Origin of the sequence: Sphingomonas taxi, from assembly GCF_000764535.1 — a bacterium.
GTDB classification, from domain to species: Bacteria; Pseudomonadota; Alphaproteobacteria; order Sphingomonadales; family Sphingomonadaceae; genus Sphingomonas; species Sphingomonas taxi.
Genome location: NZ_CP009571.1, coordinates 2,704,106 through 2,759,489 on the forward strand (window position 1 = coordinate 2,704,106; position 55,384 = coordinate 2,759,489).

Below are 55,384 nucleotides of genomic sequence, written 5' to 3' on the forward strand. Positions count from 1 at the left end.
GGTCATCACCCCGTCGTTGATCCAATGGCCGAGCGACAGCGGGCCGATGCCGGCATGCAGCAGCGTGGCATAGCCCGGCCCGAGCGGCGAATTGGCGATGGCCAGCGCGATGACCGCTGCCGCCATCAGCACCAGCCCGGCGGAGGATTGCGCGGCGAGGAAGGCCCGGATCGCGCTGGTCCGTGCACGGTTGCTGTGAGTCATGCGATCATCGTCCGGATACGGGCGGCAGGCCCGCCCGACGCAAAACCCTGCCTGCTTCTTGCCCGGCCCGCCGCCGGCACCAAGCCGAATGTGACGATGATGAGGTGGAAGTTCCGATGCCGTGGCACCGGGAGGCCGAAGTGGCTCTATCCGATCCCTCTGGGGTGGAGGAATGCTGCCGGATAGAGCCAAATCAGGATGGTGGGCGTGGCAAGGATTGAACTTGCGACCCCTGCGATGTCAACACAGTGCTCTACCACTGAGCTACACGCCCGCCGGAGGTGCGCCATTAGCCGGGCTTTTCCGGCCTGGCAAGCGGTCAATTCAATCCGGTGGCACTTCCCGTCTCGAAAACGCGATCGACCTCGGCGACGAGGTCGCGCAGGTGGAACGGCTTGGACAGCACGCGCGCGTTGGGCATCTCGCGCCCCGCCTTCAGCGTCACCGCGGCGAAGCCGGTGATGAACATCACGCGCAGCCCCGGCACCAGCTCGGCGGCGCGGCGGGCGAGTTCGATGCCGTCCATCTCGGGCATGACGATATCGGTCAGCAGCAGGTCGAACGATTCGCTCTCCAGCAACGGGATCGCCGCCGTGCCGCGGTCCACCGCCGCCACCGCATAGCCGGCGCGCTCCAGCGCGCGGGTGAGATATTCGCGCATGACTTGATCGTCTTCGGCCAGCAGGATTCGGATCATCGCCTTGTCGGTCTCCATTCGCGCGCCGTCCTATGATCCGCAGTTGTGAAGATTTCCAGCGCGCCGAACGCGGGAACGCGGTAGGACGTGCCATAGATGGACGCATCGTTCGATACGATCGGCGGGTTGGACCGCGACGGTGCGCCGCTCAGCCCGGTGGTCCTGTCCGTGCCGCATGCCGGTCGCGACTATCCGGCGGCGCTGCTCGGCGCGCTGCGGCTGCCGGCGACCGCGCTGACCATCCTCGAGGATCGCTTCGTCGACGCGGTCGCGCAGGGTGCGCGGACGCAAGAGACGATGCTGGTCCAGCGCCGCGCACGCGCCTGGATCGACCTCAACCGCGGCGAGGGCGAACGCGACCCGCGCGTCGACGAGGGCGTCCGCCCGCACGGCCAGCCGGCGCCCTCCGCCAAGGTGCGCAGCGGCCTGGGCCTGGTACCGCGCCGCGCCGGGGCGGCGGGCGATCTGTGGCGGCGTCGGTTCAGCGGAAAAGAGGTCGCCGCACGGATCGAGCAGGATTATCGCCCCTATCATGCCGCGCTCGCCGCCGCGCTCGCCGCGGCGCAGGCGCGGTTCGGCGTCGCGGTGCTGCTCGACGTGCATTCGATGCCGCCGCTCGGCGATCATGCCCGCATCGTGCTCGGCGACCGCTTCGGCCATGCCGCGGCACACCGCTTCGTCGCGCGGCTGGAGGCGGCCGCGGCGCAGGCCGGCGTGCGCACCGCGCTCAACACGCCATATGCGGGCGGCCATATCCTCGAACGCCACGCCGCCCCCGCCCGCGGCATCCACGCCATCCAGATCGAGTTCGACCGCACGCTCTATCTCGATGCCGCGCTCGATCGTCCCGGTGCCGGCCTGCCCGCGGTCGTCGCGCTGCTCCAGCAGATGATCGCCGCGGCGGCGGACGAGGCGCTGACCGGCGACGGGATCGCACTGGCGGCGGAGTGACATAAAAAAACCACCCCGTGCATGAAGCACGGAGTGGCCAAGGTTCAGGGAGGAGACACACTGAAAGTGTGTCATACGGGCCCGCGAAAGGGGGGACACGAGCGCCGTACTTTCATAAAATAGTCGAGCGCCCGATTGGTTCAACCCCCGGCCCGCCAGCCGTTCTTTTTTTCCGTCCGGTTCTTTTACTTGCCCAGCACGGGCGCGATCCGGACGAGGACCGAATCGCGCAGCAGCAGATGGTGGCGCAGCGCCGCGGCGACGTGCAGCACGACCAGCGCGAGCATCAGCCAGCCAAGCAGCCCGTGCGCGTCATGGCCCAGATCGGCGGCGCGGCTGCCGACCGGCAGCAGCGGCACGTCGAACACTCCGAACCAGCTCAGCGGCCGCTGCGGCCCGGGGCCGGGGCCGGAGACCATCATCCAGCCGGTCAGCGGCATCGCCACCATCAGCAGGTACAGCGTCCAATGCGTGGCGTGCGCGACGCCCTTCTCCCACGCCGGCGTCCCCGCGGGCAGCGCCGGCGGACGATGCGTCAGCCGCCACGCGACGCGGCCGGCGGTCAGGACCAGCACGGTGATGCCGATCGCCTTGTGCGCCCCCATCAGCGCGCGCAGCGCCGGGATGCCGTCGTGGCCGATACCGATGATCAGATTGGCGACGACCAGCACCGCGATCGTCCAGTGGAAGGCGATCGCCACCCGCGAATAGCGTTCGCCATCGATCCGGTTCGTCATAGAGTCCAACCCCCTGCTAGCGGCGGGAACACTCGACCGGCGCGCACGACGGGTCAAGCCATGGCGATGGCCCGGATACGACACGGGCGGGACTCGCGTCGTGCGACCCCGCCCGTGCGATCGGTATGGAAGGAAGGATCAGCCGAACTGCGGCTGCGGCACCTTGTTCTGCTGCGCCTGGCGCGCGAAGATCTCGCGCATCAGCGACAGCGAGAAGAGATGCGCGTAGAGCAGCGGCAGCATGCCCGATTGCGACATCTTGCGCAGCTGGTCGCCACGCAGCCCGGCCAGCTTCTCTTCGTTGATCATCTGGAAGCCGCGATAGACGAACGGCTGCTGATTCTCGTCGATCTGGATGGTGACCTCGCCGTCCATCAGCAATTCCTGCTCGCGCAGCTCGTTCATGAACGCCTGGGTGCGGGCACCGGCCTGTTCGAACTGTTCGGCGAAGTCGAGGATCGCCTTGGTCACCTGGCTCGGCTGGCCGTTCTCGAACAAAGGCTCGCCGTCGTCATAGGCGCCGAGCGCCTCCGAGGTCGGGTCGAAGCACAGCGACAGCTCCTCGGCGTCGGGACGCAGCCGCGCGAGCATATAGGGATAGCGGCGGACATAGGCCGGAACGTAGAAATTGGTCTCGGTCAGCTTGCCGTCGTCGCCCATGAAGACGTTGACGCCTTCGTTGAGGCCCATCAGCGCAAGCGGGATGGCGTCGTCGCCGACCGAGAAGACGATCGGCATGTGACGCTGCACCAGCGGGAATTCGTCGGTGGTGATCGGAATCGCATGCTGGCCGACGAGGAACGGCGCGCTGTCCTGCTGGCGGACACGCCAATCGGCATGCGTCTCGCTCGAGAGCGGCTCGAGGCCGTTGTAGAACAAAGGAAGCGGCGCACTGGCCATGGGAACTCTCTCCGTGGTGGATAGTTTGCGGCGCAGCCGCTCGCTGGCCGCTGCTCTATTGGGCCGCAGCCGAGGGTGCAAGCGCCACGAGCTTGCCCGGGTTGAGGATGCCGAGCGGGTCCATCGCCGCCTTGACCGCGCGCAGCGCCGTCAGCCGCGCCGGCGACGACAGCCGTTCCAGCTCGGCCAGCTTCATCTGGCCGATGCCGTGCTCGGCGGCGATCGAGCCCCCCGCCGCGATCACCAGATCGTCGACGAAGCGCGTCACCACCGGCACGTGCTCGCCATACCAAAGCGCGGGATCGGTTCCCGGCGCCGCGCGCACGTGGAAATGGACGTTGCCGTCGCCAAGATGGCCGAAGCCGCTCGCATGCGTCCCGGGGAAGCGCGCCTCGCACGCCGCCGCCGCCTCGATCATGAAGCGCGGCATCGCGTCGACCGGTACCGACAGATCGTGCTGCGACGCCGGGCCGAGCGCCCGCTCGGAATCGGAGATCGATTCGCGGATCCGCCAGAAGTCCGCCGCCTGCGTCGCGGTCGCCGCCAGCGTCGCATCGACGATCAGCCCGTCCGCGAGCGCCTCGCCGAGCAGCCGCTCCATCAGCGCGTCGCCGGACGGATCGGTATGCTCGATCAGCAGATGCCAAGCCGCCTCCGCCGCCACCGGTGCGCGCAGGCTCGGCACGTAAGCGAGCACCGCGGCGAGCGATTCACGCGGCAGGATCTCGAAACTCTCCAGCGCCTCGGTCGCCGCCTGGAAGCGGCGCAGCAGCGTCAGCGCCGCCTGCGGATCGCGCACCGCCGCCCAGGCGGTCGCGAGCGCCGCCGGCACCGGCACCAGCCGCAGCGTCGCCGCGGTGACCACCCCCAGCGTCCCCTCCGCCCCGACCAGCAATTGCGTCAGATCGTAGCCGCGATTGTCCTTCTTGAGCGGCGCCAGCCCGTCGTGCACGCTGCCGTCGGCGAGCACGACCTCGACGCCGGCGACCAGCCCGCGCATCGATCCGAAGCGCAGCACCTGCGTGCCGCCGGCATTGGTCGAGACGAGCCCGCCGATCGTCGCATTGCCCTTGGCGCCGAGCGTCAGCGGAAAGCGCCGGTCGACGGCGAGCGCGGCGTCGTGCAGGTCGGACAGGATCACCCCCGCCTCCGCCACCGCCAGCCCCGCCGCGGCATCGACGCGGCGGATCGCATTCATCCGCCGCAACGACAGGATCAGCGCCGAGCCGTCGGCAGGCGGCGTCGCCCCGCCGACCATCGAACTGTTGCCGCCCTGCGGCACCAGCGCCACGCGATGCCGCGCGGCGGCAGCGACGACGGCGGCGACCTCGGCGGTCGAGGCGGGCGCGAGGATCGCCGGCGCCGCGCCGTGGAAGCGCCGCCGCCAGTCGACCAGCCACGGCGCGATCGCGGCGGGATCGGTGACGATCCCCTTGCGTCCCAATACGGGAACGAGCGCGTCGAGCATGGCGGTCTGCGCGGGTGTCATGCCGCGTCCGCTAGGCCAAGTTCATCGCCTGTTCAACGATCCGGACTAAGGGGCGGGGTCTGACATGCTGCATCCCGCATTTCCCATCCTGCTGATCGCCGTCGCGGCGCCCGCCGCCGCCGCGCTCGGCGGCGGCGCGGGCCAGCGCGACGGCACGCTGCTCGCGCAGATGACGATCCACGAGCGCGTCATCATCCGCCTGCCGCGGATGGGCGCGGCGCGCGCCGCCATTCCCGCGCCGGTCCGCTACAAGGAGAAGAAGGGGCCGAAATGCGTCGCCGCCGCCGACCTCGGCGGCGCGCTGATCCAGACCCCCGGCGCGGTCGATCTGGTGATGAACGGCGGCAAGCGGCTGCGCGCGCGGCTCGACAAGGATTGCGGCCCGCTCGATTATTACGGCGGCTTCTACCTGCGCCCCGCCGCCGACGGCCAGGTCTGCGCCGGCCGCGACGTGATCCGCATGCGCTCCGGCGCGAGCTGCGGCATCGCGACGTTCAAGACATTGGTCCCGGCGAAGTAACCAGCGACGTTCGGCAAGGATGGGAGACCCCCCCCCCCGAATTCGTCATCCCGGCGAACGCCGGGACCCATGGTTACGCGACGCTGCTGGAGGCGTGCCACCGCGAAGGTCCCGCACCCATGGATCCCGGCCTGCGCCGGGATGACGAAGAGGAGAGCGGCCAGCCTCCGACGACTACCCCCCTTCGCGTCTTCGCGTCTTCGCGCGAACAAACCCTTCGCGCCCTCCGTACGTCCGCGCCATATAGTCGCCCCACCCAATTCTTGACTTTTGCGCCCGAATCCGCAAGCGCCAGCCGCAACGGTATCGCACGCGCGCGTGACCGTGACTTATCCGGACCTTTGCATGAGCCTTTTGGCATGAGCTTCGCCGACCTCGGCCTTTCCGACGAACTGCTCAAGGCGGTCACCGACGCCGGCTATACCGAGCCGACGCCGATCCAGGCGTCGGCGATCCCGTCGGTGCTGATGATGCGCGACCTGATCGGCATCGCGCAGACGGGGACGGGCAAGACCGCCGCCTTCGTGCTGCCGATGATCGACATCCTGTCGCACGGCCGCAGCCGCGCGCGCATGCCACGCTCGCTGATCCTCGAGCCGACGCGCGAACTCGCCGCGCAGGTCGCCGAGAATTTCGAGAAATACGGCGCCGGCACCAAGCTCTCGATGGCGCTCCTCATCGGCGGCGTGTCGATGGGCGACCAGATCAAGGCGCTCGAAAAGGGCGTCGACGTGCTGATCGCGACGCCGGGCCGCCTGATGGACCTGTTCGGTCGCGGCAACATCCTGCTCACCGGCTGTTCGATGCTCGTCATCGACGAAGCGGACCGGATGCTCGACATGGGGTTCATCCCCGATATCGAGGAAATCTGCACCAAGCTGCCCAAACAGCGCCAGACGTTGCTCTTCTCGGCGACGATGCCGCCGCCGATCAAGAAGCTCGCCGACAAGTTCCTCGACAATCCGAAGATGATCGAGGTGTCGCGCCCCGCCTCGACCAACCTCAATATCAAGCAGTTCCTCGTCCCCGTCTCCGGCAATGCGATGAAGAAGCGCGAGGCGCTGCGCCAGTTGCTGGGGCAGGACGAGGTGCGCAACGCGATCATCTTCTGCAACCGCAAGACGACGGTGCGCGAGCTCAACAAGAGCCTCAAGAAGCACGGCTTCAAGGCGGGCGAGATCCATGGCGACATGGAACAGGCGCAGCGCATCGCCGAGCTCGACCTGTTCAAGGACGGCAAGATCAACATCCTCGTCGCCTCCGACGTCGCCGCGCGCGGGCTCGACATCAAGGGCGTCAGCCACGTCTTCAACTTCGACGCGCCGTGGCATCCGGACGATTACGTCCACCGCATCGGCCGCACCGGCCGCGGCGGCGCGACCGGCATCGCCTATACGCTGATCACCAGCGAGGATGCCGAGAACATCCAGAACATCGAGAAGCTGACCGGCCAGAAGATCGACCGGCTCGACCTCGGCGCCGCGGCCGAGGCGGAGACGCCTGCCGCTACCGCCGCGAGCGAGGAACCACGCCGCGGTCGCCGCGACCGCACCACACGCGGTGAGGGCCGCCGCGACCGTTCCGCGCGCGCGCCGGTGGCGGAGGCTGCACCCGAGGTGGTCGAGGCGCCCGCCGCCGTCGAGGAACCGCGTCGCCAGCCGCGTCAGGAGCGCCGCCCCGAGCCGGAATTCGCGCCGCCGCCGCGCCGCGACATCCGCCCCGACGGCGGCCGCCGCCCACGCCGCGACGAGCGCGACGACGGCCCCGACGACGGCTGGAACGGCCCGATCCCGGAGTTCCTGAAGGCGGTGATCGGGGGATAAGTCTAAGTCCTCCCTCGCTTTAGCGGGAGCGCAAGGTTGGATTGCCCCCGGCAATCCAAGATCATGCCGGGGGCATGATCGACCTTGCGCTGGGGACCGCCCGCGTCAGCGGGTGGTGGAGGGGGCGTTTCCGCATACGACCACGTTCGCCGTATCCTCCCCCTCCGTCACGCCCTTCGGGCGCGCCACCTCCCCCTGGCGGGGGAGGAATGGAATGTCCTCGGCTATTGAAGGTGCGTCTCTGCCCCCCCCTCAAGCCGCCGCCGCGATCACCGCATCGTCCAGCGCCGCCGCCCGCCGGAACCCCTCGCGCGCCGTCAGCCGGGCGACATATGCCTCGAACGCCGCGCGCTTCGGCATCGATCCGAATTGCTGCCCGAACATCACCTGCGATCCGACATAGACGTCCGCCGCGGTGAACCGGTCGCCGGCGATGAACGGATGCGCGCCCACCGCCTGCTCGAGCACGTCGACGACGCGATCGTAATCACCGTAGCCGACCATCCGCTGCTGCGCCTCGCTCGGCACCACGCCCAGCGAGCGGTTGGTCACCGCCGCCTCGATCGGCCCCGCCGCGAAGAACAGCCAGCGGTAATAATCCGCGCGCTCGTCGTCGCGTGGGCCCAGCCCCGCCGCCGGGAACGCCTCGGCGCAATAGGCGCAGATCGCCGCGCATTCGGTCACCGTCTTGCCGCGATGGACGATCGCCGGCACCTTCGCCATCGGATTGACCGACAGATAGGGCTCCTGCTTCATCGTCGAGGCATAATCGAGCACGACGGTGTCATAGTCGACCCCCGCCTCCTCGAGCATCCAGCGTGCGATCCGCCCGCGCGAGCGCGGGTTGGTGTAGAAGGTCAGTTCGGCCATCACGCGGCTCCCGTCACAAATTCTTGGCGAACAGGTCGAGCATCCGCGCCCAGGCGCGTTCGGCCTGCGGCGGGTTGTAGACCTTGCTGTCGATCACGCACCAGCCGTGCATCGCATCGGCATAGACCTCGATCTCCGCCGGCCGCTTCGCCGCGGCGAAGGCCTCGCGCAGCGCCACCTTGTCATTGGGGCTGCGCGCATCGTCGTTGCTGGCGATCGCGATGAGATAGCCACCCGTGAGCTGCGGCACGAGCTTGTGCGGACTGTCCGGCGCATCGCTGACCAGCCCCGCGCCGTGGAAGGACGCGCCGGCATGCACCCGCGCCGGCCGCGCCGCGGCGGTGCGCAGCACCATCGGTCCGCCCATGCAATAGCCCGCGCTGCCGATGCCGCGCTTGGTGTCGACCTCCTTCTGCAGGTCGAGGAAGGCGAGGAAGACCTTGGCATCGCTGGTCGTCGCCGCCGCGGTCAGCGCGGCCCGCCACGGCATGATCCGGTCGCGCACCGCAGGCTGGTCGAACGATTCGCCGGTAGCGATGATCGGCGACTTGGCCGAGCGGTAGAATTGGTTGACGACCAGCACCGCATAGCCCGTCTGCGCGAGCCGGTCGGCCATCTTACGGAACGCCGGCCGCAGCCCCATGATGTCGGGCCACATCAGCACCGCGGGATGCTTGCCCGCGCTCGGCGCGGTGAAATAGGCGTCGCACTGCCCGTCGGGCGTGGTGATGACGACGTCGCGCCCGGCGATCGGCTTGGCGTCCGCGGGTGCCGGCAGCACCAGCGCCGCGCCCACCGCCCCCGCCGCCAACCCGAGCTGCCGCCGCGTCAGCCGGGCGTCGTCCTCGACGGTAAGTTCGTCGCACATGCCTGCTCTCCCAATGCTTTGGGAGAGGCTAGCGCAGCGCGGGACAAGGTACCAGTCTCCTGTCCGTTCGCCCTGAGCCTGTCGAAGGGCAAACGGAGGAAGGGAAGCTTACCCCGACATCAGCGCTTGAACGGATCCTGGAACAGCGCCGCCGCGGCCGAGGCCGGGTCCTGATCCGCCACGTCGACGCCGCGTGCCGCCGCGTCGCGCTCGGCGCGCAGGCTGGCGATCAGCGCCTCGCGATCGCCCTCCAGCCGCGTGTCGGTCGGCGCGGCCTCGTTGCCCGACGCCTTCGACGCCTTGGCCACCGCCGCGTCCAGCTCGCGCTGCGTCGTCAGGCCCAGCGTCACCGGGTCCTTCGGCGTGATGTTGCCGATGTTCCAGTGGCTGCGGTCGCGGATCGCGGCGATCGTCGTGCGGGTGGTGCCGATCAGGTTGCTGATCGCGCCGTCGGTGATCTCGGGATGGTTGCGGATGATCCAGGCGATGCCGTCGGGCTTGTCCTGCCGCTTCGACACCGGCGTGTAGCGCGGGCCCTTGGTGCGGCGGACCTGCTCGGGACCCTTGATCATCTTGAGGCGATAGGCGGGATCGGCCTGGCCCTTGTCGATCTCGTCCTGCGTCAGCTCGTGCGCGCGAACCGGGTCGCGCCCGGTCAGCTTCGAGGCGGCGGTATCGTCGGCGATCGCCTGCACCTCGAGGATGTGGAGGCCGCAGAAATCGGCGATCTGGTCGAAGGACAGCGACGTATTGTCGACCATCCAGGACGCGGTCGCATGGGGCATAAGGGGCTGGGCCACGGGTGAACTCCGTCGGATCTTTTGGGTCGGAAACAAATAGGGCCGCCCCTTACCGGAGCGGCCATGCCATAACCCCCTGTGTACCCCGCGCCGCTACGAAGGGCAACCCGAGTGTTCGGGTCGCCCTCCGACGATCATTTGGGCAAGGCGTAGGCGATGACATGATCGCCAAGCCTGGTGCCGAGCGAGCCATGCCCGCCCGCGACGACGACGACGAACTGCCGCCCGCTCGCCGTCGAGCGATAGGTCATCGGCGTCGCCTGCCCGCCCGCCGGCAGCCGCGCGCGCCACAGCACCTTGCCGGTGCGCGTGTCATAGCCGCGGACGTAATCGTCGATCGCCGCCGCCATGAACGCGACGCCGCCCGCGGTGGTGATCGGCCCGCCAAGCGACGGCACGCCGAGCTTGAACGGCAGTGGCAGGATCGTCTCGTCGCGGATCGTGCCGTTCTTGTGCTCCCACACCTTCTTGCCCGTAGTCAGGTCGATCCCGGCGACATAGCCCCAGGGCGGTTGCTGGCACGGCAGGCCGGCGAACGACAGGAACGGGTTCATGTCGACCGCGAACGGCGCGCCGGTATTGGGATTGTAGCCCGCCTCCTGCGACCCGCGGCGATCCGAACCGCCCGCCGGACCGCGCTCGTCCGGGCCGTCGGTATCGTCGGCGCGCGGCACCAGCCGGTCGACGAAGGCGACGTAATTGGGATGCGCGAAGATCACCTGCCGCACCGGGTCGATCGAGATGCCGCCCCAGTCCATCACCCCGAAATTGCCCGGGAACACCAGCGACCCGCGCAGCGACGGCGGCGTGAACGCGCCCTTGTAGTCGAGCGACCTGAAGCGGATGCGGCACCACAATTGGTCGATCATCGTCGCCCCCCACATATCCTTCTCGCGCGCCGGCGCGGGCATCAGCGAGATCGCGGACAGCGGCTGCGTCGGCGAGCTATGATCGCCCGGCGCGGCGCCCGCCGGCACTGGCGTCTCGGGGGCGGGGAAGATCGGCCGGCCGGTCCGCCGGTCGAGCACGAACAGATTGCCGGTCTTGGTCGACTGGACCAGCGCCGGCACCCGCCCGCGCCCCGGCAGGTTCAGGTCGACCAGCGCCGGCTGCGCCGGCACGTCCATGTCCCACAGGTCGTGGTGCACCGTCTGATAGACCCAGCGCGGTTTGCCGGTGGCGATGTCGAGCGCCAGCACCGACGTCGCGAACTTCTCCGTGGTCGCGGGACGATGCCCGCCCCATTGGTCGACCGCACCCATCCCCATCGGCAGATAGACGAGCCCGAGCGCCTCGTCCGCGGCGGGCGTGCTCCAGCTATTGGGCGACGACGGCGTGTATTGCTTGCCCGCGCCGAGCGGCGCGGTGTCGTCCGGATTGCCCGGATCGAAATTCCAGACGAGCCTGCCCGACGCCGCGTCATAGCCGCGGATCACGCCAGAGGGCACTTTGGTGGCGATATTGTCAAACACCGCGCCGCCGGTGATCACCAGCCCGCGTGCAACGAGCGGCGCCGAGGTCACCTGATACCAGCCCTGGTTGTAATGCGGCTGGCCCGGCAGCAGGCTGACCGTGCCGCCTTGTCCGAAGCTGCGGCACAAGGCCCCCGTCTTCGGATCGAGCGCGATCAGCCGGCTGTCGTTGGTGGCGAGGAAGATCCGCTGCGGACAGTCGCCGACGCTCGCGCCGGCCCGCACACCATCCCAATAGGACACGCCGCGGCAGGTGAGATGCTGCATGTTCTTCGCAGACGTCGCGATCTTCGGATCGAAGCGCCAGCGCTCCTTGCCGGTCTCGGCGTCGACCGCGATCACCCAATTGTGCGGCGTGCACAGATAGACGGTATCGCCGACCTTGATCGGCGTCATCTCGTACGTCGTCTCGCCAGGATCGCCCTCGCGCTTCAGGTCGCCGGTCTGCAACTGCCACGCGACCTCGAGCTTGCCGACGTTCGCCGGGGTGAGCTGCGTCAGCGGCGAGAATTTGTCGCCGTACCAGCTGCGTGCATAGGCCTGCCAGTCGTCGTCTGGTACGCCGTGCAGATTGGCGGCGAGCGCGTTGCGCGGTCCGGGCAGCGTGCCGTCGAGATTGTGGACGTCGCGGGTCAGCGCCACCGCGCCGAACACCACTGCCGCGCCGAGCGCCACCGCCAGCGGCCCCGCCGCGCGCAGCCAGCCGGTGCGCGGCACCAGCCGCTTCACCGTCCACGGCAGCGCGAGCAACGCGCCGAAGATGAAGATGAGGTCGCCACGCGGCACCAGCGGCCACCAGTCCGCGCCGATCTCCGCCCAGGCCCAGACCACCGTCCCGACCACCAAAGCGGCGAAGACGTGCAGCGCCGCCGCATGCCGCCGCCACAGCAGCACTGCGGTAACGAGCATCGCCAGCCCCGCGACCGCATAGAACAGGCTGCCGCCGAGCAGGATCAGCCACCCGCCCCCGACCAGATTGAGCACCCCGAACGTGCCGATGATAACGGCAAGGATATGGGGCCACCGGGCGGGATGGCGGGACTGGGACATGCGGCAACTCCGGTTCGTTCCTGACACTACCGCCGCGCCGCAGCAATGTTCCGTTACAATAACGATTTTGCGCGGCGCCTTGGACGCCCCGTCGTAAGGCGAGGAATGGTTCACGCGGAGGCGCGGAGGCGCGGAGATGCCCCGCTTGAGGCGCGCGCATCCTCACCACGAGCGTGGCCCTACCCCCTCTTCGCGTCTTCGCGTCTTCGCGTGATCGAAATTTAGCGCGCAGAGACGCAGAGACGCAGAGGTGATGCGCAGCCAGCCTACCGGAACGCCCAACCGTCATGAGGAAGGCGCCTTCGGCGCAGCGAGCGCGACACCTCCGCGTCTCTGCGCCTCTGCGCGCAAATCCCTTCTTCCCTCCGCGCCTCCGCGCGCGTCCTATTTGCCCAGCCAGCCCTCGCGGAACGCCATCTGCGCCGGCGTCACCGCCACCCCGGTCGTCTCGCCGCGCACCACCTCGAACGACGGATCGGCAGCCAGCCGCAGCACCGCATCGCGCTCCACCCCGCGCTGGCGGAAGCGCACCGCGACGCGGTCGCCCGGTCTGTGCCCCGCCAGCACCGCCTGCGCCGCCGCCGCATCGCGCACCGGCGCGCCATCGAGACCGAGCAGCACGTCGCCCCGCTCCAGCCCGCCCGCATAGGCCGGTGCCTCCGGCCGCGGCGCGTCGCCGATGCCGACGCCGCCCTCGCCATCGACGAGGTTCATCCCCGCCCAGCCGCGCGTCGCGTCGACGGGCCGCACCACCAGCCCCGCCTGCCGCAGCAGCGGCGCATAATCGGGCAGCCCGCTCGCATGCACGGACCCGTCGAAAAACGCCTTGGCGAAGGCCGGATCGCGCGTCAGCTCGGCCAGTCCCCGCTCGAGATCGGCAGGCGTATATTTCAGCTCGGTATCGCCGCGCGTCGTCCAAAGATGGCGCATATAGGCATCGAGCGAGAGCCCCGGATAGCGCTGCCGCAATTGCAGATCGAGCGCCAGCGCCACCACCGCGCCATACGGGTAATAGGACACGAAGATGTTCGGATTGACCTGGTCGATCGCCTTGGCGGCATCGACGAAGGGCGCGCGCAGGCTCATCTCCTCCGGCCCGCCGTAGCGCCGCGCCGGGCTGTTCACGACGCCGCTCAGCGTACCGCCCAGCCCACGCAGGAAATCGTCGACGCTCATCTCGCCGGCGCGGCGGATCAGCAGCGGCCCGTAATATTGCGTGAAGCCTTCCGCGAACCACAAGGACGGCGTCGGATTGGCGCGGGTGAAGTCGAACGGTTCCAGTTCGGCCGGCCGCAGCCGCTCGACGTTCCAGCTATGCACGAACTCGTGGCTCAGCGTGTTGAGCTGCGCGAACTTCGCCTCGGCGAGCCCGCGCTTGTCGGTGATGATCGTCGAGTTGCGATGCTCCATGCCATCGCCGGTGATCTGCGGCAGATAGTCGGCGATGAACGTATAGGTGCCGTAATCGTAGCGCGGCGCCTGCCCGAACAGCGCATAATGCTGCGCGATCACCCGCTTCACCTTGGCGGTATAGGTATCGAGATCGGCGTCGCTGCCGGCGTGATGCACCGCCAGCCGCACGACATAGCTCTTGCCCAGCGCATCGGTGACCGGCCATTCGCGCAAGGCGAAATCGCTGATCTCGGTCGGGCTATCCATGAAATATTGCAGGTTGGGCGCCCAGAAGCTGTTCGCGCCCCTGGCGGCGGGAAGCTGCGTCGCGATCCGCCACTTGGGGTCGAACGGCGTGAAGCGCACGCGGATCGGCTGGTCGTCATAGCCTTCCGCCCACAGGAAGGTGGCGGGCATGTTGAGGTGCGCATGCGTCGTGTCGATCTGCGCATAGGTGCCGTCGCCCCAGTCGCCGAACAGGGTGTAGGTGACGACGACGGTGCCGTCGTGTCCGGCGACCGTCCAGCCATAGGGATCGCTGCGGATAAGTCGCAGCGGGCGCCCCCTGCCGTCCTTCGCCGACACCGCATAGACGTTCTTGGCGAATTCGTGGATCGCATAGCGTCCCGGAGACGAGCGCGCCATCCGCACGCGCAGCGGCCCCGCCGGCACCCGCGCGAAGGTCGCGGTGATCTGCGCCTCGTGATGCACCGCATTGGGGAAGGCGACGTCATACGCCGTGCCGGCGCGCGCCCCCGGATCCTGCGCCTGCTGCGCGACGACCGCCTGCGCCGCCGTCTGCGCCTGCGCGGCGGCGGCCGCGAGCGTTGCCGCGGCAATCGCCAAAACCGCCGTCACTCGTGCCGTTGCTCTCATCATCGTCCCCTTGCCGCTACCGCCGCGACGTCATGCCGCACCTATAACCATGCCGCTCCGGTCCGGTCCATTGCCGCTCGGCAGCACGCGTGAATCGCCCGGTCCGATATTTGCTCCCGAAGTATAAACGCGCGATCGCGCGCCTCTATAATTGGTGGGGCGGCTGCTCTTTTCCGCCATCAGAGGAATAGACACTTGCTGCTTCGCCGCTTCAACGTCCGCGTCATCGCGCCCCTGGTCGGCGCGATCCTGTTGCTGTGGCTGCTGGCGGGCGTGACGTACCGCGAGGACCGTGCGCTGGAGGCGGCGAACGTCGCCGCACTGGAAGCGCAGGAGCGGGTGCTGGCCGTGACCGAGGTCCGTTCGGTCAGTCGCTCGCTGCAGCGCGACGCGCTCAACCTCATCACCGAAACCGATCCCGAGGAACGGGGGATCATCGTCCGGAAGTTCGACACACGCTCGCAGCAGATGCGCCAGATGTTGCGCGACCTCGAGGACACCAAGGCGCGCCACGTCCTGCCCGAGGATTATTTCCGCCTGTCGCACACCGTCGTCGCCGCACTGGGCGAGGTTGCCGCCGAAGCGAACGCGGGCAACCGGTCCGACGCATTGCGCCATCTGCGCGAGGTCGTCCGCCCCGCCGAACGGGCCGCTTCGAAGGTCGCCGACGCCCAGATCGATGCGATGACCGCAGAGGTCGCCGCGCTGCGCCACAAGGCCGCGGTCGCGCAACGCGCCGCGAACCGGACGCTGTTGGCCGCCGTGACCTTTCTCAGCCTGCTCGCGGTCGCGGTCGGGGCGCTGACCGAGATGATCCGTCGCGAGCAGGCCCGCCTCATCGTCCGCAGCATCGGCGGCGCGCTGCACAAGCTCGCCGGCGGCGATCTCACCGTGCGGGTCGAAGGCGCCCTCGCCGGAGAGTTCGGCAAGCTCAAGAGCGATTTCAACCACGCCGCCGACGCCCTTGGCACGGCACTGGCCTCGGTCCGCCTCAGCGCCACCGATATCGCGTCCGGCGCGCAGGAATTGATGCAATCATCGAACGATCTGTCCCAACGTACCGAGCGGCAGGCGACGAGCCTCGAGGAAACCGCCAGCGCGCTCCAGCAGCTCAGCGGCGCGCTGACCGACTCCGCCGGCAACGCCGTGCAGGTGCGCCAAGCGGTTTCGGAAGCGCATGTCGACGCCGAAAAGTCGGGCGAGATGCTCAAGGACGCGGTCGCCGCGATCAACCGGCTCGAACAATTCTCCAACGAAATCGGTGAAATCCTCGTCGTCATCGACCGCATCGCCTTTCAGACCAACCTGCTGGCGCTCAACGCCGGGGTCGAGGCGGCACGCGCCGGCGAAGCCGGCAAGGGCTTCGCGGTCGTCGCGCAGGAAGTGCGCGCGCTTGCCGGACGGTCGGCCGAGGCCGCGATGGACGTCAAGCGACGGATCGGCCGCTCGGCCGAGCAGATCGGGCTCGGCGTCCGCTCGGTCGGCGACGTCGAGATCGCCCTCGGCCGGGTGATCGAGCGCGTCGGCAAGATGGCACTGCTGACCACCAACATCGCCGAGAACGTCGAACATCAGTCCCTCGCCTTGCAGCAGATCACGGCCGCGGTGGCCGAGCTCGACAACGTCACACAGCAGAATGCCGCGGTCGCCGAAGAAGAGACCGCCGCCGCGCGCAAGCTGGTCGACGAGACGCATGCGATGACCGACCAGATCGAGCAGTTCCGCTTCACCGAATGGGAGGCCGCCAACGACCTCCTGCCCGAGCGCGACCGCCAGCCGCGTCGGGCATGGCGGCAACGCCCGGTCGACCTGACGCCACAGACGATCGTCCCGCTCAAGCAAAGGCTGTCCTGATGCCCGCGGGCCAGATCGACATTCCGTATCCCGGCCGATGATGAGCGCCGAAGCTTCGCTCTTCCGTCACCCCAAAGCGATCGCACAGGGGCGTTCGCACGAGCCCACCGTCTGCTAAGCCCACCCCGTCACCCGGACTTGTTCCGGGGTCCACCCTGCGGCGAGGGGTAAGACTTGACGGGACACCATCCCGCACGGCCCGATGGACGCCGGAACACGTCGAGGCTCTAAGACAGTCCACATCAGCACAGTGCTCCTGCGAACGCAGGAGCCCAGAGCCAAACAAAACAACACCTTATGGCGCTCGGAACGCCTGGGCTCCTGCGTTCGCAGGAGCACTACGCGGCGTTTGCAAAGGCCCCCGACAAAACCGCGGTGATGCACCCGGACGGTCAAGGCCGCGACACCACCGCATGCCGATCCGGCCTAGGCCTTCTTCCCCCCGAACAACCGGCCGAGCAGCGCCTCCGCCGCCTTGCCGACCGCATCGGCGATCGCCTGCGGATCGGGTTGCGTCTGCGTGCCCTGCGGCGGTTCGGGTGGACGCCGCGGCTCGGGTGCCGCCCCCGTCGTCGGAGGCACCGGCGGCACCGGCCGCTCCCCCGCCGCCTCGCGCTTCGTCCGGCCCTTCGCCACCGCCGCGGTCGCCGCCGCCGCGGCCATCGTCAGCCCCGCCGCGAGCATCTCGCGCCCCTGCGGGCTGTTCGCTTTCTCAAGCAACGCCCCGCCCGCCTCGCGCAGCTCCTTGGGCAGGCGGATGCCGAGCACCTCCTTGGGGAGCTTCGCCTTCTTCGTCTTCTTGCCCATGCGCGGCCTCTCTGTCTGTGTGTCGCCGAGATAAGACACGCGCCGCGCGTTTCAACGTGGTGCTGGCGAAGCCTCCCGCGCGTTCCTACTTCCCGGACTAGCCCCAGACACAGAACAGAAGTAGAACCCGCCACATGCTGACCAAAATCACCGTCCGCGGCGCGCGCGAGCACAACCTCAAGGACGTCGATGTCGACATCCCCCGCGATACGCTGACGGTGATCACCGGCCTGTCGGGTTCGGGCAAGTCGTCCCTCGCCTTCGACACCATCTATGCCGAGGGCCAGCGCCGCTACGTCGAATCGCTCTCCGCCTACGCCCGCCAGTTCCTCGAGCTGATGCAGAAGCCCGACGTCGATCATATCGAGGGCCTGTCGCCGGCGATCTCGATCGAGCAGAAGACGACCAGCCGCAACCCGCGCTCGACGGTGGCGACCGTCACCGAGATCTACGATTACATGCGCCTGCTCTGGGCGCGCGTCGGCATCCCCTACAGCCCCGCGACCGGCGAGCCGATCGCCGCGCAGACCGTCAGCCAGATGGTCGACCGCGTCCTCGCGCTGCCCGAGGGGACGCGCCTCTATCTGCTCGCCCCCGTCGTGCGCGGCCGCAAGGGCGAATATCGCAAGGAACTCGCCGAATGGCAGAAGGCGGGCTTCACCCGCGTCCGCATCGACGGCGAGATCCACGAGATCGACGAGGCCCCCGCGCTCGACAAGAAGTTCAAGCACGACATCGAGATCGTCGTCGACCGGCTGGTCGTGCGCGGCGACGCCGCGACGCGCCTCGCCGAGAGTTTCGAGACCGCGCTGAAACTCGCCGACGGCCTCGCCTATGTCGATCCCGCCGACCCCGCCAAAGACGAATATACGCCGCACACGCCCAAGTCGGAAGTGCTCGGCGACAACGCCCCTCCCGGCCGCATCGTCTTCTCCGAGAAGTTCGCCTGCCCTATCAGCGGCTTCACCATCGCCGAGATCGAACCGCGGCTGTTCTCGTTCAACGCGCCGCAGGGCGCCTGCCCAGCCTGCGACGGGCTCGGCGAGAAACTGCTGTTCGACGAGGATCTCGTCGTCCCCAACCACGGGCTCAGCATCAAGAAGGGCGCCGTCGTCCCCTGGGCCAAATCCAACCCGCCCAGCCCTTATTACATGCAGGTGCTCGGCAGCCTCGCGCGCGAATTCGACTTCAGCCTCGACACGCCCTGGGCCGACCTGCCAGAGGCGATCCACGCGCTGATCCTGCACGGCAGCAAGGGCAAGCCCGTCACGCTGACCTTCGTCGACGGCAAGAAGGCCTATGACGTCAAGAAGCCGTTCGAGGGCGTCGTCGGCAACCTCAACCGCCGCCTGCTCCAGACCGAGAGCGCGTGGATGCGCGAGGAATTGTCCAAATACCAGAGCTCGCGCCCGTGCGAGGTCTGCCACGGCGCGCGCCTCAAGCCCGAGGCGCTGGCGGTCAAGATCGCGATGCGCGACATCGCCTATGCCACGCATCTCTCGGTGGTCGACGCGCTCGCCTTCTTCACCGATTTGCCCAACCATCTCGGCGACCAACAGCGCGCGATCGCCGAGCGCATCCTGAAGGAGATCGTCGAGCGCCTGGGCTTCCTCAACAACGTCGGCCTCGACTATCTCAACCTCGACCGTACCAGCGGCACCTTGTCGGGCGGCGAGAGCCAGCGCATCCGCCTCGCCAGCCAGATCGGCAGCGGCCTGTCGGGCGTGCTCTACGTGCTCGACGAACCCTCGATCGGGCTGCACCAGCGCGACAACGACATGCTGCTCGCGACGCTCAGGCGCCTGCGCGACCTCGGCAACACCGTGCTCGTCGTCGAACATGACGAGGATGCGATCCGCACCGCCGATTACGTCATCGACATGGGGCCGGGCGCCGGCGTCCACGGCGGCCAGATCGTCGCGCAGGGCACGCTCAAGCAGATCCTCAAGAGCAAGACGAGCATCACCGCCGACTATCTCAACGGCACCCGCCAGGTCCCGGTGCCGGCCAAGCGCCGCAAGGGCAACGGCAAGCAGCTCACCGTCCACAATGCGCGCGCCAACAATCTCACCGGCGTCACCGCGAGCATCCCGCTCGGCACCTTCACCTGCATCACCGGCGTGTCGGGCTCGGGCAAGTCGAGCTTCACGATCGACACGCTCTATGCCGCCGCGGCGCGCGCGCTCAACGGCGCGCGCATCCTCGCCGGCAAGCACGACAAGGTCAGCGGCCTCCAGCATCTCGACAAGGTGATCGACATCGACCAGTCGCCGATCGGCCGCACCCCGCGCTCGAACCCGGCGACCTATACGGGCAGCTTCACGCAGATCCGCGACTGGTTCGCCGGCCTGCCCGAGAGCCAGGCGCGCGGCTACAAGCCCGGCCGGTTCAGCTTCAACGTCAAGGGCGGCCGCTGCGAGGCGTGCCAGGGCGACGGCGTGCTCAAGATCGAGATGCACTTCCTCCCCGACGTCTACGTCACCTGCGACGTCTGCCACGGCGCGCGCTACAATCGCGAGACGCTGGAGGTGAAGTTCAAGGGCAAGAGCATCGCCGACGTGCTCGACATGACGGTCGAGGATGCGGCAGAATTCTTCAAGGCGGTGCCGCCGATCCGCGACAAGATGGAGATGCTGGTCGAGGTCGGCCTCGGCTACGTCAAGGTCGGCCAGCAGGCGACGACGCTGTCGGGCGGCGAGGCGCAGCGCGTCAAGCTCGCCAAGGAACTCGCCCGCCGCGCGACCGGGAACACGCTGTATATTCTCGACGAGCCGACCACCGGCCTGCATTTCGAAGACGTCCGCAAATTGCTCGAAGTGCTCCATGCGCTGGTCGAGCAGGGCAATACGGTGGTGGTGATCGAGCATAATCTCGACGTCATCAAGACCGCCGACTGGGTGGTCGATCTGGGTCCCGAAGGCGGCGTCAAGGGCGGCGAGATCGTCGCGGTCGGCACGCCCGAAGTGGTGGCCAAGGAACCGCGGAGCTTCACAGGCAAGTATCTCGCGCCGTTGTTGAAGGCGCGTGGCAGTTAGGCGCAGCAGAAATGTTCCGCAATTTCACTAATCTTGATAAGGTGCCTCATCAAGAGGAAGGTTGCTATCGGCTCCGGATTGCAAAGTCATATGAATATTCAAGCGTACAGTAGCCGCAGACTGTCTGCTTTGAATTCCGTTTCCTTGATCATCCGTGATAGAGATCATCTCCTTACCCCAGCAAGATGGGGTTTGCTGAAAGCTCGGGTAATGAGACGCCTGCCACGCCATCTCGCTGAAACCAAGGTCGTTGTCAGGGTCAGACCGAAAAATGTCCCAAGATGTCGGCCTTGGCAGATCTACACGTGATGGAATTTTGCCACCACCGCCGGTTGTTGATGGCCGCGTACTTCCCCAGTCGCCATACGTCAGATCAGCACTGTTAAAGCGTTGCCGAACTGTAGCAAAAAGAACCCGCTCTGTTCCACTCTCTTCGCTATGACCAATGATATGTCGAAACGAACTAGGAAACGAGCTTGAGACCACTGCAATTTCTGCTTCCGGAATTGCGCCGTTTATTCGATCAACTACTGGCATGGTCCATGCCTCCAGCGCTTGGTAATCCCGCGACCATCCCGCGTCCACGACAAAGACGGTGTCGTGAGGTAATGGAGATCGCGCTGCAAACAGACGGGTAAAATGGGGAAATGCTATTCCGCGCTGCTGGTGGACAATGAGCCCCCTGTCCAATCGATCGGCATTGTTTATTTGGCGCGCAAGCTCCGCCCTTGATGTCGTCGGCAGCAGAACCGGAACAGCCCCACGGATATTCGCTAACGTGCCATAATAAGCTTCAAAGCCATTAGCCTGATTGAAGAGAGCGTCAAATTCAACCTGAGCCTCCTTCTCATTAGTATGCTCAAAACGCGATCCATCAAGGGCGAGCCCAAATGGATATCCGCCAGCGGCATCTATTACACGGTCCAGCGTTAGCTGGAACGAATTGGCATTCTGCCAAGGCCGAGCCTTGAAAATAGGAAATGTGAGCTGCTTAACATCCGGATATAGATTACGATACGCTCCGATCTCGGCAGCGGCCGCCTTCATGACTACGACATAGTTTATGTTTTGAAGCACTACTTAGCCGACACGAATTGCCATGGCTTGCTTCGATACACCAAAAGCGCTGGCTAGTTCCTGTACCACACGATCCGACTGAATTTCACCTTTGCTCCGAACGGCCTCTGCAATTGCTCGCCTTGGCATTACAATGTCCGCTGCAAGGCGATTGGCTTCGGCCTCCGTTCGCGATGAAAGTTTGGAGCGATACAAAACGGAGTCGACGACCCCAGCGTCAATCTTTTCTCGGTGAATGAGATAATGAGCTATCTCGTGAGCAATCGTGAAGCGCTGGCGTTCCTTCGACTCAAAACGGTTCACCTTTATAACAAACTGCCCATCGGCTTCCGGCTGAATCAACCCTGATATATTCATAGGCAATGTTGCAACAACGACTTTCAGGCCTAGAGCATCCGCCAATGCTCCGACCTTTACGGGAACGTCCGACGAGAATCTTTCTAGAACTTCAAGATCCTGCGCTGGTATTCGTTCAATATGGCTATATTCAGTCAGAATACGGACTTTCTTCATTTCCCGGGTTTTTTAAGCCTTCAATTCCTGTATATGCGATATCGGCAAAAAATTGCTCGAACTCTTTTCGGAGAGGCGCATCTTTTTCTAATTGCTTCGAAAAGTATTCCACAGAGTGTAGTCGCAACTTGCTCTCAAGCGTAGTCCAGCCGATAACTCCCGCAGCAGCGACAAATATACCCAGCACGGTGATCATTAAAGACAATGCGGTAAGGGTTATCGATAAAAAATCAGTGTACTTTATATCTTCTGCAGCAGGCAACAAAGGTGTGTGAAGCAAATGCAAGATCAACGTCGCCAAAGCACCAGCTATGGCTGCCACGGTGCAAAGTGCCAAGATTTTCAGGATCCGTTTCATCGATTGCAAATGCTAGATGACCTCGAATCGCATGGCAAGTCTTTGGCGAGCTAAAGCCCCGCCGCCCTCCGCAGCGCCGCGTTCATCCGCCCCTGCCAACCCGGCCCATCGGCACGAAACCGCTCGACCACATCGGGGTCGAGCCGCAACGTCACCTGCTGCTTGGCATGGTCCCGGAGCGGCGGACGGCCGCGCACAACGCCGTTCGGGCCGAGATACCCTGTCGCCGGGCGAACGACCTTGCCGCCGACCCGAAGCTCGGCGATCTCCATCATTTCCTCGGTCAGTTCAGGGGCGTCGTCAGGGTCAATCCAGTCCGACATATCTGATCTCCCATTGATGCATGCGCCGCATCGATATCACCCGACACCCGCCATCCCGCTCGGTCCACACGATCGCCACGGCATCCCGCGCCAGCCACCCGTAGGTGATATGTCGCACTTCGCCATAGTCGAACCGGTCGTCGACCAATGTGCGGCTGCGGCCATCGAACACCGTCGCGGCATCCGCAAAATCCAGCCCGCGTTCGCGCAACACCTTGTCGCGCTTCCCGGGATCGAAGCTGATCTCCACATCCGCTCCTTTATGTAGCTACGTAAATCACCGCGTCAACGCATCACCCATGCATTATAGGCGCACCCACCCCCTGTCCTACACCCCCGCGCTTGGCATAGATCGTCGGTCCCCTGGACCGAATCGGAGGGACTATGGCCAAGCCGTTCAAACCCTGGAGCAAGGCACGCTGCGAACGTCAGCGCATCCGCGACGCGGAGCTGCGCGCGCTGAGCGACCGCGCGATCATGGCGGGAGTCGACGCGATCAACGCCGGCGAGGATGTCCCCGCCGCGATCGCCGCGGTCACCGGGCAGAAGCTCGACGCCGACGGCAATCGCGTGCGCGAGGACGATTTCTTCGAACCCCTGCTCCACCTGCGCCGCCAGCGTGTGGACGGCTGGAGCGCCGACACGCAACGCGCCTTCATCAGCGCGCTCGCCGACACCGGCTGCGTCAGCCACGCGTGCAAGGCGGTCGGCGTCCCCCGCAACAGCGCCTATGCGATGCGCCAGCGCGCGACGCACAGCGTCTTCGCGCTCGCCTGGGACGTGGCGATCCAGATGGGGCGCAAGCGCCTGCTCGACATCGCGATGGAACGCGCGCTGGAGGGGCAGGAGGTCGCGATCTGGTATCGCGGCGAACAGGTCGGCACGCGCACTGTCCACAACGACCGGCTGCTCACCTTCCTGCTGTCGCACAAGCCGGAGCCGGCGCATCCCAGGCTCGCGCCGCACGAACTCGCGGCGATGTTCCCGCGCCTGCTCGACCTCATCGACGTGGTCCAGCCGCACCCGGCGGCGCAACGGCTCGCCGCGGACAAGGCGGCGGCCGAGGCGGCGGAGCAGGAGGAGGATGACGATTATTGAAACGATCGGCAGGGATCGTTTCCGTTAAGGTGTCCATCTTGTCCACGTTGCCGCATTTTCGCCGCAATTCGGCGTCGGGGCCATGGCGCCGGAGGCTTGCCGATGCGGCATTTCCTGTCATCCTGCGGCGGAACGACAAGAGTCGCCGCGACACGAGAGGACAGCCATGGCCACCAGTCTGCGCGAGCCCGCGCCCCCCGCCCCACCCAGCCTCCGCGACACGGTCAGCGCGGAGGAATGGGCGCTGCGCGTCGATCTCGCCGCCGCCTATCGGCTGGTCGCGCTCTACGGCTGGGACGATCTGATCTTCACCCATTTGTCGGCGCGCGTGCCGGGGCCGGAGCATCACTTCCTCATCAACCCGTACAATATGATGTTCGAGGAGATCACCGCCTCGTCGCTGGTCAAGATCGACATCGACGGCAACACCGTCTCGGACAGCCCGGCGCCGGTCAATCGCGCCGGCTTCGTCATCCATTCGGCGATCCACGCGGGTCGCGAGGATGCGGCGGCGGTGCTGCATCTCCACACGCCGCACGGGCAGGCGGTGTCGGCGATGGCCGAGGGGCTGCTGCCGCACACGCAGACCGCGATGATCGCCGGCCACGACGTCGCCTATCACGACTTCGAAGGCATCGCGACCGAGCTCGACGAGCGCGAACGGCTGGTGGCCGATCTGGGGTCGCGGCACACGATGATCCTGCGCAACCACGGCACGCTCACCGTCGGCGCGAGCGTCGCCGAGGCGTTCCTGCGCATGTATTTCCTCGAGCGCGCCTGCGAGGCGCAGATCCTGATGCTCAGCGCCGGCCGGGCGGGGCTCAACAACCCCAATCAAGGGGTCGCCGAGAAGGTCGAGCAGCAATCGACCGGCCCCGGCATGGCGATGCTCGCCCGCGGCCTCGCCTGGCCCGCGCTGCTCCGCAAGCTCGACCGGCGCGATCCCTCCTATCGGGAGTAGGAAGATCTGTTCGCGCAGAGGCGCAGAGACGCGGAGATGGTCCGGCGGCGCAGCCTCCTCCTTCGACCGCGATTGGGGAAGGCGATGCGTCACCCGCTCGCGCCCCCTCGGCGTCTCTGCGCCTCTGCGCGAACCCATTCAGCGCTGCCGCGCGCACCCAGCTGACGGAGGCGAGGCCATGCCCCATTACGGCGACTATCAGAATGCGATCTACGGCGCCGGCCTCGCCGGGGTGGTGCCGAAAGTGCCGGTCGATTTCGCCACGCTGGAGGCCCGCGCGCTCGCCGCGCTGCCGCCGTCGGTGCGTGACTATGTCCAGGGCGGCTGCGGCGACGAACATACCCAGCGCACCAATGCCGAGGCGTTCCGTCACTGGGGCATGACGCCGCGGATGATGGTCGATTGCGAGACGCGCGACCTGTCGGTGCGGCTGTGCGGCCTCACTTTGCCGAGCCCGGTGTTCATGGCGCCGATCGGCGTCACCGGCCTGTGCACGCCCGACGGCCACGGCGACCTCGCCGCCGCGCGCGCCGCCGCGGAGACGGGCGTGCCGCTGGTCGCCTCCACTTTGTCCAACGACCCGCTCGAGGCGGTCGCGGCGGCGAGCGGCGCCACCCCCGCGCTGTTCCAGCTCTACACGCCCAAGGATCGCGATCTCGCCGCCAGCCTCGTCGCGCGCGCGGAAGGCGCGGGCTACAAGGCCATCGTCGTGACGCTCGACACCTGGGTCACCGGCTGGCGCCCGCGCGATCTCAACACCGGCAATTTCCCGCAATTGCGCGGCGCCGTGCTCGCCAATTACTTCAGCGACCCGGTGTTCCGCGCCCAGCTCGCCGTGCCGCCGGAGCAGGACCCCGCCGCCGCGATCCGCCAGTGGATGGGCGTGTTCGGCAAGGTCCTCACCTGGGACGACATGCCGTGGCTGCGCGCGCTGACCAGCCTGCCGCTGATCCTCAAGGGCATCTGCCACCCCGACGACGCGCGCCGCGCGATCGATGCCGGTGCCGATGCGATCTATTGCTCGAACCACGGCGGGCGGCAGGCGAACGGCGGCATTGCCGCGATCGACCTGCTCCCCGACATCGTCGCCGCGGCGGGGGGTACGCCGGTGCTGTTCGATTCGGGCATCCGCTCGGGCACCGACGTGGTCAAGGCACTGGCGCTCGGCGCGACCGCGGTCGGCATCGGCCGCCCCTATAGCTACGGCCTCGCGCTCGACGGGGCGGCGGGCTGCGCGCACGTGCTGCGCTGCATCCTCGCCGAGGCCGACCTGCTGATGGCGGTCAACGGCTGGCCGACGATCGCCGCGGTGCGCAAGGCGGGCGCGCGGCGGCTCACCGCGTGACGATATGCGGCACGAAGCGCGCAGTGTTGCCGGTGATCAGCCCGTCCTCGCGGATGCCCATCCCGACGGGTTCGCCGTCGACCACCCAGCTGCCGATCACCGGGAAACAGCCCGGCGCCGGTTCGGGCAGGCGATAGATCGCCTGATAGACATAGCCTTCGTCGCCATAGTCCCCCGCCGCCTCGGCGACGATCCGCCCGCCGCGACGGATCGAGACGTTGGCCCCCTCGCGCGACAGCAACGGCTTGGCGACCGCATCGCCGTCGGGAATGTCGAAGCCGGCCGGCAACAGATTGGGATGATCGGGGAACAGCGCCCACAGCACCGCGAGCACGCCCTTGTTGCTCCAGATCATCTTCCACACCGGCTCGATCCACGTCGTGCCGCCGGCCGCCAGATCCTCGACCAGCATGTCGGCGAACGACTCATTGGCGAGCCATTCCCACGGATAGAGTTTGAACACGGCCTCGATCGGTTCTGCCGCGTCGTCGACGAAGCGGCGGCGCTCGTGGTCCCAGCCGATCGTCTCGACCGCCATCGCCACCGTCTCGAACCCCGCCGCCGCCGCGGTGTCGCGCAGATAGGCGGTGGTGACGCCATCCTCGCCCACCTCGTCGGCGGCATGCGCGAAATGGACGCGGCCCGGCAGATGGTCGGCAAGGTCGCGCCACTTCGCCACCAGTGCCTCGTGCAGGCCGTTGAACTGGTCGGCGGCGGGGAAACAGTCTTCCTTCCAGCTCCACTGGATCACCGCCGCCTCCAGCAACGAGGTCGGCGTATCGCAATTGAACTCGAACAGTTTCGGCGGCGACGCGCCGTCATAGCCGAGGTCGAACCGTCCGAAGTTGAGCGCCGGCGGCTCCGCCTCCCACGCGTCGCGGATCGGCTGGTGGAAGGCGCGCGGGATGCCGAACCGGTCGAGCAGCCCGCGGTCGCCGACGATCGCCTCGCCGGCGGCGAGGAACAGGCGGTAGAGTTCGGCGGTCGCCGCCTCGATCTCGGCGATCTGCGCCGCGGCGAAATGATAGCAGACCGATTCGTCCCAATAGGGGCGGCCGTCGGCGGTGTGCCAGATCAACCCCTCCGCCTCGACCTTCGCCTGCCAGTCGGGCCGCGGCGTCAGCGTGGTGCGGATCATGAGCGACCGCTCCCGAAACTGCGCGCCGACGCGCCGAAGCCGCCGCGACTGATCGCCCCGGCGCGTGTCACCTGCGTCGCCGCGGGCGCGAAGCGATACGCCCGGCCCGGCGCCCGCGCATACGAGCCGCCGCCGACGCGCTCGCCATAAGGCGGGATCATCGCGTTGCGCGCGAGGAAGTACCACAGGAACGGGCTGACTCCGCCGGCATGGCTCTGGCGCGCGCATTGGCTGTCGGCGACGCGGTTGCCGCTGCGATCGGTGCATACCGCGGTATCGCCCTGCGCGACCCAGCCGTCGGCATCGTCGCGCGACTTGCCGCAGCCTGCCGCCAGCAACGCGGCCGCCAGCGCCGTCGTGAACTTCAGCTCGTGCCTCAACATGTCCTCCGGTCGGCCGATCTTGGCTGTTGCTGGAGTATGACGCAGGAAATCGAATAGGGTGAGCGTCTTTTTTACGATCCAAAAAAGCACAGCACTGCGGATCATCCGCTTGACGGTTGGTTTCCCCGGCGTACGGCTGCCATTGGTCAAAGGAGCAAACTATGACTGACGAATCCACCGATCTGAACGCCGTTGAACTAGCAACCGAATTGACGATTGCTTGGCTCGGCAACCCCAACACCCGTACTTCCGCCGATGAGGTTCCGGCCTTTCTCGGAAAGATGCACGACACCGTCTCGGCACTGCTTGGCGCCAGCGGTGCGGCACCGGAAGCGCAGCCCGCGACTGAATATACCGCCGCGGTCTCGGCGCGGAAGTCGCTGGCGTCGAAGGATCACATCATCTCGATGATCGACGGCAAGCCCTACAAGACCTTGCGTCGTCATCTCGCGACGCACGGCATGACGCCGGCGGAATATCGCGAACGTTATGGCCTGAAGGCCGATTATCCGATGGTCGCGGAGAATTATTCGGAGAGCCGCCGCGCCATGGCGAAGAAGATCGGCCTCGGCCGCAAGCCCGGTGCGCGCAAGGCCGAAGGCGGCGCCGAGGGCGCCGCAGCGGCGCGTCGCGGCCGCAAGTCCGCGGACGCCGTCGAGGCCTGACGCCGACGGGCAGGCGAGCGGCGCGCGACCGACCCGATCGGTCGCGCGCCGTTTTGCCCCGCCGCCCGGTTACTGCCCGAACGTACCCTGACGATAGAGCAGGGTGATCGCGACGCGGCGATTGCGCGGGTCGCCGGGATCGCTGGTGATGATCGGCTCGCGGTCGGCGACGCCTTCGATCCGCTCGAACCGCGTCTCGGGGATGCCGCCGAGCGCCAGCCGGCGCCGCGTCGCCTCGGCCCGGCCGGACGAGAGCATCCAATTGTTCATCGCGCGCGGGTCGCCATAGGGCACGCTGTCGGTATGGCCGCGGATCATGATCGTGTTGGGCGTTCCCGCGATCGTCCCGGCGATCATGCCGATCAGCTCGGACGCCTTGGCATCAAGCGCGGTCGTGCCGAGCGCGAACATCGAATAATCGGCATTGTCGACCAGATCGATGCGCAGCCCGTCCTGCGTCGGCACGAAGCGGATATGGTCGGCCATCTTCGAGAGCCGCGGCGAGGCCTTGATCTGCTTTTCGAGCTGGGTCTTGATCGCCTGGAACGCCTGCTTGTCCAATTGCATCGCGGCCGGGTTGCGCAGCGACCCCTTGTCGCCCGTGCCGCTCTTCTGCCCACCCGACATGCTCATCGGGATGCCGATCGAGGCGATCGGTGCCGATGCCGCACGCGGCCCGAGCTTGTTGTTGCTGAGGATCGATTCCCCGCCGAGCACGCCGTTGCCGCCGAGGCCGGTCATCTTCTTGTCGAGCAGGGTCGGCGCGAAATAATCGGCGATGCCCTTGCGCTGCTTCTCGGTCGTCGCGCCGAGCAGCCAGAGCAGCAGGAAGAAGGCCATCATCGCGGTCACGAAGTCGGCATAGGCGACCTTCCACGCGCCACCGTGATGGCCGGCGTGGCCACCATCGATGATCTTCTTGACGATGATGATCTTGGGCGGCTGATTGTTGCCGTGCGGCGCGGCGCGGGCCATCGCTTATTTGCCCCGCAGGCCGTCGAAGACCTCGGCGAAGCCGGGCTGGTTCTTGTGCGCGATCCCGGACCGTGCCGCCTCGATCACCAGCGGCTGCGGATGGCCGTGCAGCGAGGCGATGATGATCTGCTTGACCACCATGTAGATCGCGGCATCCGCGTCGAGCACCTGCTTGAGCCGCCCGGCGAGCGGCGAGACGATGCCATAGGCGAGCAGCACGCCCATGAACGTGCCGACCAGCGCCGAGCCGATCATCCCGCCGAGCACCGACGGCGGTTTGTCGATCGAACCCATCGTCTTCACGATGCCGAGCACCGCGGCGACGATGCCGAGCGCGGGCAGCGAATCGGCGAGGCTGTTGAGCGTCGTGTGCGGCCCCTCGACCTCGTGGTGATGCGTCTTGATCGAATGATCCATCACCTCCTCGACCGCATGGACGTCGAGCGTCCCCGACGAGACGACGACGAGGCGCAGCGTATCCGCGATCAAATTGACCAGCGTATGGTCGGCGAGCAGGCGCGGATATTCGCTGAACACTGCCGACGACTTGGGATCCTCGACATGCGGCTCGAGCGCGATCGGACCGTCCATGCGCAGCATCTTCATCAGCTTGCTGACGAGGAAGATGACGTCGAGATAATCCTGCTTCTTGTACTTGGGGCCCTTGAACACCTTGGCGAGGCCGCTGCCCACCGCCTTCAGCTCGGTGCCGGAATTGCCGATGATCAGCGCGCCGGCCGCGGCGCCGCCGATGATCAGCATCTCGTGCGGGATCGCCTCCATGACCGGCCCGAGCGCGCCGCCGGTGATGGCGAAGCCGCCGAACACCATGGCGAGAAGAACGACGAGACCGATGGCAGGAAACACTGTGGGAAACCCCCGTTGCGCCGGCGAGCCGGCAATCCGATACGACCGGATTAACCGCACTTCCTAGATAAGTGGTTACCGGCCGGGTGAGTTTGTTTGGTGGCGCGGATCGCGCACCGGGCGCGCCTGCTTCCGGCGACCGCCGGAAGCCCTGTTCGAGCGCGCCAACGCACCGCACCGACGCCACGGATCGCGGCACCGGTGGTGGCGAAGGTCGGAGATGCCGCCTATTTGATGTAGTCGAACAGCGAGAGGCTCGACAGCTTGCTGAAGCTGGCCTGCGAGGCCGACAGCGCGGTCATCATCTGCTGGAGCTGCACGACCGCATCGGTCATGTCGACCTGTTCGAGCTTGCCGCGCAATTCGCTGCGATCGGTATTGGCGGTGACCAGCAATTGCTGTTGCAGGTCGACGCGCGCCCCGCGCGCACCGACCGAGGCCGAGACGTCGGCGACCTGGTTGACCGCCTGGCCGATCTGGTCGAGCGCGCTGCTCACCGTCGCCGAGACGTCGCCGCCCGCATTGAGCGTGGTGGCGAGCTTGCTCAGCATCGCCAGCGTATTGTCGCTGCCGCCGGCGAGCGAGAAGATGCGCTTGGCGCTTTCGGTCGCCTGCACGCTCTGGCCGTCGGCGATCGGCACCTCCGACACCTGCACGTCGGGCGGGAAGGTGTAGGTGCCGTCCTTGTTGTCGACCACCGCCAGCCCGCCCGATGCCGAGCCGAACAACGGCTGGCCGCGGACGTTCTTGGTGTTGGCGAGGCCGACGAGCGACCCGACGATCGAATTGAGCTCGGTCGCGATGATCTTGCGCGTCGCATCGGTCTGCGTGCCGTTCGCCGCCTGCGTCGCCAGTTCGGTCGCGCGGGTGAGCTGCGTGCTGATCTGGCTGAGCACGCCATCCGCCTGATCGAGCAGCGAGCCGGCGAGCGTGATGTTGGTGCCGTAGACCGCGGCATCGGCATCCTTGCGGTCGAATTCGGCGAGCTGCTGCGCGGCGGCGGGATCGTCCGACGGCTTCAGGATCTTCTTGCCGGTCGAGATCTGCGTCTGCAGTTCCGACGCACGCTCGCTCATCTTCGAGAAACGGCTCGAAGCATTGGCGTAGAAGAGGCTGGTGGAGATCTGCATGGCGGGCCCTAGCGGATATCGAGGATGGTCTGCATCGTCTCGCGCGCGACCTGGATCACGCGGCCCGATGCGGCATAGGCCTGCTGGAAGCGCATCAGATCGACCGCTTCGGCATCGAGGTTGACGCCCGTCGCAGTCGACAGCGCCGTCGTCGCGCCATCGCGGATCGCCGCCTGTGCGTCGGCGATCGTGTTCTTCTGCTTGTAGGCGGTGGCGTTGTCGGTGACGAGCGCGGTCAGCGAGGTCTCGAAGCCCTTGCTGACCCGGGTCGCCTCCAGCGCGGTGAGGTTGGACGAGTCGCGCACGCCGCCGCCCTGTGCAGCGGCGATCTTGCCCGCGGCGATCTGGCTGCCCGTGAAGGTCGCCGAGATGCTGACGTCGGTCGGTTTCGCGCCGGTGGTGAACATCGCGACGCCCTGCGCGCCGGTCTGGTCGAGTCCCGCCGCCTGATTGTCGTTGACCGCACCGACGAAGCTCTTGGCGACCGCGTCCAGCTCCTGGCGGATCGCGGCGACGCGCTCGGCACCGTCGACGATCCCGGCGATCGAGCCGCCGGTCGCGCCGATCTGGTTCTTGACCGCACCGACGGTGACCGAGAAGGCGATCTTGCCGTTGCTGTCGCGATCGTAGGAGATCATGCCGCTGTTGACGCCCTGCACGAAGGCGGGACCGGTCGAGCCGGCGAAGCTGACCGTGGCACGGCCGATCGCGTCGGTCCGGCTGGTGATGTCGGCGATGCCGCTCATCTGCGAGAGGATATTGTCGCGCTGGTCCATCAGCTGCGCGGCGGCGGTGCTGCCGAGCTGGGCGCGGCTGATGCTCTCGTTGATCTTGGCGAGCGAGTCGCCCAGCGACGTGAGCGTCTGCGCCGCCTGGTTGCCGGCGCTGTCGATATCGGCATCGACCTGATCGAAGGCCTTGCCGGTCGCGGTGAAGGCGATCCCGGCGGAGGCGGCGGCGCTCATCATGCCGGTGCGCAGGGCGGTCGAATTGGGTTCGGCGGCGAGGCTCTGCGCCGACGCGAAGAAGGACGTGACGCGCGAGGTCAGCGCATTGCCGGTCAGCGCGCCCTGGATGCGGTCGAGCCAGTCCGCGCCACCCGTGGTGCGGGCGAGATCGCTGGTCGAGGCGCGCAGCGCGGCGCTGGCGTAGACGTTGGACGACCGGTTGATCCCGGTCATGACGACGCCGTTGCCGGCACCATAAGGATTGGTCGAACCGCTGCCGCCCGCGACCTCGGCGACGTTCACCGTGCGGCGGGTATAGCCGGGCGAGTTCACGTTGGCGATATTCTCGCCGACCGTGGCCAAGGCGCTCTGATAGGCGCGGACGCCCGAGGCGCCGATCGACAGCAAGTCGCTCATTTCGGCGGATCTGCAACAGAAGCATTAAGATCGGATTGCGACTTGGCGAGAAAGGCGGTCATCGCCTTGCCGATGCCGAGCGGCGTCGTCTCCGCCATCGACTGGGCGACGCGCGCGTCCTGCATCTCGCTGAACGTGTCGATCGCCTTCGAATCGAACAACGGATCGGCGAGCTTCGCCTGGCGCATGCTCTTGAGCATCATGCCGGTGAACACCGCCTCGAACTTCTCGCCCGCCTTCTTGAGGTTGTCGGCGGACTTGAGCCGCGACGTATCGGTCGAGATGCCGCCGGTGGCCGCGATCGGGGTGGTGCCGAGCGTCGTCATAGCACGATCAGCTCCGCCTTGAGGCTGCCGGCCTCTTTCAGCGCTTCGAGGATCGCGACGAGATCGGCGGGCGAGGCACCGATGGCGTTCACCGCCTTGACGATGTCCGCGAGCTTCGGGCCGGGGTTGATGAGGAACATCGGCTTCTTCTCCTCTTCGATCGACACGTTGGACTTCTTCTCCAACGCGGTCTGACCCTGGCTGAACGGTGCCGGCTGGCTGATCCGCTGGTTCTCGTCGATGCGCACGGTCAGCTTGCCGTGCGTCACCGCGGCAGGACCCACCCTGACCGCAGAATTGATAACGACCGTTCCGGTGCGCGCATTTACAATTACTTTTGCGGACGGCTCGGCGGAGGTCGCATCGAGGTTCTCGATCGTCGACATCAGCGTCGCGCGCACGTCCGCACCCTGCGGCGCACGGACCGCGACCGAGACGCCGTCGATCGCCTGCGCCGTGCCGAAGCCGAACTTGGCATTGATCGCCTGCGCGACGTTCTGCGCGGTGGTGAAATCGGAGCGGGCGAGGTTGAAGGTCAGCATCGGCGAGGAGTCGAACCCGGTGGCGACCGCGCGCTCGACCGTGGCGCCTTCGGGGATACGGCCGGTCGAGGGGACGTTGACGACGATCTTGGAGCCGTCGGCGCCTTCCGCGCCGAGGCCGCCGACCGCGAGATTGCCCTGCGCCATCGCATAGATCTGGTTGTCGGCACCGAGCAGCGGGGTCAGCACGAGGCTGCCACCGCGCAGCGACTTGGCCTTGCCCATCGACGCGACGGTGATGTCGAGCCGCTGGCCTGGCTTGGCGAAGGGCGGCAGTTCGGCGGTGATCATCACCACCGCGGCGTTCTTCATCCCCGGATTGGCACCCGGCGGCAGTTGCAGGCCGAAGCGCGACGCGACGGCCTTCAGCGACTGGACGGTATATTCGAGATTGTCGTCGCCGGTGCCGGGCAGGCCGACCACCACGCCGTAACCGGTGAGCTGGTTCGAGCGGATGCCCTGGAAGCCGCCGAGGTCCTTGATCCGGTCCGCCGAGGCGGGCGCGGCGAACGCGAGCGTGGCGATCAGCGAGGCGAGGAGAAAACGGATCATGGCGGACACTCTGCGCGTCATAGGGTTAACGGGCGCTCAAAACGGGCTGACGACGGAGAAGAAGCGGCTGAGCCAGCCCTGCCGGCCGGCGCGGGCGACGTCGCCCTTGCCGGTATAGGCGATCTGCGCGTCGGCGACGCGGGTCGACAGGATGCGATTGTCGGCGCCGATATCGGCGGTGCGGACGATACCCTTGATCTGGAGGAATTCGTCGCCGCGGTTGAGCGTGACGCGCTTCTGCCCCTGCACCAGCATCGTGCCGTTGGGATAGACTTCGGCGACGGTCACCGAGACCTCGCCCGACAGCGAATTCGCCTGATCGGCCTGCCCCTGCCCGTCGAAACCGCGGCTGCCGCTGGCGGTGACGTCGGTCGAGTTGAACAGCTTGAGCGGTCCGGTGGTCGGCGGCGTGATGCTGCCCGATCCCTTCGAATCGAGCTTGGAACCCGAGGACTTCGATGCGGCGGTGCGCTCGACGAGGATGATCGTCAGCGGATCGCCGACCCGGCGCGCGCGCCAGCCCTCGTACAGCGCGGCATAGCCGTCGCTCGCCTGGAAGATCGAGCCGTTGGCCGGTGCCGGCGCCGGTGCGACGGGCGCACGGACGACGGTGAAATCCTCCGCCGGCTTCTTCTTGCCGAGGATGCTGGCATCGGCCGTGCCGGGCGTGAACGCGGCAAGCGCGAGCAGCCCCGCGGCGGCGAAGGCGGCCGGACGGCGATGATGCGGTGCGGCGGGCATCACAGGTTCTGGTTCACGTATTTGAGCATCTCGTCGGACGACGAGATCATCTTCGAATTGACCTCATAGGCGCGCTGCGTCTCGATCATGTCGACGAGTTCCTCGACGACGTTGACGTTCGACGCTTCGAGGCTGCCCTGGCGGATGTTGCCGCGCCCGTCCTGCCCGGCGATGCCGAGGTTGGCGGCGCCCGACGAGGCGGTCTCCTTGAGGTAATTGTCGCCGGTCGATTGCAGCCCCGTGGCGTTGGGGAAGCTCGCGACCTGGATCTGGCCGATGTTGGTGCCCTCGTTCTGGCCCGGCACCTGTGCGGTGACGGTGCCGTCGGTGCCGATCGAGACCGAGGTGGCATTGGCCGGCACGGTGATGCCGGGCATCACCTGATAGCCTTCCGAGGTAACCAGCAGGCCCTCGGGCGACCGGTTGAAATTGCCGGCGCGCGTGTAGCCGAGGTTGCCGCCGGGCAGCTGGACTTGGAAATAGCCGTCGCCGTCGAGCGCCATGTCGAAGCTGTTGCCGGTCTGCGTCAGCGACCCCTGCGTATCGATCCGCGCGGTGCCCTGCACGCGCACGCCGGTGCCGAGGTTGAGGCCGGTCGCATATTTGGTCTCGGCGGTCGACGCCGCGCCGGGCGCGGTGATCGTCTGATAGGCGAGCGTCTCGAAGGCGGCGCGATCCTTCTTGAACCCCGTCGTGTTGACGTTGGCGAGGTTGTTCGAAATGACCCGCATGCGCGTATCCTGGGCGTCGAGCCCGGTACGCGCGATGTGCATGGCGGAGGAGGACATCGTGTCTGTTCCTTAACTCGGGAGGCGCATCACGGAGGTGCTGCTCTCGTCCATATCCTTGGCCGACTTCATGAGGTTGGCCTGAACCTCGTAACTGCGCTGGTTCTCGATCATGTCGACCAGCGCCTGCGTCATGTTGACGTTGGAGCCTTCGAGCGCGCCGCCCTGCACCTTGGCGTCGAGATTGGCGGGCAGAGTGCCGCCGCCCTTGACGCGGAGCAGGTTGTCGAGCCCCTTCAGCGTCGCCGTTCCCTTGGTGTCGACCAGCTTGAGCCGGTCGAGCACCTGCGGGTTCTTCGCGTCGCCGCCCTGCGGCACGATGCTGATCGTGCCGTCGGCGGCGATCGTCAGGCTGTCGTGCGGCGGCACGGTGATCGGCCCCGCCTGCCCCTGGACGATGAAGCCGTCGCCGGTCTGGAGCACGCCCGAGGGCGCGATCTCGAGATCGCCGCGGCGGGTATAGGCTTCGCTGCCGTCGCCCGCCTGCACCGCCAGCCAGTCGCTGTTGCCGCTGATCGCGACGTCGAGCGCGCGGCCGGTCGCCTGGATCGCGCCGGGCGCACGATCGGCGTCGGTCACCTCTTCGCTGGTCGGCATGCGCGCTTCGAGCTGCGCGCCGCCGCCCTTCAGTTCGATCCGGTCGAAGACGACGCGATCGGCGCGGAAGCCGGTGGTGGACGCATTCGCCATATTGTTGGCGATCGCCGCCTGCGCCTGCATGTGCGCACGCAGCCCCGTCGCCGCCGTATAGACCAATTTGTCCATTTAAGGCCTCCGCGCCGCGTCGCTTAGTTGCGGATCTGGATGATGGTCTGCGAGACCTGGTTGGCGGTATCGAGCGCCTTCGAGTTCGCCTGGAAGTTGCGCTGCGCCGCGATCAGATTGACCAGCTCCTCGGTGATGTCGACGTTCGATCCCTCGATCGTGCCGCTCATCAGCGAGCCGAAGCCGTCGGCGCTCGCCGAGCCCAAAGTCGCCGCACCCGACACGCCGGTCGCCGCCCAATAGCTGTTGCCGATCTGGCGCAGGCCGGTCGGCGTCGAGAATTTGGCGAGCGCGACCTTGCCGAGCGGCTTGATGTCGCCGTTCGAGAAGCTCGCCTGGATCAGGCCGGCGTCGGTCACCGTCACGCCGGCGAGCTGGCCGACCGCGATGCCGTCCTGCGTCTTGGCGTTGACCGCGAATGCCGAGGACAGCTGCGTCGAGTTGGTCAGGTCGAGCGACACGGTCTGCGCCGCGGCGCCCGAGGTCGGCGTGAAGGTGTTGAAGTTGAGCGGCATCGTCGTGCCGGTGGCGAGCGCGCCCTTGTCGTCGAAGGTCAGCGTGACCTTGTCCGACTTGGCCGCACCGGTGCCGGTGGTCATCGCCTGGTCGCCGATGAAGGTATAGACGTCCCAGCTGCCGGTGGTCGCCGGCGGACCGGCGGTGCCGGCAGCGGTGCGGACGTAATAGCTGGTCATCGTCATCGGGTTGCCGTTCGCGTCGTAGATGCGCGTGGCGACCGAATTGTTGTAGCTCGTCGTATCGGTACGATCGAACTTGTAGCCGGCACCGCCGCCCTTGACGGTCGAGGTCGACGACATCTGCACCGCGGTGGCGACCTTGCTGGTCCCCTTGGGGGTGCCGCTGGTCTGCTGGATCTGCAGCGTGGTCAGACCCTTCTCACCGGTGGCGGTGACGTTGCCGTCGCTGTCGACCGGATAGACCATCAGGTAGCTGCCCTGTGCGTCGACGACGTTGTTGTTCGAATCGACCGAGAAGGCACCGTTGCGGGTGTAGGTGGTCGAATCGCTGGTGCCGGTCGAGCGCATCGTGAAGAAGCCCTCGCCGACCATCGCCAGGTCGAGCGCGTTCGACGTGGTGGTGAGGTTGCCCTCCTTGAACTGCTGCGTGTTGCCCTTCACCACGACGCCCGAGCCGACCATCTTGCGCGGATCGGTCGAGGTGCTCGACGCGATGATGTCGGCGAATTCGGTGCGGCTCTTCTTGAAGCCGGTGGTCGAGACGTTGGCGAGATTGTGGCTGATCGTCGCCATGTCGGTCTGCGACGCCTGGAGGCCGGAAAGCGAGGTGTAGAAGGACATCGGGTTACTCCTTGGAAGCGGTAGGTCGGCGGATGAGAATCAGGTGGCGGAACGGACGTCCGAGGGATCGACGTCGCCGACCCCGAGGACCTTGAGCTTGGGGGCGCCGCTGGACGGCAGCGACACCGATTCGACCGGCGCCCAGACGAGCGTGCGGCTGGTGACCGTCTTGTCGCCGGCAGTGGCGAAGGCGGTGATCGTGAAGGGGCCCGAACCGACGCTGTTGCCGGCGCCGTCCTTGCCATCCCAGTCGAAGGTCGCGGTGCCCTGCTTCTGCGCGCCGAGCTGCAGGTTGCGCAAAGTGCCGCCGTTGGCGTCGGAGATCGAGACGTTGACCTGCGTCGCGTCGCCGTCGAGCTCGACCGCACCGTCGAGGCTGCCGCTGGCGCGCGGATAGGCCGTCGAGCCGGCGGTCAGCACCGTCTTGCCGACATAGCTCATCGCATCCGACGCGGTCGTCGAGCCGAGCTTGGTGGCGACGCCGCTGAGCGTCTTGTTCATCTCGCTGATGCCGGCGACAGACGAGAATTGCGCCATCTGGGCGACCATCTGCGTATTGTCCATCGGGCTGAGCGGGTCCTGGTTCTTGAGCTGCGTGGTGAGCAGCTTCAGGAAGTCGTTCTGGTCCAGCGTCGTCTTGGTCGTGCCCGGGGTCGCCGAGGCGCCGGTCGCGGTGGTCGTCGCGGTATTCGCCGTCGAACGCTTGATGCCGAGCTTGTCGAGCGTCGCATCGAAGGTCGACTGGGTGGTCGAGGCGGTGGTCACCATGATTAGCGTCCCAGCTTGAGGGTATCGATGGTGAGCTGCTTGGCAGTGTTCATCACCTCGACGTTGTTCTGGTAGGAGCGCGCGGTCTCCATCATGTCGACGAGCTCGCGGCTTTCGTCGACGGCGGCCTGGTAGATATTGCCGTCCTTGTCCGCGAGCGGGTTGTTCGGATCGTAGACCTTGGTCGGCGATTCCCCGGCGGTGACGATCTTCTCGACGTCGACGGTGGCGAGGCCGCTGGCGGCGTCGAAGCTGGTGCGGAACACCGGCTTCATCGTCTTGTACGCGGTCTCCGCCGACCCCGTCGTGCCGCCGACGTTGGCGAGGTTGGACGCGGTCGTGTTCATGCGGATGAGCTGCGCGCTCATCGCGCGACCGGCGACCTGGAAGACGTTCATCGGATCGGCCATCGGCTTATTCCCCCTTCAGCGCGCGGGTGATCTGGCCGATGCGCCCGTTCAGGAACGACAGGGTCGTCTGATACTGGACGGCATTCTCGGCGAAGGCGGTCTGCTCCTCGTTGAGCTCGACCGTATTGCCGTCCATCGAGGTCTGCAGCGGCACGCGATATTTGGTCGCGGCGTCGAGACTGCCGTTGCCGTCCTGCTCCATCGACGCGAGCGCCGACTTGAAGTCGATGTCCTTGGCCTTGAAGCCGGGGGTCGAGGCGTTGGCGATGTTCGACGCCAGGACGCCCATGCGCTGGCCGCGCACTTCGAGGGCGGCACCATGGACTCCGAACAAACTCTCTGCGGCCATCGGCCCAAATCTCCGGCGCACCATTGCGCTGCCCGGACCTAAGCAACCGCCGTGCCAGTTTTCGATTTCGGCCGATGGCTGGCGAATTTTTAGCGTCCGGCAAGGCGACCACGAGGGAACGGCAAGGCGGCCGGCAAACGCTTGCCGGGGATTGCCGGGGAGCGGCAAAGGCTGCCGGATGACGGCGCGGATGGTGTTGCGAGGGTTTACCATTTCGACGCGGGCACATGGGGATCGCACCCGTTTGCCCCACCCCATCTCCTTCTCGTCAGCCTTCGCCCCCCTCGTCATCCCGGCGAAAGCCGGGACCCATGGACGCGGTTCGCTAATGTTGGCGCGCACCATGAGCCGATCGCAGCCATGCGTCCCGGCTTTCGCCGGGATGACGAGTGGAGAGGGACCATACAAACTGGCCCGCCCCTTGCATCGGCACGCGCATGTTGATCGCCCAGCTCTTCGATCCCGTCGCGCTCGCCATCGTCGGCGGCGGGACGGTCCTTGCCGCGGTGTTGCGCGCGCCGTTGCGCGACGCGCTCGGCGCGGTGTCGGCGTTGCGCGTGCTCGCGCGGCGGCCGTTCCGCGCCGATGCGCTCCTCGATCAGGTCGCCGCGCAGGCGCGGATCGCCAAGCGCCACGGTGTCGTCGCCCTCGATCGCTCGGTGATCGCCGACCCCGATGTCGCCGCCGCGATCGCCGCGATCGTCGACGGCGGCAATCCGCGCGAGGTCGAGGCGCTGCTGCGCTATCATCGCCAGGCGCGCATCGCGCGGCATGTCGCGATCGCCGAAGTCTGGTCGTCCGCCGCCGAGGCGGCGCCGGCGATGGGGATGGTCGGCACGCTGATCGGCCTCGCCAGCATGTTCGCCAGCATGACCGACCCCAAGGCGATCGGCGGGGCGATGGCGATCGCACTGCTCGCGACGCTCTACGGCGCGCTGCTCGCCAATCTGGTGCTCACCCCGATCTGTCATCGCCTGCGCGCCGCCGGCCGGATCGAGGCGTTCGAGCGCGCGCGGATCGAGGCGCCGCTGCTCGCGCTCGCGCTGCGCGAGACGCCCCGCCATCCCCTGCAGAGCGTCGCATGACCGGCGACGCCTTCTACCCGCCCTCGCCGCCGGCCAAGCCGCTGTGGCTGGTGACGCTCGCCGACCTCGCATTGCTGCTGGTCGGCTTCTTCGTGCTGATCCAGGCGAGCGAGAAGCCGCGCGCGATCACCGATGCGCTGCGCCAGAGCTTCGGCGGCGCGCCGGCACCCGCGGCGCTGCCGGTGATGGCCGCCGGCCTGCTCGACTTCGCACCCGGCAGCGCGACCTTGCCGGACAGTCCCGCCACGGTGATCGCCTGGGCGCGCGAGGCGGTGCGCGATCCGCGCGTCGCGCTGACCGTGACCGGATCGACCGACGGCAGCGCCGCCGACGTCGATCGCGCCACCGGCAGCGCCACCTTGCTCGCCGCCGATCGCGCGCGCAGCCTCGCTGCGGCGCTCGCCCCGGTTGGCCCGCGGATCACCGTCACCACCAGTTCCCATCCCGGCCGCCGCGCCGCGATCGTCACGCTCGCCTTCGTCGGCGAACAATCCAGCACGGACCATCAGCCATGATCTTCCTTCCCCTGCTTCTCGCCGCCGGTGGCGCGGTCGCCTTCCAGGACATCGGCGGGCTCGACCGCGCCGTCTCCGCCTTCACCAGCCGCCCGATCGGCGCCGAGGGTGGCGCGCGGACCGCGATCGACACCCGGCTGCGGCTCGCGCCCTGTTCCACCGTCGCGCTGGCATGGCGGACCGAGGCGCACGACGCCGTCGTCGTCTCCTGTTCGGGGCCGGACTGGCGTATCTTCGTCCCGGTGATCCGCCCTGCCGCCGCTGTGGCACCGGCCGGTGCCGCCCGCCCGATGACCGTCGCCGCCAAGGCCGAACCGGTGATCCGTCGCGGCGACCCGGTGGTGATCGAGGCGGGGTCGAACGGCTTCTCGATCAGCCGCGAGGGGATCGCGATGGGCGACGCCGCGCCGGGCGGCCGCTTCATGGTGAAGGTCGACGATGCCAAGGGTCCGGTGCAGGCGATCGCGCTGGAAAGCGGCCGCGCCACCCTGCCCGGCTGGGGTGAATGAGCCGGCGCGCGTGACCGCCGAATCTTTTTTGCTAAAGCCAGGGTGCAGTCGGCCGTTTATCCTCATGTCAGGCAACACAGATAGGTGCGGACATGGTGGACTCGATCGGCTCAACGCCGCTGAACGGAAGTGGAAGCGTTTCGCGCGTCGCCGCCCCAGCGGCTGCGCCGGCGGTGCAGCCCGCATTGCAACAGGCGGCGCAACAGGCCCCCGCGGCGAACACCGCGACGCAATTGACCAATCTCGCCAGGACGCTGGCGGCCGAACCGCCGATCGACAGCGACCGCGTCGACGAGATCAAGAAGGCGATCCAGAACGGCTCGTTCCCGATCCTGCCGGCGACGATCGCCGACCGGCTCCTCGCACTCCGGCTGAACTGGGATGGCCATGACGCGGCGTGATGCCCTCATCAAGGTGATCGACTCGCTGCATGCCGAGATCGAGGCGCTCAAGACCAACAACGTCACCGCGCTCGAGCGGGCGACGCAGGAAAAGCTCGCCGGCATCGAACAGGTCGCCGCGCTCGGCACCGGCCCGGCTGGCGACGACCTGCGCGCGCTCGCCGAAGAGGCGAACCGGCTGAACGAAACCTGCCGGATCTACGTCAATCTGATGGCGGCAAATGTTCGCCGCCGCCTGCAACTTCTGACCGGCGATGCCGGCCACGGCTTCCGCCCGACGATGGTGTCGGCCTACGCGTGACCCGATCGCCCCTTCACGGGGGCATCCGGGCAGAACTGGCACGGTCCTTGCTGATCACACCTGCAACAACTGGGGTGTGCTTTCTTCGCAATGACCGTCAATCCGATTACCTCCGGCCGGGTGCAGTCCGCGATCGCGCTTGCGAGCAGCAAGACGGGCGTGGACTTCGACTATCTGCTCGGTCAGGCCAAGATCGAGAGCGGTCTCAACGCCAATGCGCGCGCCGGCACCTCGTCGGCGTCGGGCCTGTACCAGTTCGTCGAGCAGAGCTGGCTCGCAGTCGTGAAGAAACATGGCGCCGAGCACGGCATGGCCTGGGCCGCCGACAGCATCGGCCAGTCGCATGGCCATTTCACCGTCGGCGATCCCGCCACCCGCTCGGCGATCCTCGCGCTGCGCAACGACCCCACCGCCGCCTCGCTGATGGCGGCCGAACATGCCTCCGACAACAAGGACGTGCTCGAGGGGACGCTCGGCCGCTCCGCCAACGGCACCGACCTCTATATGGCGCATTTCCTCGGCCTCGGCGGTGCCAAGAAGTTCCTCTCGGCGATGCAGAACAATCCGGGCGCCTCGGCGGCGTCGCTGTTCCCGCAGGCCGCCGGCGCCAATCGCTCGATCTTCTACGCCGGCAACGGCCAGCCGCGCTCGCTCGAAGCGATCTACCAGAGGTTCGCCGACAAGCTCGGCGCGGCGAGCGACAGCACGACCGAAACGCGCAAGGCCAACCTCGCCTTCGCCGCGCAGGCGCTCGACATGGACGGATCGACCGTCGTCACCGGCGGCAATGAAAGCGCCGAGGATGCGCTCGCCTGGGCGTCGCGCGCGATGGGCCAGATGGGGGGCCGGCTCAACACCAACCCGACCTCGGCGAACGCGCTGCTGCGCCCGTCGCCGAACAACGCAAGGCTCGCCTATATGATGCTCGCCAGCATGGGGGGCCGCTGAGGTGAACAAGCTCCTCGCGTCCGGTCGCGGCGCGGCGCTGCCGCTCGCCATCCTGCTGCTCGTCGTCGTGATGGTCGTGCCGATCCCGGCCTTCCTGCTCGACATCTTCTTCGTCGCCAATATCGCGATCAGCCTCGCGGTGCTGATGGTGTCGCTCAACGCGCAGAAGCCGCTCGATTTCTCGTCCTTCCCGACGGTGCTGCTGTTCGCCACCCTGTTCCGCCTCGGCCTCAACGTCGCCTCGACCCGTATCGTGCTGGTCCACGGCCACGAGGGCGAGAGCGCGGCGGGCCACGTCATCGAGGCGTTCGGCACCTTCCTGATCGGCGGCGACTATGTCGTCGGCATCTTCGTCTTCGCGATCCTGATGATCATCAACCTGATCGTTGTCACCAAGGGCGCCAGCCGCGTGTCGGAAGTCTCGGCACGCTTCACCCTGGACGCGCTGCCCGGCAAGCAGATGGCGATCGACGCCGATCTCAATGCCGGCCTCATCACCCCCGACGACGCCAAGAAGCGCCGCGTCGAGGTGGCGACCGAGGCCGATTTCTACGGCTCGATGGACGGTTCGTCGAAGTTCGTGAAGGGCGACGCGGTCGCCGCGATGCTGATCCTCGCCGCCAACGTGGTGGGCGGGCTGATCCTCGGCCCGGTCAGCCACGGCATGACCATCGCTGCCGCAGCGAAAAGCTATATCCTGCTCGCGATCGGCGACGCGCTCGTCGCGCAGCTGCCGTCGCTGATGCTCTCGATCGCCGCCGCCGCGATCGTCACCCGCGTGTCGTCGGACAAGGACCTCGCCGGCCAGATCGGCGGCCAGTTCGGGTCCCCCCGCACCTGGACCCCGGTCGCGGTGATCCTCGGCCTGCTCGGCCTGCTGCCCGGCATGCCGCATCTCGTCATCCTCACGGCTGCGGGGATCGCCGGCTTCGCGGCATGGAAGCTGCGCCAGATCGAGCGCCGCCCGCTCGTCGAGGCGACCCCCGCGGTCGCCGAGGAGCCCGCCGACCCGTCGAAGATCGGCTGGGACGAGGTCACCGACGGCATGCAGGTCAATTTCGACATCGGCTATGGCCTGGTGCCGCTGGTCGACCCGCGCCGCGGCGCACCGCTGATGGGCCGGATCACCGGCGTCCGCCGCCAGCTGTCGCGCGAACTCGGTTTCGTCGTGCCGCAATGCCGCGTCCGCGACGACATCAACCTCGCGCCCTATACCTATCGCATCCTGATCAACGGCGTCGTGCTCGGCGAGGACCAGGTGTCGCCCGACGAGATGCTCGCGCTCGACACCGGCCAGGCCTATGGCTCGCTCAGCGGCAAGAAGGCGAAAGATCCGACCTTCGGCCTCGATGCGACGTGGATCCCGTCGGGCGACGCCGATGCGGCGACCGGCGCGGGCTTCCTCGTCGTCGATGCCGGCACCGTCATGGCGACGCATCTCAACCATCTGCTCGGCGCCAACGCCACCGACCTGCTCGGCCCGGACGAGGTCCAGTCGCTGCTCGACGGGCTCAAGGAGCGCGCCGCGCAGCTGGTCGCCTCGCTCACCCCCAATCCGCTGCCGCTCACCACCCTCACCCAGGTCCTCAAGGGCCTGCTTGCGGAGAACATTCCGTTGAAGGAATTCCGTCGCATCGCCCAGGCGATCGCGGTCGCCGCCACGCGCAGCGCCGACGCCGAGGAAATCGTCGAACTGATCCGGCCCGAACTCGGCCCGCTGATCATCCAGAAATTGTGCGGCGTGCGCGAGCCGCTGCGCGTGATGACGCTCGACGGCCAGCTCGAAGGGCTGCTCGGCCAGGCGGCACGCGCCGACCAGTCGCGCCGCCACGTCATCGAGCCCGATCTCGGCCGCCGCATCGTCGATGCCTTGCAGGAGGCGGCGCAGCCGCTGATCGCCGAGGCCAAGCCGTTCGCGCTCGTCGTCCAGCCGGCGATCCGCCTCGCGATCCGCAAGCTGGTGAAGACGGTGCTGCCCGACACGCCGGTGCTCTCCTTCTTCGAGGTGCCGGAAGAAAAGGCGGTCGAGGTCGTCGCGGTGATCGGCCAGCAGCATCAGGCGCTGGCGGCATGAGCATGGAGCCGATGAAACAGGTGTTCGCCCCCGCCACGCCCGCGCCCGCCACGCTGGTGCCGCAAGGACCGCTCACCTATTCGCGCGTCACCCGCCCGGGCGGCGATCAGGAGGCGATGATCCGGCAATATCTGCCGCTGGTCCGCCGCATCGCGTGGCACGTCCACGGTTCGATGAGCTCGATCGTCGAGGTCGAGGATCTCGTCCAGATCGGCCTCGTCGCGCTGGTCGAGGCGATCGGCCAGGCCGCCGAACAGGGCGCGCAATTCCGCGCCTATCTGCAAACCCGGCTGCGCGGCGCGATGATCGACGAATTGCGGCGTCAGGCGACGACGACGCGCGGCGCGATGCGGCGGCGGCGGCAATATCATGCCGCGGTGGCAACGCTGACGGCAAGCACCGGCCGCGCCCCCGACGAGGCGGCGCTGGCGAAGGAACTGGGAGTGACGGTGGAGAAACTGCGCGCCGATTACGAGACCGCCGATGCGGTCCGGTTCGAATCGATGGACGAGGTCTATGCCGACGATCTGCCGTGGTTCGCCGACGACACGCCCGACGCCTTCGAGCAGCTCGCGGAAAGCGACCTGCGCGACACGCTGATCGCCGCGATCACCGCGCTGCCCGAGCGCGAGGCGCTGGTGGTGCAGCTCTTCTACGTCGAGGAACTCAACCTCGAGGAGATCGGCCAGGTGATCGGCGTCGGCGCGGCGCGCGTCTGCCAGATCAAGGCCGCCGCACATGCGAAGTTGAAGAAGGCCCTGGCACGGAAGGTATAATTCCTCCCCGGCACGGGGAGGCGGACCGCCACGCGCAAGCGTGGCGGTGGAGGGGGGTCACCGCGGGCGCGTCGCGCGTGGAAGCCCCCCTCCGTCGCCGCTACGCGGCGCCACCTCCCCGTGCCGGGGAGGAATGCTTACGCCGTCACCGCCTTGGACCGCGCCGCAAAACTCTTGCGCAGCTTCTGCAGCTTCGGCGGGATCACCGCCATGCAATAGGGGTTGGAACGGCCCGAGGTCTCCCAATAATCCTGATGATAGCCCTCGGCGGGATACCAGGTCGCCATCGGCTCGATCGTGGTGACGATCGGCTTGGCCGAGTCCGCCTGCGCCCGCTCGATCGCCGCCCGCATCTCGGCCTCCTGCGCCTCGTCGGCCGGGAACATCGCCGAACGATATTGCGTGCCGACGTCGTTGCCCTGGCGGTTGAGCTGCGTCGGATCGTGCGTCGCGAAGAAGATGTCGAGCAGGTCGCCGAGCTGCAATTGCTCGGGATCGAAGCCGATGCGGATCGCCTCGGCATGGCCGGTGTCGCCGCCACAGACCTGCTTGTAGGTCGGATCGGGGACCGAACCGCCGATATAGCCGCTCTCGACGCTCTCGACCCCGATCACATCCTTGAACACCGCCTCGGTGCACCAGAAGCAGCCGCCGGCCAGCGTCACATAATCGGTCATAATAGTCTCCTTTGCGCCGATGTAGGAACGCGGTAGGGCGCGCGAAAGACGGGAGATCAGACGATGGCGTTCCAGGGTAAGGTGATGGTGACCGGCGGCGCCGGCTATATCGGCAGCCATGCGGTGCTCGCATTGCTCGACGCGGGCTATGACGTCGTCGTCGTCGACAATCTCGTCACCGGCTTCGACTGGGCGGTCGATCCGCGCGCCACGCTGGTGCAGGCCAATATCGAGGACGACGCCGCCGTCCGCGCGACGATCCGCGACCATCACGTCCGCGCCATCATGCATTTCGCCGGGTCGGTGGTCGTGCCCGAATCGGTCAGCGACCCGCTCAAATATTATCGCAACAACACCGCCGCGACGCGCGCGCTGCTGGAGAGCGCGGTGGTCGAGGGCGTGCCGCACTTCATCTTCTCCTCGACCGCGGCGACCTACGGCACCCCGGTAAAGGTGCCGGTGCAGGAGAACGACCCGACCGTGCCGATCAACCCGTACGGCATGTCGAAGCTGATGACCGAGGCGATGCTGCGCGACGTCGCCGCGGCGCATCCGATCAATTATTGCGCCTTGCGCTATTTCAACGTCGCCGGCGCCGATCCGCAGGGCCGCTCCGGCCAGTCGACGGTCGGCGCGACGCATCTCATCAAGATCGCCGTGGAAGCGGCGACCGGCAAGCGCGAGGCGGTGTCGGTGTTCGGCACCGACTTCGACACGCCCGACGGCACCGGCGTGCGCGACTATATCCATGTCAGCGACCTCGCCGCCGCGCACGTCTCGGCGCTCGAACTGCTGATCGCGGAGCCCGCCAAGAGCCACACGCTCAACGCCGGCTACAATCGCGGCTTCTCGGTCAACGAGGTGCTCGACGCGGTCGATCGCGTCACCAACCTGACGATCCAGCGCCGCTACGAGGGCCGTCGCGCCGGCGATCCCGCCGCGCTCGTCGCCGACAATGGCGCGATCCTCGCCGCTTTGCCGTGGCGGCCGCAGCGCGACGATCTCGAAACGATCGTCAAGGACGCGCTCGCTTGGGAGCGCAAGCTCGCCGAACGCGGCTGATTGGTCGGTGGCCGGCATTTCATCTTGATATGACGGGGGAAATGCCGGCCGCTGTCCTACACGACCCCGACTTGCTATCGACGCAGCGCAAGTCGCGCTCTTTCTCATCGGTGCAGAAATGGAAACGATAGGGCTGGATCGTTTCCGTTAAGGTGTCCAACTTGTCCACGTTGCCCCAATCCGGCCACAATCAGCGCTCGCCACCGATCGCCACCCGCGCCCGCGCGGTGGCGGTCCACCAGCCCAGCGCCCAGAGCGTGCCGAAGCTCCAGCCGGCGATGACGTCGCTCGGCCAATGGACGCCAAGATAGACGCGGCTGCACCCGATCGCGCCGACCAACAGCACCGCGACGACGAGCAGATAGCGTCGCGCCGCCCGATCCGGGGTCACCTGACCGGCGAGCGAGGCGAGCGTCAGATAGACCACCGCGCTCGACGTCGCATGGCCGCTCGGGAAGCTGTAGCCGCTCGCGTCGACCAGATGCGGCACGAGGTCGGGCCGCGCGCGCAACACGACGCCCTTGACCGCATCAACCACCCAGCCACCGGTCAGGCTGGCGAGCACCGTCGCCAGCGCGGTCAGCCAGAGCCGCTGGATCAGCAGGAAGCCGGCGACGATCACCACGATCACGGTCAGCACCACCCCGCCGCCGAGCGCGGTGATGTCGCTCGCCACCTTGGGCAGCCACGCCGGCCCGCCCCATGCCCGCGCGCCGACGATGATCGCGCGGTCGAAGGCGAAGGGATAGCGGCTCGTCGCGAAGGCGCCGATCAGCAGGATCAACAGCCCGACCGCGATCAGCGCGATCCCGGCGAGCAGCGGCGGCAGGCGCCGCGCGCCGACGGAGGTTGGTTCGGTCATTGACCGGTCCGAACGCCCGACACCGCCGCCGGTGCCGTCAGCGTTGCGCGGCGAGCCCGTGGCGACGGCCGTAGGCGAGATAGACGACCAGCCCGATCGCGTTCCAGCCGAGGAAGCGCAGCAGCGTCGCCTGCGGCAGGCTCCACAGCAGATAGAGGCAGCCGAGCACCGCGAGCGTGCCGACGACGAACGGCGCCGGGCAGCGGAACAGCCGCTTCGCCTCCGGGGCGGTTCGGCGAAGTACCATCATGCACGCCGCCACCGCGATGAACGCGAGCAACGTCCCGGCATTGGCGAGTTCGGCGATTTCGTCGAGCCGGAAGACCCCCGCGACCAGCGCGATCGACACGCCGGTCAGCAATGTGATCCGTACCGGCGCGCCGGTGCGCGGGCTCAACGTCGCGAGGCTGCGCGGGAGGAGCCCGTCGCGCGCCATGGTGAAGAAGATGCGGCTCTGCCCGTACATCATGACGAGGATCACCGAGGGCAGCGCGATCACCGCGGCGAGCGCGATCAGATGGCCCGCGAACGGCCGGCCGAGCGAGCGGAGCACCAGCGCGAGCGGTTCGGCGGAATGCGCGAGCTGCGTGAACGGCAGCGCGCCGACCGCGGCGACCGCGACCGCCATATAGATCAGCGTGCATGCGAGCATCGACCCGACGATGCCGATGGTCAGGTCGCGACCGGGGTTCTTCGCCTCCTCCGCCGAGGTGGCGACCGCATCGAAGCCGTAGAAGGCGAAGAAGACGATCGCCGCCGCCGCCATCACGCCACGCTTGGTGCCGCCGCTCTCCACCGAGCCGAAGCCATAGGGCATGAACGGATGGAGATTGTCGGCGTCGAACGCCGGCAGCGCGAAGCCGACGAAGATCGCCAGCGCGGTCAGCTTGACGATCACCAGCACGATGTTGAGCGTCGCGCTCTCGCGCGTGCCGAGCAGCAGCAGCCCCATCACGCCGAGCGCGACGAGCACCGCAGGCAGGTTGATCAGCCCGCCGCCATGCGGCCCGGCGAGCAGCAGCGCCGGCAGGTGCACCCCCGCCGATTCGATCCAGCCGACCAGATAGCCCGCCCAGCCGACCGCGACGGTCGAACAGGCGAGCGAATATTCGAGGATCAGGCTCCAGCCGACCACCCAGGCGACCGTCTCGCCGAGCGCGGCATAGCTGAACGTATAGGCGCTGCCCGCCGCCGGGATCATCGTCGCCAGCTCGGCATAAGCGAGCGCGGCGCAGGCGCAGACCGCGCCGGCGATCGCGAAGGCGAGGATCACCGCCGGTCCGGCGCGCTCGGCGCCCACCCCGGTCAGCGTGTAGATGCCGGTGCCGACGATCGCGCCCACCCCGAGCGCGATCAGATGCGGCCACGACAGCGTCTTGGCGAGCGCCTGTCCGGCATCGTGGCGCAAGACGGCGTCGAGCGATTTGCGCGGCCCCAACATGATCGTGTCCCCCGTTGTGATGATGATGCCGTCAGCGGGCGGCGAACTGCTCCCGCAGGTCGGCGAGCGTCGCGCCGATATGGCCGGCGAGCAACGTCTCCAGCGCCGCGCCGTCGCGGGCGAGAAAGGCGTCGAGCAGCGCGCGATGCTCCTGATGCGCGCGCGTCTCGCGCCCGGCGGGGGCGAGATGCGCGACGACATAGCGTTCGGCGAGGATCGACAACCGCTCGATGAGCTGCGTGGTCAGCAGCCGCCCGCCCGGGCGGACCAGCGCGACGTGGAATTCGCGATTGCTGATCGCCACCGCGGCGAGGTTGCTGCCCGCGGCACGGTCGAGCCGCTCGAACGCCTGCACCGCCGCGTCGCGCGCCGGCGGATCGGCGCAGGCGGCGGCATGAGCGGCGGCGGCGGGCTCGATCGCGAGGCGCAGCGCATAGATCTCTTCCGCCTGATCGGTGGACAGCGCGCGCACCATATAGCCGCGATTGGCCTGGCTGGTCAGCAACCCTTCCTGTTGCAGCCGCCCCAACGCCTCGCGCAGCGGGATCTTGCTCACCCCCAGTTCGGCGGCGAGCGCATCCTGCCGCAGCGGCGTGTCGGTCGCCAGCTGGCCGGTGACGATCCGTTCGCGGACGATCTCGAATACGCGTTCGGAGAGGGTGCGGATCACGATGCTCACCACATGGCGCCAAAATGCCGCGCGCTCACGTGACCTGGAATCCCTCCCAGAAGGTGTCGGCGCGGTCGATCCAGATCGTGTTGAAACCGGTGGCGATCGCCGCGCCCTCGATCGACGGCACGATCGCCGGCGTGTCGCCGAGCGTCGTCGCCGCCTCGACCCGGCCGACGAAGCGGCTGCCGATATAGCTTTCGTGCACGAACCGGTCGCCGACGGCGAGCACGCCCTTGGCAGCGAGATGCGCGAGCCGCGCCGAGGTACCGGTGCCGCACGGCGACCGGTCGATCGCCTTGTCGCCGTAGAAGACCGCGTTGCGACCGTCCGCCCCCTCGCCCTTCGGCTTGTCGGCCCAGAGCATGTGGCTGACGCCGCGGATCGTCGGATCGAGCGGATGGATCGGCTCGAACTTGGCGCGCACCGCCGCGCGGACGCTGCGGCTGAGCGCGATGATCCGGTCGGCGCCGAGATCGTCGAGCCCGGTATAGCCGCCCTGCGGCTCGACGATCGCATAATAATTGCCGCCATAAGCGACGTCGACCGACAGCGGCCCGATCCCCTCGACATCGATCGCGATCCCCGTCGCCGCGACATAGGAGGGAACGTTGGTGATGCGCACCGCAGTCACCTTGTCGCCCGCCGTCTCATAGGCGATGTCGATCACCCCGGCGGGCACCTCGACGCGCAGCCGCCCCGGCGTCGCCGGCTGGATCAGCCCGTGCTCCAGCCCGAAGGTGACGATGCCGATCGTGCCGTGCCCGCACATCGGCAGGCAGCCGCTGGTCTCGATGAACAGGATGCCGATATCCGCATCCGGCATGGTCGGCGGATAGAGGAAGCCGCCCGACATCATGTCGTGACCGCGCGGCTCGAAGCACAGGCCGGTGCGGATCCAGTCGAAGCGCGCCAGGAAGTCCTGACGCCGCTCCGACATGGACGCCCCCTTCAGCAGCGGCGCCCCGCCGGCGACGAGGCGGACCGGATTGCCGGCGGTATGACCGTCGATGCAGAAGAAGGTGTGGCGCATCGCGTCGCGGCTCAGCCGAGCGCCGGCCGCGTCGCCGCCGCCTTCTCGACCATCGCGATCACCTCGGCGCGGCGTGCGCCTTCCAGCACGTAGCGCGGCGGCAGCACGCGCTCCGACCCGCGGCCCATCACCTGCTCGGCGAGCTTGATCGACTGGACGAGGTCATGCTCGGCGTCGAGGTGGAGCAAGGGCATGAACCAGCGATAGATTTCCATCGCCTTGGCGTGATCGCCGCGCTCGAACGCGCGCACCAGCTCGACCGATTCCCTGGGGAAGGCGTTGGTCAGACCCGATACCCACCCCTGCGCGCCGAGGAACAGCCCCTCGAGCGCGACGTCGTCGAGCCCGGCGAACAGCACGTAGCGATCGCCGAAGGCGTTGCGGAAGTCGGTGAAGCGGCGCGTGTCGGGGGCCGATTCCTTGACCGCGACGATGTTCTTCACCTCGACCAGCGCGGTCAGCACCTCCTGATCGATCACGGTGCGATAGGCGGGCGGGTTGTTGTAGAGCATGATCGGCAGGCCGGTCTGCTCGGCGACACCCTTGAAGTGGTTCACCAGCTCGTGCGGCTTGGGGACATAGACCATCGGCGGCAGCAGCATCAGCCCGTCCGCCCCGGCCTTCTCCGCCGCCTGCGCATAGCGCACCGCGCGGCGGGTGTCGTATTCCGACACGCCGGTGACGACCGGTACGCGGCCCGCCACCGCCTCGACGATCGCGGTCAGCGTCGTCACCTTCTCGTCGAAGTCGAGCGAATTGTTCTCGCCGACCGTGCCCAGCGCGATCACGCCGGTGACGCCGTCGCGCACCAGATCGTCGACGACGCGTTGCGTATCAGGGAGATCGATGGAAAGATCCTCGCGTACCTGGGTCGTCACCGCGGGGAAAACGCCCCTCCACCCGATCGTCATGCTGCTTGCGTCCTCTATCGTCTGTGGAATATCGTATACCAAGTCATAGAAGCGCGGCAAGGACAAGATGATGCAACGGCAGGTCGCGATTCTCGGCGGGGGTGTGGTGGGGCTGTCGGCGGCGGTGACGCTCGCCCGCGCCGGCCATGCCGTCACCGTGATCGATCGCGATGCCGACCGGCAGGCGCCGTCGTGGAACAACGCCGGCCATATCGCGGTCGAGCAGGTCGCACCGCTCGCCTCGCCGGCGTCGGTGGCGAGCGCGTGGCGGCGCCGCTTCGCCGCGGGTGGCGCGCTCGACTTGCCGCCGGCGATGGCGCGCGACTGGCTGCGCTTCCTGCCGCGCTATCTCGCCGCGAGCCGGCCGTCGCGCTTCCGTCACGGCAGCGCCGCGCTGGGTGGCCTGCTCGCCACCGCAATGCCAGCGTGGCGGCGACTGGTCGCGGCGATCGACGCGCCTGCCTTGCTTCGCGAGGACGGCCATCTCGTCGTCTGGAACGACCGGCACAGCGCCGCGCGCGGCGCCGCGGCGTGGCGCGCGGCCGACATCGGCGTCGCGACGATCGCCGATGCGGGACCGGACGATCGCGCCCGGATCGCCGCGGTAGCGGCAGTGCCGGTCGCCGGTGCGATCCGCTTTACCGGCAGCGGCCAGATCGGCGATCTCGCCGCGCTCGCCGCCGCGCTGGAGGCGGCGCTGATCGCCGCCGGCGGCCGCATCGTCCGCGCCGCCGCGACGCTCACCGTCCGCGACGGCCGCGCCGCAGTCGCGGGCCATGCCGCCGATCTGGTGGTGGTCGCCGCCGGCATCGGCAGCGCGCCGCTGGTCGCCGCCGCCGGCCACGTGGCGCCGCTGATCGCCGAGCGCGGCTATCACATCCGCGCCGCCGCCGACGCCTGGCCCGCTGACTGCCCGCCGCTGGTGTTCGAGGATCGCTCGATGATCGTCACCCGCTATGCCGGTCACGTGCAGGCGTCGGGCTTCGTCGAATTCGGCAATGCCGCCGCCCCCCCCGACCCGCGCAAATGGCAGCGACTGGAGGCGCAGGTGCAGGCGCTCGGACTGGCGATGCGGCCGCCGTTCACGCGCTGGATGGGTGCGCGACCGACCCTGCCCGACTATCTTCCCGCAATCGGCCGTTCGACCCGCGCGCCCAATCTGCTCTACGCCTTCGGCCACCAGCATCTCGGTCTGACGCTCGCGGCGACGACGGGCGAGATCGTCGCCGCGCTCGTTGCGGACCAGCCCGCGCCGATCGACCTCGCCCCCTTTTCCCTGAACCGTTTCGGAGCAACACGATGACCATCGGCGGATCGACCGCAGCGGCGCAACTCGCCATCCTTGCCCCCTGGAGCGACCCGGCGCCGGTGATCGGCGCCGGCGAGCGCAGCGACCGCCTCGCCCGCGCCCGCGCCGCGACCGCGGCGAGCGGCGCCGCCGCCTTGCTCGTCACCGCGGGCGCGTCGCTGCGCTATTTCACCGGCGTCGGCTGGTCGCCGACCGAACGGCTGGTCGCGCTGCTGCTGCCGGTCGCGGGCGAGCCGATCGTGATCTGCCCGGCGTTCGAGCGCGGCTCGCTCGTCGCCGAGCTGGAGATCGCCGCCGATATCCGCTTGTGGGAGGAGGACGCGGACCCGGTCGCCCTGGTCGTCGACGCGCTGCCCGCCGGCGCGACGCTGGCGCTCGACCCGCTGCTGCCGTTCGCGGTCGCGCGGCGGCTCGGCGCGACGCTGACGGTGACCGACGGCGCCGGCATCATCGACGGGCTGCGCATGATCAAATCGCCTGCCGAGCTCGCGCTGATGGCACAGGCCAAGGCGATGACGCTGGAGGTTCACCGCCGCACCGCGCGCATCCTCGCCCCCGGCATCCGCGCGAGCGAGGTGAAACGCTTCATCGACGACGCGCATCGCGCCTTGGGTGCGCCGGGCTATACGTTCTGCGCGGTGCAGTTCGGGACCGCGACCGCCTTCCCGCACGGCCTGCCCGGCGATCAGGCGCTCGCCGACGACCAGCTCGTGCTGGTCGACACCGGCTGCGCGATCCACGGTTACCAGTCGGACATCACCCGCACCTACGCCTTCGGCCGCGTCGACGACGACATCCGCGCGACCTGGGCGCTGGAGAAGGAGGCGCAGGCCGCCGCCTTCGCCGCGGTGCGGCCCGGCGTGCCCTGCGAGGCGGTCGACGCGGCGGCGCGCGCAGTGCTGGAGCGTGCCGGGCTCGGCCCCGACTATCGCCTGCCCGGCCTGCCGCACCGCACCGGCCACGGCATCGGCCTGTCGATCCACGAGCCCGCCTATCTCGTCCGCGGCGACACGACGCCGCTGGCACCGGGCATGTGCTTTTCCAACGAGCCGATGATCGTCGTTCCCGAGCGCTACGGCATCCGGCTGGAAGACCATTTCCACGTCACCGAGGACGGCGCCGCCTGGTTCACCGAACCGCAACCGTCGATCGACCGCCCGTTCGATCCGGAGAGTCTAACGCCCTGACGGCTCGTAACGGGGGCACGCCCACCAACCGTTCGTGCTGAGCCCGTCGAAGCACGGGAGACCAGAGGCGGCGGCATCGCTTGCGGCACCCGGGGGGGGGCGCCCGATCACCGTTGGTGCTGAGCCTGTCGAAGCAACCGGACGCCGGATGCCCTTAGCGCCCCTCCTCTGGATACGGCCCCTTGCCGCCGTCGGCGATGAAGGCGTCGATCCGCCGGTCGAGTTCGGGCATCGGCACCGATCCCAGCACGAGCACGGTGTCGTGGAAGGCGCGGATGTCGAAGCGCGGGCCGAGCGCGGCTTCGGCCCGGCGCCGCGCCGCCAGGATCGCCAGCTCGCCGGTATAATAGCTCAGCGCCTGTCCCGGCCAGGCGATGTAGCGATCGACCTCGGTCTCGATCTCGTGATCGGCGAGCGCGGTGTGGTCGCGCAGATAGCCTTGCGCGCGCTCGCGGCTCCAGCCCATCGCGTGAATACCCGTGTCGACCACCAGCCGCGACGCGCGCCAGGATTGGTAGCTC

General features: G+C 67.8%; 58 protein-coding genes and 1 tRNA gene (2 of these 59 cut by a window edge). 20 read left to right on the forward strand and 39 right to left on the reverse strand.

All coding sequences use genetic code 11. The features are described 5' to 3' along the window. The 3 genes from nhaA to cpdR all read right to left on the reverse strand — a co-directional run. On the reverse strand, positions 1–204 hold the beginning of the coding sequence (nhaA, locus tag MC45_RS12345; RefSeq protein ID WP_038663616.1) for a Na+/H+ antiporter NhaA. The gene continues 960 nt to the left of window position 1, outside the view; 204 of the gene's 1,164 nt are visible here — the first part of the coding sequence; the start codon lies at positions 202–204; its stop codon lies beyond the left edge, outside the window. Positions 205–403: 199 nt separating this feature from the next. After that, positions 404–478, reverse strand: a tRNA-Val gene (locus MC45_RS12350). Between the two features lie 45 nt (positions 479–523). Next, positions 524–901, reverse strand: a complete 378-nt coding sequence (cpdR, locus tag MC45_RS12355) for a cell cycle two-component system response regulator CpdR (protein ID WP_038667273.1) — start codon at positions 899–901, stop codon at positions 524–526. Positions 902–997: 96 nt separating this feature from the next. Here cpdR and MC45_RS12360 point away from each other — a divergent pair, with 96 nt between their 5' ends. Further along, on the forward strand, positions 998–1,852 hold the full coding sequence (locus MC45_RS12360) for an N-formylglutamate amidohydrolase (RefSeq protein ID WP_052075649.1): 855 nt from the start codon (positions 998–1,000) through the stop codon (positions 1,850–1,852). A gap of 185 nt (positions 1,853–2,037) precedes the next feature. Here MC45_RS12360 and MC45_RS12365 read toward each other — a convergent pair whose 3' ends face one another. The 3 genes from MC45_RS12365 to MC45_RS12375 form a co-directional block, all read right to left on the reverse strand. Beyond that, positions 2,038–2,589, reverse strand: a complete 552-nt coding sequence (locus tag MC45_RS12365; RefSeq protein ID WP_038663619.1) for a cytochrome b — start codon at positions 2,587–2,589, stop codon at positions 2,038–2,040. 138 nt (positions 2,590–2,727) lie between these two features. Then, positions 2,728–3,489: a SapC family protein gene (locus MC45_RS12370; protein ID WP_038663622.1), complete on the reverse strand. Its 762-nt coding sequence runs from the start codon at positions 3,487–3,489 to the stop codon at positions 2,728–2,730. Between the two features lie 55 nt (positions 3,490–3,544). Beyond that, a complete protein-coding gene (locus MC45_RS12375; protein WP_038663625.1) occupies positions 3,545–4,978 on the reverse strand; it encodes an FAD-binding oxidoreductase in 1,434 nt (477 codons plus the stop codon). Between the two features lie 64 nt (positions 4,979–5,042). On the opposite strand from MC45_RS12375, the gene MC45_RS12380 reads away from it, so the two are divergent. Both MC45_RS12380 and MC45_RS12385 read left to right on the forward strand, forming a co-directional pair. Further along, on the forward strand, positions 5,043–5,498 hold the full coding sequence (locus MC45_RS12380) for a hypothetical protein (RefSeq protein WP_038663628.1): 456 nt from the start codon (positions 5,043–5,045) through the stop codon (positions 5,496–5,498). A 359-nt stretch (positions 5,499–5,857) separates the two neighbouring features. After that, positions 5,858–7,321, forward strand: a complete 1,464-nt coding sequence (locus MC45_RS12385) for a DEAD/DEAH box helicase (protein WP_038663632.1) — start codon at positions 5,858–5,860, stop codon at positions 7,319–7,321. A gap of 252 nt (positions 7,322–7,573) precedes the next feature. Here MC45_RS12385 and MC45_RS12390 read toward each other — a convergent pair whose 3' ends face one another. The 5 genes from MC45_RS12390 to MC45_RS12410 form a co-directional block, all read right to left on the reverse strand. Continuing rightward, the gene (locus MC45_RS12390) at positions 7,574–8,191 is read right to left on the reverse strand and encodes a glutathione S-transferase family protein (RefSeq protein WP_038663635.1); all 618 of its coding nucleotides are present in this window, start codon (positions 8,189–8,191) and stop codon (positions 7,574–7,576) included. Positions 8,192–8,204: 13 nt separating this feature from the next. Then, positions 8,205–9,059 (reverse strand): dienelactone hydrolase family protein, encoded by an 855-nt coding sequence (locus MC45_RS12395; RefSeq protein ID WP_038663637.1) that lies wholly within the window; start codon positions 9,057–9,059, stop codon positions 8,205–8,207. Between the two features lie 119 nt (positions 9,060–9,178). Then, complete coding sequence (locus MC45_RS12400) at positions 9,179–9,859, reverse strand: DUF1013 domain-containing protein (protein ID WP_038663640.1); 681 nt, start codon at positions 9,857–9,859, stop codon at positions 9,179–9,181. A gap of 134 nt (positions 9,860–9,993) precedes the next feature. Continuing rightward, complete coding sequence (locus MC45_RS12405) at positions 9,994–12,381, reverse strand: membrane-bound PQQ-dependent dehydrogenase, glucose/quinate/shikimate family (protein ID WP_052075650.1); 2,388 nt, start codon at positions 12,379–12,381, stop codon at positions 9,994–9,996. Positions 12,382–12,765: 384 nt separating this feature from the next. Further along, on the reverse strand, positions 12,766–14,631 hold the full coding sequence (locus MC45_RS12410; protein WP_245640719.1) for a M61 family metallopeptidase: 1,866 nt from the start codon (positions 14,629–14,631) through the stop codon (positions 12,766–12,768). A gap of 213 nt (positions 14,632–14,844) precedes the next feature. Between MC45_RS12410 and MC45_RS18620 the strand changes: the two genes are divergently transcribed. Then, positions 14,845–16,503, forward strand: coding sequence for a methyl-accepting chemotaxis protein (locus tag MC45_RS18620; RefSeq protein WP_052075651.1), 1,659 nt, complete (start codon positions 14,845–14,847; stop codon positions 16,501–16,503). Positions 16,504–16,929: 426 nt separating this feature from the next. Here the strand turns inward: MC45_RS18620 and MC45_RS12420 are convergent, their stop codons facing one another. Further along, positions 16,930–17,310: a hypothetical protein gene (locus MC45_RS12420; protein WP_038663643.1), complete on the reverse strand. Its 381-nt coding sequence runs from the start codon at positions 17,308–17,310 to the stop codon at positions 16,930–16,932. A 134-nt stretch (positions 17,311–17,444) separates the two neighbouring features. Between MC45_RS12420 and uvrA the strand changes: the two genes are divergently transcribed. Continuing rightward, the gene (uvrA, locus tag MC45_RS12425) at positions 17,445–20,345 is read left to right on the forward strand and encodes an excinuclease ABC subunit UvrA (RefSeq protein WP_038663646.1); all 2,901 of its coding nucleotides are present in this window, start codon (positions 17,445–17,447) and stop codon (positions 20,343–20,345) included. Between the two features lie 27 nt (positions 20,346–20,372). Here the strand turns inward: uvrA and MC45_RS18950 are convergent, their stop codons facing one another. The 5 genes from MC45_RS18950 to MC45_RS12435 are packed head-to-tail and all read right to left on the reverse strand — an operon-like array spanning position 20,373 to position 22,866. Further along, positions 20,373–21,392: a beta family protein gene (locus MC45_RS18950; protein WP_081974431.1), complete on the reverse strand. Its 1,020-nt coding sequence runs from the start codon at positions 21,390–21,392 to the stop codon at positions 20,373–20,375. A 33-nt stretch (positions 21,393–21,425) separates the two neighbouring features. After that, on the reverse strand, positions 21,426–21,935 hold the full coding sequence (locus tag MC45_RS18955; RefSeq protein WP_081974432.1) for an ImmA/IrrE family metallo-endopeptidase: 510 nt from the start codon (positions 21,933–21,935) through the stop codon (positions 21,426–21,428). Continuing rightward, positions 21,910–22,293 carry a hypothetical protein gene (locus MC45_RS19345; protein WP_156143833.1) on the reverse strand — a complete coding sequence of 128 codons (384 nt, stop codon included), beginning with the start codon at positions 22,291–22,293 and terminating at the stop codon, positions 21,910–21,912. The genes MC45_RS18955 and MC45_RS19345 overlap by 26 nt, the downstream gene beginning before the upstream one ends. A gap of 50 nt (positions 22,294–22,343) precedes the next feature. Continuing rightward, complete coding sequence (locus MC45_RS12430; RefSeq protein ID WP_081974433.1) at positions 22,344–22,616, reverse strand: BrnA antitoxin family protein; 273 nt, start codon at positions 22,614–22,616, stop codon at positions 22,344–22,346. Beyond that, on the reverse strand, positions 22,600–22,866 hold the full coding sequence (locus MC45_RS12435; protein ID WP_081974434.1) for a BrnT family toxin: 267 nt from the start codon (positions 22,864–22,866) through the stop codon (positions 22,600–22,602). Before MC45_RS12435 ends, MC45_RS12430 begins: the two co-directional genes overlap by 17 nt. A gap of 134 nt (positions 22,867–23,000) precedes the next feature. On the opposite strand from MC45_RS12435, the gene MC45_RS18625 reads away from it, so the two are divergent. The 3 genes from MC45_RS18625 (at position 23,001) to MC45_RS12450 (ending at position 26,020) form a co-directional block, all read left to right on the forward strand. Beyond that, the gene (locus MC45_RS18625) at positions 23,001–23,714 is read left to right on the forward strand and encodes a hypothetical protein (protein WP_052075652.1); all 714 of its coding nucleotides are present in this window, start codon (positions 23,001–23,003) and stop codon (positions 23,712–23,714) included. Positions 23,715–23,880: 166 nt separating this feature from the next. Further along, positions 23,881–24,675, forward strand: a complete 795-nt coding sequence (locus MC45_RS12445; RefSeq protein ID WP_038663650.1) for a class II aldolase/adducin family protein — start codon at positions 23,881–23,883, stop codon at positions 24,673–24,675. A gap of 178 nt (positions 24,676–24,853) precedes the next feature. Then, positions 24,854–26,020 (forward strand): alpha-hydroxy-acid oxidizing protein, encoded by a 1,167-nt coding sequence (locus tag MC45_RS12450; RefSeq protein ID WP_038663653.1) that lies wholly within the window; start codon positions 24,854–24,856, stop codon positions 26,018–26,020. On the opposite strand, the gene MC45_RS12455 is transcribed toward MC45_RS12450, so the two are convergent. Together MC45_RS12455 and MC45_RS12460 are read right to left on the reverse strand one after the other, a co-directional pair. Next, positions 26,010–27,158, reverse strand: a complete 1,149-nt coding sequence (locus tag MC45_RS12455) for a glutathionylspermidine synthase family protein (RefSeq protein ID WP_038663656.1) — start codon at positions 27,156–27,158, stop codon at positions 26,010–26,012. The two genes, MC45_RS12450 and MC45_RS12455, sit on opposite strands and share 11 nt — an antisense overlap. After that, positions 27,155–27,541 carry a hypothetical protein gene (locus MC45_RS12460; protein ID WP_038663659.1) on the reverse strand — a complete coding sequence of 129 codons (387 nt, stop codon included), beginning with the start codon at positions 27,539–27,541 and terminating at the stop codon, positions 27,155–27,157. The genes MC45_RS12455 and MC45_RS12460 overlap by 4 nt, the downstream gene beginning before the upstream one ends. 161 nt (positions 27,542–27,702) lie before the next feature. Between MC45_RS12460 and MC45_RS12465 the strand changes: the two genes are divergently transcribed. After that, positions 27,703–28,206: a Ros/MucR family transcriptional regulator gene (locus tag MC45_RS12465; protein ID WP_038663662.1), complete on the forward strand. Its 504-nt coding sequence runs from the start codon at positions 27,703–27,705 to the stop codon at positions 28,204–28,206. 69 nt (positions 28,207–28,275) lie between these two features. Here the strand turns inward: MC45_RS12465 and MC45_RS12470 are convergent, their stop codons facing one another. From MC45_RS12470 to MC45_RS12530, 13 genes are all read right to left on the reverse strand, one after another. Then, positions 28,276–29,181, reverse strand: a complete 906-nt coding sequence (locus tag MC45_RS12470) for a flagellar motor protein MotB (protein WP_038663665.1) — start codon at positions 29,179–29,181, stop codon at positions 28,276–28,278. 3 nt (positions 29,182–29,184) lie between these two features. Beyond that, positions 29,185–30,048, reverse strand: a complete 864-nt coding sequence (gene motA / locus MC45_RS12475; RefSeq protein ID WP_038663668.1) for a flagellar motor stator protein MotA — start codon at positions 30,046–30,048, stop codon at positions 29,185–29,187. Positions 30,049–30,275: 227 nt separating this feature from the next. After that, positions 30,276–31,178, reverse strand: a complete 903-nt coding sequence (gene flgL, locus MC45_RS12480; protein ID WP_038663671.1) for a flagellar hook-associated protein FlgL — start codon at positions 31,176–31,178, stop codon at positions 30,276–30,278. 8 nt (positions 31,179–31,186) lie between these two features. After that, positions 31,187–32,542: a flagellar hook-associated protein FlgK gene (gene flgK / locus MC45_RS12485; protein WP_038663673.1), complete on the reverse strand. Its 1,356-nt coding sequence runs from the start codon at positions 32,540–32,542 to the stop codon at positions 31,187–31,189. Then, a complete protein-coding gene (locus tag MC45_RS12490) occupies positions 32,539–32,868 on the reverse strand; it encodes a rod-binding protein (protein WP_038663675.1) in 330 nt (109 codons plus the stop codon). Before MC45_RS12490 ends, flgK begins: the two co-directional genes overlap by 4 nt. After that, the gene (locus MC45_RS12495) at positions 32,865–33,962 is read right to left on the reverse strand and encodes a flagellar basal body P-ring protein FlgI (protein WP_081974435.1); all 1,098 of its coding nucleotides are present in this window, start codon (positions 33,960–33,962) and stop codon (positions 32,865–32,867) included. Before MC45_RS12495 ends, MC45_RS12490 begins: the two co-directional genes overlap by 4 nt. Before the next feature lie 36 nt (positions 33,963–33,998). After that, on the reverse strand, positions 33,999–34,703 hold the full coding sequence (locus tag MC45_RS12500) for a flagellar basal body L-ring protein FlgH (RefSeq protein ID WP_038663680.1): 705 nt from the start codon (positions 34,701–34,703) through the stop codon (positions 33,999–34,001). After that, a complete protein-coding gene (gene flgG / locus MC45_RS12505) occupies positions 34,703–35,491 on the reverse strand; it encodes a flagellar basal-body rod protein FlgG (protein ID WP_038663683.1) in 789 nt (262 codons plus the stop codon). Before flgG ends, MC45_RS12500 begins: the two co-directional genes overlap by 1 nt. Positions 35,492–35,503: 12 nt before the next feature. Further along, on the reverse strand, positions 35,504–36,256 hold the full coding sequence (locus MC45_RS12510) for a flagellar basal body rod protein FlgF (protein WP_038663686.1): 753 nt from the start codon (positions 36,254–36,256) through the stop codon (positions 35,504–35,506). Positions 36,257–36,279: 23 nt separating this feature from the next. Then, positions 36,280–37,575, reverse strand: coding sequence for a flagellar hook protein FlgE (locus MC45_RS12515; RefSeq protein ID WP_038663689.1), 1,296 nt, complete (start codon positions 37,573–37,575; stop codon positions 36,280–36,282). Positions 37,576–37,614: 39 nt separating this feature from the next. Further along, the gene (locus tag MC45_RS12520) at positions 37,615–38,343 is read right to left on the reverse strand and encodes a flagellar hook assembly protein FlgD (protein WP_038663692.1); all 729 of its coding nucleotides are present in this window, start codon (positions 38,341–38,343) and stop codon (positions 37,615–37,617) included. 2 nt (positions 38,344–38,345) lie between these two features. Next, positions 38,346–38,753, reverse strand: a complete 408-nt coding sequence (flgC, locus tag MC45_RS12525) for a flagellar basal body rod protein FlgC (RefSeq protein WP_038663694.1) — start codon at positions 38,751–38,753, stop codon at positions 38,346–38,348. 4 nt (positions 38,754–38,757) lie between these two features. Then, positions 38,758–39,102, reverse strand: coding sequence for a flagellar basal body rod protein FlgB (locus tag MC45_RS12530; protein ID WP_038663697.1), 345 nt, complete (start codon positions 39,100–39,102; stop codon positions 38,758–38,760). Positions 39,103–39,539: 437 nt separating this feature from the next. On the opposite strand from MC45_RS12530, the gene MC45_RS12535 reads away from it, so the two are divergent. The 8 genes from MC45_RS12535 (at position 39,540) to MC45_RS12570 (ending at position 45,711) form a co-directional block, all read left to right on the forward strand. Continuing rightward, positions 39,540–40,187 carry a motility protein A gene (locus tag MC45_RS12535; RefSeq protein ID WP_038663701.1) on the forward strand — a complete coding sequence of 216 codons (648 nt, stop codon included), beginning with the start codon at positions 39,540–39,542 and terminating at the stop codon, positions 40,185–40,187. After that, positions 40,184–40,702 (forward strand): flagellar motor protein MotB, encoded by a 519-nt coding sequence (locus MC45_RS12540; protein ID WP_245640720.1) that lies wholly within the window; start codon positions 40,184–40,186, stop codon positions 40,700–40,702. Before MC45_RS12535 ends, MC45_RS12540 begins: the two co-directional genes overlap by 4 nt. Further along, positions 40,699–41,211: a flagella basal body P-ring formation protein FlgA gene (locus MC45_RS12545; RefSeq protein ID WP_038663703.1), complete on the forward strand. Its 513-nt coding sequence runs from the start codon at positions 40,699–40,701 to the stop codon at positions 41,209–41,211. Before MC45_RS12540 ends, MC45_RS12545 begins: the two co-directional genes overlap by 4 nt. A 92-nt stretch (positions 41,212–41,303) precedes the next feature. Beyond that, positions 41,304–41,612: a flagellar biosynthesis anti-sigma factor FlgM gene (flgM, locus tag MC45_RS12550; protein ID WP_038667299.1), complete on the forward strand. Its 309-nt coding sequence runs from the start codon at positions 41,304–41,306 to the stop codon at positions 41,610–41,612. Continuing rightward, positions 41,599–41,913, forward strand: coding sequence for a flagellar protein FlgN (locus tag MC45_RS12555; protein WP_171009346.1), 315 nt, complete (start codon positions 41,599–41,601; stop codon positions 41,911–41,913). Before flgM ends, MC45_RS12555 begins: the two co-directional genes overlap by 14 nt. 90 nt (positions 41,914–42,003) lie before the next feature. Then, on the forward strand, positions 42,004–42,861 hold the full coding sequence (locus MC45_RS12560) for a flagellar protein FlgJ (RefSeq protein ID WP_038663710.1): 858 nt from the start codon (positions 42,004–42,006) through the stop codon (positions 42,859–42,861). Position 42,862: 1 nt separating this feature from the next. Beyond that, complete coding sequence (gene flhA, locus MC45_RS12565) at positions 42,863–44,935, forward strand: flagellar biosynthesis protein FlhA (protein WP_038663713.1); 2,073 nt, start codon at positions 42,863–42,865, stop codon at positions 44,933–44,935. Next, positions 44,932–45,711, forward strand: a complete 780-nt coding sequence (locus MC45_RS12570) for a sigma-70 family RNA polymerase sigma factor (protein ID WP_038663716.1) — start codon at positions 44,932–44,934, stop codon at positions 45,709–45,711. Before flhA ends, MC45_RS12570 begins: the two co-directional genes overlap by 4 nt. Positions 45,712–45,848: 137 nt before the next feature. On the opposite strand, the gene msrA is transcribed toward MC45_RS12570, so the two are convergent. Further along, complete coding sequence (msrA, locus tag MC45_RS12575; protein ID WP_038663719.1) at positions 45,849–46,388, reverse strand: peptide-methionine (S)-S-oxide reductase MsrA; 540 nt, start codon at positions 46,386–46,388, stop codon at positions 45,849–45,851. A 63-nt stretch (positions 46,389–46,451) separates the two neighbouring features. Here msrA and galE point away from each other — a divergent pair, with 63 nt between their 5' ends. Next, positions 46,452–47,450, forward strand: coding sequence for a UDP-glucose 4-epimerase GalE (gene galE / locus MC45_RS12580; protein WP_038663723.1), 999 nt, complete (start codon positions 46,452–46,454; stop codon positions 47,448–47,450). A 190-nt stretch (positions 47,451–47,640) separates the two neighbouring features. On the opposite strand, the gene MC45_RS12585 is transcribed toward galE, so the two are convergent. From MC45_RS12585 to MC45_RS12605, 5 genes are read right to left on the reverse strand one after another with little or no spacing between them, the layout of a single operon-like run. Continuing rightward, the gene (locus tag MC45_RS12585; protein ID WP_052075653.1) at positions 47,641–48,312 is read right to left on the reverse strand and encodes a phosphatase PAP2 family protein; all 672 of its coding nucleotides are present in this window, start codon (positions 48,310–48,312) and stop codon (positions 47,641–47,643) included. A 37-nt stretch (positions 48,313–48,349) separates the two neighbouring features. After that, the gene (locus tag MC45_RS12590; RefSeq protein WP_156143834.1) at positions 48,350–49,753 is read right to left on the reverse strand and encodes an amino acid permease; all 1,404 of its coding nucleotides are present in this window, start codon (positions 49,751–49,753) and stop codon (positions 48,350–48,352) included. Positions 49,754–49,784: 31 nt separating this feature from the next. Then, complete coding sequence (locus MC45_RS12595) at positions 49,785–50,432, reverse strand: GntR family transcriptional regulator (RefSeq protein ID WP_038667308.1); 648 nt, start codon at positions 50,430–50,432, stop codon at positions 49,785–49,787. Positions 50,433–50,457: 25 nt separating this feature from the next. Further along, the gene (locus tag MC45_RS12600) at positions 50,458–51,456 is read right to left on the reverse strand and encodes a 4-hydroxyproline epimerase (protein ID WP_038663726.1); all 999 of its coding nucleotides are present in this window, start codon (positions 51,454–51,456) and stop codon (positions 50,458–50,460) included. A gap of 11 nt (positions 51,457–51,467) precedes the next feature. Next, the gene (locus MC45_RS12605) at positions 51,468–52,367 is read right to left on the reverse strand and encodes a dihydrodipicolinate synthase family protein (protein ID WP_038663729.1); all 900 of its coding nucleotides are present in this window, start codon (positions 52,365–52,367) and stop codon (positions 51,468–51,470) included. A 67-nt stretch (positions 52,368–52,434) separates the two neighbouring features. On the opposite strand from MC45_RS12605, the gene MC45_RS12610 reads away from it, so the two are divergent. Together MC45_RS12610 and MC45_RS12615 are read left to right on the forward strand one after the other, a co-directional pair. Continuing rightward, complete coding sequence (locus MC45_RS12610) at positions 52,435–53,670, forward strand: NAD(P)/FAD-dependent oxidoreductase (protein ID WP_342666983.1); 1,236 nt, start codon at positions 52,435–52,437, stop codon at positions 53,668–53,670. Then, positions 53,667–54,863, forward strand: a complete 1,197-nt coding sequence (locus MC45_RS12615) for a M24 family metallopeptidase (protein ID WP_038663732.1) — start codon at positions 53,667–53,669, stop codon at positions 54,861–54,863. The genes MC45_RS12610 and MC45_RS12615 overlap by 4 nt, the downstream gene beginning before the upstream one ends. A 154-nt stretch (positions 54,864–55,017) precedes the next feature. Here MC45_RS12615 and MC45_RS12620 read toward each other — a convergent pair whose 3' ends face one another. Further along, positions 55,018–55,384, reverse strand: the 3' end of a protein-coding gene (locus MC45_RS12620) for a DUF885 domain-containing protein (RefSeq protein WP_038663735.1). Its footprint extends 1,385 nt past the window's final position; the window shows 367 of its 1,752 coding nt (coding positions 1,386–1,752); its start codon lies off the right edge, out of view; the stop codon is at positions 55,018–55,020.

Bases quoted from the DNA above. Each gene is read 5' to 3' on its own strand.
- MC45_RS12495 (WP_081974435.1), bottom strand. From the start codon at position 33,962: ATGATCCGTTTTCTCCTCGCCTCGCTGATCGCCACGCTCGCGTTCGCC.
- MC45_RS12375 (WP_038663625.1), bottom strand. From the start codon at position 4,978: ATGACACCCGCGCAGACCGCCATGCTCGACGCGCTCGTTCCCGTATTG.
- MC45_RS19345 (WP_156143833.1), bottom strand. From the start codon at position 22,293: ATGAAACGGATCCTGAAAATCTTGGCACTTTGCACCGTGGCAGCCATA.
- msrA (WP_038663719.1), bottom strand. From the start codon at position 46,388: ATGACCGATTATGTGACGCTGGCCGGCGGCTGCTTCTGGTGCACCGAG.
- flgC (WP_038663694.1), bottom strand. From the start codon at position 38,753: ATGGCCGATCCGATGAACGTCTTCCAGGTCGCCGGTCGCGCGATGAGC.
- MC45_RS18950 (WP_081974431.1), bottom strand. From the start codon at position 21,392: ATGAAGGCGGCCGCTGCCGAGATCGGAGCGTATCGTAATCTATATCCG.
- MC45_RS12450 (WP_038663653.1), top strand. From the start codon at position 24,854: ATGCCCCATTACGGCGACTATCAGAATGCGATCTACGGCGCCGGCCTC.
- MC45_RS12460 (WP_038663659.1), bottom strand. From the start codon at position 27,541: ATGTTGAGGCACGAGCTGAAGTTCACGACGGCGCTGGCGGCCGCGTTG.
- MC45_RS12420 (WP_038663643.1), bottom strand. From the start codon at position 17,310: ATGGGCAAGAAGACGAAGAAGGCGAAGCTCCCCAAGGAGGTGCTCGGC.
- MC45_RS12360 (WP_052075649.1), top strand. From the start codon at position 998: ATGGACGCATCGTTCGATACGATCGGCGGGTTGGACCGCGACGGTGCG.
- MC45_RS12445 (WP_038663650.1), top strand. From the start codon at position 23,881: ATGGCCACCAGTCTGCGCGAGCCCGCGCCCCCCGCCCCACCCAGCCTC.
- flgM (WP_038667299.1), top strand. From the start codon at position 41,304: ATGGTGGACTCGATCGGCTCAACGCCGCTGAACGGAAGTGGAAGCGTT.
- MC45_RS12370 (WP_038663622.1), bottom strand. From the start codon at position 3,489: ATGGCCAGTGCGCCGCTTCCTTTGTTCTACAACGGCCTCGAGCCGCTC.
- MC45_RS12605 (WP_038663729.1), bottom strand. From the start codon at position 52,367: ATGACGATCGGGTGGAGGGGCGTTTTCCCCGCGGTGACGACCCAGGTA.
- MC45_RS12515 (WP_038663689.1), bottom strand. From the start codon at position 37,575: ATGTCCTTCTACACCTCGCTTTCCGGCCTCCAGGCGTCGCAGACCGAC.
- uvrA (WP_038663646.1), top strand. From the start codon at position 17,445: ATGCTGACCAAAATCACCGTCCGCGGCGCGCGCGAGCACAACCTCAAG.
- MC45_RS12365 (WP_038663619.1), bottom strand. From the start codon at position 2,589: ATGACGAACCGGATCGATGGCGAACGCTATTCGCGGGTGGCGATCGCC.
- MC45_RS12555 (WP_171009346.1), top strand. From the start codon at position 41,599: ATGACGCGGCGTGATGCCCTCATCAAGGTGATCGACTCGCTGCATGCC.
- flgG (WP_038663683.1), bottom strand. From the start codon at position 35,491: ATGTCCTCCTCCGCCATGCACATCGCGCGTACCGGGCTCGACGCCCAG.
- MC45_RS12395 (WP_038663637.1), bottom strand. From the start codon at position 9,059: ATGTGCGACGAACTTACCGTCGAGGACGACGCCCGGCTGACGCGGCGG.
- MC45_RS12560 (WP_038663710.1), top strand. From the start codon at position 42,004: ATGACCGTCAATCCGATTACCTCCGGCCGGGTGCAGTCCGCGATCGCG.
- cpdR (WP_038667273.1), bottom strand. From the start codon at position 901: ATGATCCGAATCCTGCTGGCCGAAGACGATCAAGTCATGCGCGAATAT.
- MC45_RS12540 (WP_245640720.1), top strand. From the start codon at position 40,184: ATGACCGGCGACGCCTTCTACCCGCCCTCGCCGCCGGCCAAGCCGCTG.
- MC45_RS12405 (WP_052075650.1), bottom strand. From the start codon at position 12,381: ATGTCCCAGTCCCGCCATCCCGCCCGGTGGCCCCATATCCTTGCCGTT.
- MC45_RS12545 (WP_038663703.1), top strand. From the start codon at position 40,699: ATGATCTTCCTTCCCCTGCTTCTCGCCGCCGGTGGCGCGGTCGCCTTC.
- MC45_RS12385 (WP_038663632.1), top strand. From the start codon at position 5,858: ATGAGCTTCGCCGACCTCGGCCTTTCCGACGAACTGCTCAAGGCGGTC.
- MC45_RS12615 (WP_038663732.1), top strand. From the start codon at position 53,667: ATGACCATCGGCGGATCGACCGCAGCGGCGCAACTCGCCATCCTTGCC.
- MC45_RS12430 (WP_081974433.1), bottom strand. From the start codon at position 22,616: ATGTCGGACTGGATTGACCCTGACGACGCCCCTGAACTGACCGAGGAA.
- MC45_RS12610 (WP_342666983.1), top strand. From the start codon at position 52,435: ATGATGCAACGGCAGGTCGCGATTCTCGGCGGGGGTGTGGTGGGGCTG.
- MC45_RS12520 (WP_038663692.1), bottom strand. From the start codon at position 38,343: ATGGTGACCACCGCCTCGACCACCCAGTCGACCTTCGATGCGACGCTC.
- MC45_RS12380 (WP_038663628.1), top strand. From the start codon at position 5,043: ATGCTGCATCCCGCATTTCCCATCCTGCTGATCGCCGTCGCGGCGCCC.
- MC45_RS12465 (WP_038663662.1), top strand. From the start codon at position 27,703: ATGACTGACGAATCCACCGATCTGAACGCCGTTGAACTAGCAACCGAA.
- MC45_RS12585 (WP_052075653.1), bottom strand. From the start codon at position 48,312: ATGACCGAACCAACCTCCGTCGGCGCGCGGCGCCTGCCGCCGCTGCTC.
- MC45_RS12455 (WP_038663656.1), bottom strand. From the start codon at position 27,158: ATGATCCGCACCACGCTGACGCCGCGGCCCGACTGGCAGGCGAAGGTC.
- MC45_RS18955 (WP_081974432.1), bottom strand. From the start codon at position 21,935: ATGAAGAAAGTCCGTATTCTGACTGAATATAGCCATATTGAACGAATA.
- MC45_RS12490 (WP_038663675.1), bottom strand. From the start codon at position 32,868: ATGACGACGCTCGGCACCACCCCGATCGCGGCCACCGGCGGCATCTCG.
- flgL (WP_038663671.1), bottom strand. From the start codon at position 31,178: ATGCAGATCTCCACCAGCCTCTTCTACGCCAATGCTTCGAGCCGTTTC.
- MC45_RS12535 (WP_038663701.1), top strand. From the start codon at position 39,540: ATGTTGATCGCCCAGCTCTTCGATCCCGTCGCGCTCGCCATCGTCGGC.
- MC45_RS12470 (WP_038663665.1), bottom strand. From the start codon at position 29,181: ATGGCCCGCGCCGCGCCGCACGGCAACAATCAGCCGCCCAAGATCATC.
- MC45_RS12590 (WP_156143834.1), bottom strand. From the start codon at position 49,753: ATGTTGGGGCCGCGCAAATCGCTCGACGCCGTCTTGCGCCACGATGCC.
- MC45_RS18625 (WP_052075652.1), top strand. From the start codon at position 23,001: ATGGCCAAGCCGTTCAAACCCTGGAGCAAGGCACGCTGCGAACGTCAG.
- MC45_RS12600 (WP_038663726.1), bottom strand. From the start codon at position 51,456: ATGCGCCACACCTTCTTCTGCATCGACGGTCATACCGCCGGCAATCCG.
- MC45_RS12530 (WP_038663697.1), bottom strand. From the start codon at position 39,102: ATGGCCGCAGAGAGTTTGTTCGGAGTCCATGGTGCCGCCCTCGAAGTG.
- MC45_RS12500 (WP_038663680.1), bottom strand. From the start codon at position 34,703: ATGCCCGCCGCACCGCATCATCGCCGTCCGGCCGCCTTCGCCGCCGCG.
- flgK (WP_038663673.1), bottom strand. From the start codon at position 32,542: ATGAGCGACTTGCTGTCGATCGGCGCCTCGGGCGTCCGCGCCTATCAG.
- MC45_RS12570 (WP_038663716.1), top strand. From the start codon at position 44,932: ATGAGCATGGAGCCGATGAAACAGGTGTTCGCCCCCGCCACGCCCGCG.
- MC45_RS12510 (WP_038663686.1), bottom strand. From the start codon at position 36,256: ATGGACAAATTGGTCTATACGGCGGCGACGGGGCTGCGTGCGCACATG.
- galE (WP_038663723.1), top strand. From the start codon at position 46,452: ATGGCGTTCCAGGGTAAGGTGATGGTGACCGGCGGCGCCGGCTATATC.
- MC45_RS12390 (WP_038663635.1), bottom strand. From the start codon at position 8,191: ATGGCCGAACTGACCTTCTACACCAACCCGCGCTCGCGCGGGCGGATC.